Annotated in this window: 61 protein-coding genes (2 of these 61 only partly in view); 53 read left to right on the top strand and 8 right to left on the bottom strand. The window is 71.2% G+C overall.

Translation table 11 applies throughout. The features are described 5' to 3' along the window. The 11 genes from trpA to LO762_RS16585 form a co-directional block, all read left to right on the top strand. A protein-coding gene (gene trpA, locus LO762_RS16635; protein WP_230616176.1) for a tryptophan synthase subunit alpha crosses the window boundary here: on the top strand, positions 1-787 show its 3' portion. 11 nt of this gene lie to the left of the window's left edge; only the last 787 of its 798 coding nucleotides appear in the window; its start codon lies off the left edge, out of view; it ends in the stop codon at positions 785-787. Positions 788-975: 188 nt separating this feature from the next. Further along, a complete protein-coding gene (locus tag LO762_RS16630) occupies positions 976-1,497 on the top strand; it encodes a MauE/DoxX family redox-associated membrane protein (RefSeq protein ID WP_230616174.1) in 522 nt (173 codons plus the stop codon). A gap of 74 nt (positions 1,498-1,571) precedes the next feature. Beyond that, positions 1,572-2,315 (top strand): thioredoxin domain-containing protein, encoded by a 744-nt coding sequence (locus tag LO762_RS16625; RefSeq protein WP_230616172.1) that lies wholly within the window; start codon positions 1,572-1,574, stop codon positions 2,313-2,315. A gap of 84 nt (positions 2,316-2,399) precedes the next feature. After that, complete coding sequence (gene lgt / locus LO762_RS16620; RefSeq protein WP_230616170.1) at positions 2,400-3,638, top strand: prolipoprotein diacylglyceryl transferase; 1,239 nt, start codon at positions 2,400-2,402, stop codon at positions 3,636-3,638. Positions 3,639-3,748: 110 nt separating this feature from the next. Beyond that, positions 3,749-4,516: a hypothetical protein gene (locus tag LO762_RS16615; protein ID WP_230616166.1), complete on the top strand. Its 768-nt coding sequence runs from the start codon at positions 3,749-3,751 to the stop codon at positions 4,514-4,516. After that, the gene (locus LO762_RS16610; RefSeq protein WP_230616161.1) at positions 4,513-5,448 is read left to right on the top strand and encodes a hypothetical protein; all 936 of its coding nucleotides are present in this window, start codon (positions 4,513-4,515) and stop codon (positions 5,446-5,448) included. Before LO762_RS16615 ends, LO762_RS16610 begins: the two co-directional genes overlap by 4 nt. A 317-nt stretch (positions 5,449-5,765) precedes the next feature. Further along, entirely contained in the window at positions 5,766-10,319 is a 4,554-nt protein-coding gene (gltB, locus tag LO762_RS16605) for a glutamate synthase large subunit (protein WP_230616159.1), read from the top strand. 12 nt (positions 10,320-10,331) lie between these two features. Further along, positions 10,332-11,798: a glutamate synthase subunit beta gene (locus LO762_RS16600; protein WP_230616158.1), complete on the top strand. Its 1,467-nt coding sequence runs from the start codon at positions 10,332-10,334 to the stop codon at positions 11,796-11,798. Between the two features lie 104 nt (positions 11,799-11,902). Continuing rightward, positions 11,903-12,550: an HAD family hydrolase gene (locus tag LO762_RS16595; protein ID WP_230616156.1), complete on the top strand. Its 648-nt coding sequence runs from the start codon at positions 11,903-11,905 to the stop codon at positions 12,548-12,550. Between the two features lie 61 nt (positions 12,551-12,611). Then, positions 12,612-13,787, top strand: a complete 1,176-nt coding sequence (locus tag LO762_RS16590; RefSeq protein ID WP_255686177.1) for a helix-turn-helix domain-containing protein — start codon at positions 12,612-12,614, stop codon at positions 13,785-13,787. 875 nt (positions 13,788-14,662) lie between these two features. After that, positions 14,663-15,454, top strand: a complete 792-nt coding sequence (locus tag LO762_RS16585; protein ID WP_230616151.1) for a PhzF family phenazine biosynthesis protein — start codon at positions 14,663-14,665, stop codon at positions 15,452-15,454. 12 nt (positions 15,455-15,466) lie between these two features. Here LO762_RS16585 and LO762_RS16580 read toward each other — a convergent pair whose 3' ends face one another. Further along, entirely contained in the window at positions 15,467-16,930 is a 1,464-nt protein-coding gene (locus LO762_RS16580) for an aminopeptidase P N-terminal domain-containing protein (protein WP_230616149.1), read from the bottom strand. Positions 16,931-17,012: 82 nt separating this feature from the next. After that, complete coding sequence (locus LO762_RS16575) at positions 17,013-17,657, bottom strand: TetR/AcrR family transcriptional regulator (protein ID WP_230616147.1); 645 nt, start codon at positions 17,655-17,657, stop codon at positions 17,013-17,015. A gap of 252 nt (positions 17,658-17,909) precedes the next feature. Between LO762_RS16575 and LO762_RS16570 the strand changes: the two genes are divergently transcribed. The 12 genes from LO762_RS16570 (at position 17,910) to LO762_RS16515 (ending at position 26,850) form a co-directional block, all read left to right on the top strand. Further along, positions 17,910-18,803, top strand: coding sequence for a tyrosine-type recombinase/integrase (locus tag LO762_RS16570; RefSeq protein ID WP_230616145.1), 894 nt, complete (start codon positions 17,910-17,912; stop codon positions 18,801-18,803). A gap of 798 nt (positions 18,804-19,601) precedes the next feature. Then, the gene (locus tag LO762_RS16565; RefSeq protein WP_230616142.1) at positions 19,602-19,964 is read left to right on the top strand and encodes a hypothetical protein; all 363 of its coding nucleotides are present in this window, start codon (positions 19,602-19,604) and stop codon (positions 19,962-19,964) included. Continuing rightward, positions 19,961-20,836, top strand: coding sequence for a phage antirepressor KilAC domain-containing protein (locus tag LO762_RS16560; RefSeq protein ID WP_230616138.1), 876 nt, complete (start codon positions 19,961-19,963; stop codon positions 20,834-20,836). The genes LO762_RS16565 and LO762_RS16560 overlap by 4 nt, the downstream gene beginning before the upstream one ends. Positions 20,837-20,912: 76 nt before the next feature. Continuing rightward, entirely contained in the window at positions 20,913-21,263 is a 351-nt protein-coding gene (locus LO762_RS16555; protein WP_230616136.1) for a hypothetical protein, read from the top strand. After that, positions 21,260-22,315, top strand: coding sequence for a helix-turn-helix domain-containing protein (locus LO762_RS16550; RefSeq protein ID WP_230616134.1), 1,056 nt, complete (start codon positions 21,260-21,262; stop codon positions 22,313-22,315). Before LO762_RS16555 ends, LO762_RS16550 begins: the two co-directional genes overlap by 4 nt. Next, positions 22,312-22,875 (top strand): ATP-binding protein, encoded by a 564-nt coding sequence (locus LO762_RS16545; RefSeq protein WP_230616132.1) that lies wholly within the window; start codon positions 22,312-22,314, stop codon positions 22,873-22,875. The genes LO762_RS16550 and LO762_RS16545 overlap by 4 nt, the downstream gene beginning before the upstream one ends. Continuing rightward, on the top strand, positions 22,872-24,212 hold the full coding sequence (locus LO762_RS16540; protein ID WP_230616130.1) for a replicative DNA helicase: 1,341 nt from the start codon (positions 22,872-22,874) through the stop codon (positions 24,210-24,212). Before LO762_RS16545 ends, LO762_RS16540 begins: the two co-directional genes overlap by 4 nt. Before the next feature lie 59 nt (positions 24,213-24,271). Then, positions 24,272-25,147, top strand: a complete 876-nt coding sequence (locus LO762_RS16535; protein WP_230616128.1) for a hypothetical protein — start codon at positions 24,272-24,274, stop codon at positions 25,145-25,147. A gap of 59 nt (positions 25,148-25,206) precedes the next feature. Next, a complete protein-coding gene (locus LO762_RS16530; protein ID WP_230616127.1) occupies positions 25,207-25,560 on the top strand; it encodes a hypothetical protein in 354 nt (117 codons plus the stop codon). After that, positions 25,557-25,772 (top strand): hypothetical protein, encoded by a 216-nt coding sequence (locus LO762_RS16525; protein WP_230616124.1) that lies wholly within the window; start codon positions 25,557-25,559, stop codon positions 25,770-25,772. Before LO762_RS16530 ends, LO762_RS16525 begins: the two co-directional genes overlap by 4 nt. Next, positions 25,769-26,470, top strand: coding sequence for a hypothetical protein (locus LO762_RS16520; RefSeq protein ID WP_230616122.1), 702 nt, complete (start codon positions 25,769-25,771; stop codon positions 26,468-26,470). Before LO762_RS16525 ends, LO762_RS16520 begins: the two co-directional genes overlap by 4 nt. Continuing rightward, positions 26,467-26,850, top strand: coding sequence for a DUF6221 family protein (locus tag LO762_RS16515; RefSeq protein WP_230616120.1), 384 nt, complete (start codon positions 26,467-26,469; stop codon positions 26,848-26,850). Before LO762_RS16520 ends, LO762_RS16515 begins: the two co-directional genes overlap by 4 nt. On the opposite strand, the gene LO762_RS16510 is transcribed toward LO762_RS16515, so the two are convergent. Then, positions 26,823-27,059 carry a hypothetical protein gene (locus LO762_RS16510; RefSeq protein WP_230616118.1) on the bottom strand — a complete coding sequence of 79 codons (237 nt, stop codon included), beginning with the start codon at positions 27,057-27,059 and terminating at the stop codon, positions 26,823-26,825. The genes LO762_RS16515 and LO762_RS16510 overlap by 28 nt on opposite strands. 425 nt (positions 27,060-27,484) lie before the next feature. Here LO762_RS16510 and LO762_RS16505 point away from each other — a divergent pair, with 425 nt between their 5' ends. The 24 genes from LO762_RS16505 (at position 27,485) to LO762_RS16390 (ending at position 45,693) form a co-directional block, all read left to right on the top strand. Further along, entirely contained in the window at positions 27,485-27,769 is a 285-nt protein-coding gene (locus tag LO762_RS16505; protein ID WP_230616116.1) for an HNH endonuclease, read from the top strand. Positions 27,770-27,910: 141 nt separating this feature from the next. Next, a complete protein-coding gene (locus LO762_RS16500; protein WP_230616114.1) occupies positions 27,911-28,345 on the top strand; it encodes a hypothetical protein in 435 nt (144 codons plus the stop codon). Beyond that, positions 28,335-30,002: a hypothetical protein gene (locus tag LO762_RS16495; protein ID WP_230616112.1), complete on the top strand. Its 1,668-nt coding sequence runs from the start codon at positions 28,335-28,337 to the stop codon at positions 30,000-30,002. Before LO762_RS16500 ends, LO762_RS16495 begins: the two co-directional genes overlap by 11 nt. 10 nt (positions 30,003-30,012) lie before the next feature. Next, positions 30,013-30,210 (top strand): hypothetical protein, encoded by a 198-nt coding sequence (locus LO762_RS16490; RefSeq protein WP_230616110.1) that lies wholly within the window; start codon positions 30,013-30,015, stop codon positions 30,208-30,210. After that, positions 30,197-31,513 (top strand): phage portal protein, encoded by a 1,317-nt coding sequence (locus LO762_RS16485; RefSeq protein WP_230616108.1) that lies wholly within the window; start codon positions 30,197-30,199, stop codon positions 31,511-31,513. Before LO762_RS16490 ends, LO762_RS16485 begins: the two co-directional genes overlap by 14 nt. Continuing rightward, on the top strand, positions 31,497-32,234 hold the full coding sequence (locus tag LO762_RS16480) for a hypothetical protein (RefSeq protein ID WP_230616106.1): 738 nt from the start codon (positions 31,497-31,499) through the stop codon (positions 32,232-32,234). Before LO762_RS16485 ends, LO762_RS16480 begins: the two co-directional genes overlap by 17 nt. Before the next feature lie 58 nt (positions 32,235-32,292). Beyond that, positions 32,293-32,859, top strand: coding sequence for a DUF4355 domain-containing protein (locus LO762_RS16475; RefSeq protein ID WP_230616104.1), 567 nt, complete (start codon positions 32,293-32,295; stop codon positions 32,857-32,859). 39 nt (positions 32,860-32,898) lie between these two features. After that, the gene (locus LO762_RS16470; RefSeq protein ID WP_230616100.1) at positions 32,899-33,774 is read left to right on the top strand and encodes a hypothetical protein; all 876 of its coding nucleotides are present in this window, start codon (positions 32,899-32,901) and stop codon (positions 33,772-33,774) included. 3 nt (positions 33,775-33,777) lie between these two features. Further along, positions 33,778-34,197 (top strand): hypothetical protein, encoded by a 420-nt coding sequence (locus tag LO762_RS16465; protein WP_230616098.1) that lies wholly within the window; start codon positions 33,778-33,780, stop codon positions 34,195-34,197. Further along, positions 34,190-34,573, top strand: a complete 384-nt coding sequence (locus LO762_RS16460) for a head-tail adaptor protein (protein WP_230616096.1) — start codon at positions 34,190-34,192, stop codon at positions 34,571-34,573. The genes LO762_RS16465 and LO762_RS16460 overlap by 8 nt, the downstream gene beginning before the upstream one ends. After that, the gene (locus tag LO762_RS16455) at positions 34,570-35,193 is read left to right on the top strand and encodes a class I SAM-dependent methyltransferase (RefSeq protein WP_230616094.1); all 624 of its coding nucleotides are present in this window, start codon (positions 34,570-34,572) and stop codon (positions 35,191-35,193) included. The genes LO762_RS16460 and LO762_RS16455 overlap by 4 nt, the downstream gene beginning before the upstream one ends. Then, entirely contained in the window at positions 35,190-36,164 is a 975-nt protein-coding gene (locus tag LO762_RS16450; protein ID WP_230616092.1) for a hypothetical protein, read from the top strand. The genes LO762_RS16455 and LO762_RS16450 overlap by 4 nt, the downstream gene beginning before the upstream one ends. A 10-nt stretch (positions 36,165-36,174) precedes the next feature. Next, on the top strand, positions 36,175-36,525 hold the full coding sequence (locus tag LO762_RS16445; protein WP_230616090.1) for an HK97 gp10 family phage protein: 351 nt from the start codon (positions 36,175-36,177) through the stop codon (positions 36,523-36,525). Further along, positions 36,522-36,932 (top strand): DUF3168 domain-containing protein, encoded by a 411-nt coding sequence (locus LO762_RS16440; RefSeq protein ID WP_230616088.1) that lies wholly within the window; start codon positions 36,522-36,524, stop codon positions 36,930-36,932. The genes LO762_RS16445 and LO762_RS16440 overlap by 4 nt, the downstream gene beginning before the upstream one ends. Next, complete coding sequence (locus LO762_RS16435) at positions 36,933-37,127, top strand: hypothetical protein (protein WP_230616086.1); 195 nt, start codon at positions 36,933-36,935, stop codon at positions 37,125-37,127. It abuts the gene before it with no gap. A gap of 5 nt (positions 37,128-37,132) precedes the next feature. Next, entirely contained in the window at positions 37,133-37,558 is a 426-nt protein-coding gene (locus LO762_RS16430; protein WP_230616084.1) for a phage tail tube protein, read from the top strand. Between the two features lies 1 nt (position 37,559). After that, on the top strand, positions 37,560-37,967 hold the full coding sequence (locus tag LO762_RS16425; RefSeq protein ID WP_230616082.1) for a phage tail assembly chaperone: 408 nt from the start codon (positions 37,560-37,562) through the stop codon (positions 37,965-37,967). Positions 37,968-38,035: 68 nt separating this feature from the next. After that, positions 38,036-38,263, top strand: a complete 228-nt coding sequence (locus LO762_RS16420) for a DUF4035 domain-containing protein (protein WP_230616080.1) — start codon at positions 38,036-38,038, stop codon at positions 38,261-38,263. 3 nt (positions 38,264-38,266) lie between these two features. Further along, complete coding sequence (locus LO762_RS16415) at positions 38,267-40,627, top strand: phage tail tape measure protein (RefSeq protein WP_230616078.1); 2,361 nt, start codon at positions 38,267-38,269, stop codon at positions 40,625-40,627. Continuing rightward, positions 40,624-43,827, top strand: a complete 3,204-nt coding sequence (locus tag LO762_RS16410; protein ID WP_230616076.1) for a hypothetical protein — start codon at positions 40,624-40,626, stop codon at positions 43,825-43,827. The genes LO762_RS16415 and LO762_RS16410 overlap by 4 nt, the downstream gene beginning before the upstream one ends. Positions 43,828-43,837: 10 nt before the next feature. Beyond that, positions 43,838-44,341: a hypothetical protein gene (locus LO762_RS16405; RefSeq protein WP_230616074.1), complete on the top strand. Its 504-nt coding sequence runs from the start codon at positions 43,838-43,840 to the stop codon at positions 44,339-44,341. Beyond that, positions 44,338-44,661: a hypothetical protein gene (locus LO762_RS16400; protein WP_230616073.1), complete on the top strand. Its 324-nt coding sequence runs from the start codon at positions 44,338-44,340 to the stop codon at positions 44,659-44,661. Before LO762_RS16405 ends, LO762_RS16400 begins: the two co-directional genes overlap by 4 nt. A 7-nt stretch (positions 44,662-44,668) precedes the next feature. Beyond that, positions 44,669-45,427 (top strand): hypothetical protein, encoded by a 759-nt coding sequence (locus LO762_RS16395; protein WP_230616071.1) that lies wholly within the window; start codon positions 44,669-44,671, stop codon positions 45,425-45,427. Then, positions 45,424-45,693 (top strand): hypothetical protein, encoded by a 270-nt coding sequence (locus tag LO762_RS16390; RefSeq protein ID WP_230616069.1) that lies wholly within the window; start codon positions 45,424-45,426, stop codon positions 45,691-45,693. Before LO762_RS16395 ends, LO762_RS16390 begins: the two co-directional genes overlap by 4 nt. 59 nt (positions 45,694-45,752) lie before the next feature. Here the strand turns inward: LO762_RS16390 and LO762_RS16385 are convergent, their stop codons facing one another. The 5 genes from LO762_RS16385 to LO762_RS16365 all read right to left on the bottom strand — a co-directional run bounded on the left by LO762_RS16385 (position 45,753) and on the right by LO762_RS16365 (position 50,009). After that, positions 45,753-46,037 carry a hypothetical protein gene (locus LO762_RS16385; RefSeq protein ID WP_230616067.1) on the bottom strand — a complete coding sequence of 95 codons (285 nt, stop codon included), beginning with the start codon at positions 46,035-46,037 and terminating at the stop codon, positions 45,753-45,755. Between the two features lie 85 nt (positions 46,038-46,122). Next, positions 46,123-46,458, bottom strand: coding sequence for a hypothetical protein (locus LO762_RS16380; RefSeq protein WP_230616065.1), 336 nt, complete (start codon positions 46,456-46,458; stop codon positions 46,123-46,125). A 74-nt stretch (positions 46,459-46,532) separates the two neighbouring features. Next, positions 46,533-47,765: a helix-turn-helix transcriptional regulator gene (locus tag LO762_RS16375; RefSeq protein WP_230616063.1), complete on the bottom strand. Its 1,233-nt coding sequence runs from the start codon at positions 47,763-47,765 to the stop codon at positions 46,533-46,535. A gap of 811 nt (positions 47,766-48,576) precedes the next feature. Then, positions 48,577-49,365 carry a DUF2637 domain-containing protein gene (locus LO762_RS16370; protein ID WP_230616061.1) on the bottom strand — a complete coding sequence of 263 codons (789 nt, stop codon included), beginning with the start codon at positions 49,363-49,365 and terminating at the stop codon, positions 48,577-48,579. Further along, positions 49,362-50,009: a hypothetical protein gene (locus LO762_RS16365; protein WP_230616059.1), complete on the bottom strand. Its 648-nt coding sequence runs from the start codon at positions 50,007-50,009 to the stop codon at positions 49,362-49,364. Before LO762_RS16365 ends, LO762_RS16370 begins: the two co-directional genes overlap by 4 nt. A 420-nt stretch (positions 50,010-50,429) precedes the next feature. Between LO762_RS16365 and LO762_RS16360 the strand changes: the two genes are divergently transcribed. The 6 genes from LO762_RS16360 to LO762_RS16335 all read left to right on the top strand — a co-directional run. Further along, positions 50,430-50,948 (top strand): GNAT family N-acetyltransferase, encoded by a 519-nt coding sequence (locus LO762_RS16360; protein WP_230616057.1) that lies wholly within the window; start codon positions 50,430-50,432, stop codon positions 50,946-50,948. Between the two features lie 48 nt (positions 50,949-50,996). Then, positions 50,997-52,469 carry an apolipoprotein N-acyltransferase gene (lnt, locus tag LO762_RS16355; RefSeq protein WP_230616055.1) on the top strand — a complete coding sequence of 491 codons (1,473 nt, stop codon included), beginning with the start codon at positions 50,997-50,999 and terminating at the stop codon, positions 52,467-52,469. A gap of 51 nt (positions 52,470-52,520) precedes the next feature. Next, entirely contained in the window at positions 52,521-53,246 is a 726-nt protein-coding gene (locus LO762_RS16350; protein WP_230616053.1) for a response regulator transcription factor, read from the top strand. Next, positions 53,243-54,688, top strand: a complete 1,446-nt coding sequence (locus LO762_RS16345) for a cell wall metabolism sensor histidine kinase WalK (protein WP_230616051.1) — start codon at positions 53,243-53,245, stop codon at positions 54,686-54,688. Before LO762_RS16350 ends, LO762_RS16345 begins: the two co-directional genes overlap by 4 nt. Positions 54,689-54,761: 73 nt before the next feature. After that, on the top strand, positions 54,762-55,988 hold the full coding sequence (locus LO762_RS16340; protein ID WP_230616049.1) for a bifunctional glycosyltransferase family 2/GtrA family protein: 1,227 nt from the start codon (positions 54,762-54,764) through the stop codon (positions 55,986-55,988). After that, positions 55,985-56,952, top strand: partial view of a glycosyltransferase family 39 protein gene (locus tag LO762_RS16335; RefSeq protein WP_230616047.1) — the start only. It continues 1,207 nt past the right edge of the window; 968 of the gene's 2,175 nt are visible here — the first part of the coding sequence; it begins with the start codon at positions 55,985-55,987; the stop codon falls past the right edge of the window. The genes LO762_RS16340 and LO762_RS16335 overlap by 4 nt, the downstream gene beginning before the upstream one ends.

Raw genomic sequence — 56,952 nt, 5'->3', positions numbered from 1 at the left:
GACGGCCTTCGAGAAGGCCAAGGCGGAGAACCGCGCGGCCCTGGTCGGCTACCTGCCCGCCGGGTTCCCGAGCGTCACCGGCGCCGTCGAGGCGGCCAGGGCGATGGTGGACGGCGGCTGCGACGTCATCGAGATCGGCCTGCCCTACACCGACCCGCTGATGGACGGCCCGACCATCCAGGACGCCGTGCACCGGTCCCTGACGGGCGGCACCCGCCTCGCCGACGTGTTCGCCACCGTCGAGGCCGTCGCCGCGACCGGCGCGGCCACCCTCGTCATGACGTACTGGAACCCGGTGGACCGGTACGGCGTCGAGCGGTTCGCGCGTGAGCTGCGCGACGCGGGCGGCTCGGGCCTCATCACGCCCGACCTGACGCCCGAGGAGGGCCAGGAGTGGCTTGACGTCGCCGACGCCTACGACCTCGACAAGGTCTTCCTGGTGGCGCTCAGCTCCACCGAGGAGCGCATCGAGAAGATCGTGGACGTCTGCCGCGGCTTCGTCTACGCGGCGTCCCTCATGGGCGTCACGGGCGCGCGCAGCGCCATCGACACCGGTGCGCCGGGCCTCGTCGCCAGGACCAAGGCGCACACCTCGCTGCCGGTCGGGCTCGGCCTGGGCGTCAGCACCGGCGCACAGGCCGCCGAGGTCGCGGGCTTCGCCGACGGCGTCATCGTCGGCTCCGCCTTCATCCGCCGCCTCCTGGACGCCCCCACCCTCGCCGACGGCCTCCGCGACGCCCACGCCCTAGCCGAAGAACTCGCCGAAGGAGTCAGGGCCAGAGCCTGAGGGTCTGAACAGCGCAACGCGCCCCCGCGATCACCGATCCCGGGGGCGCGTTACGTGTATGTGCCTATAAGCTCGCTCGGTGTAGTCGGGTGTGGCGCTGGGTAGCTCATCGTGGCCTTATGGCGGGTTGGCTAGCGTGCGGCTCGCCGGGGCCGGGAGGGGCCCGGTGTCGACGCGAGGAGAGTTGGGTGACCGAGACGCGCGGGGAGCCGGACGTGGAGGCGTGGGCGGAGTCCGGCGGGCGGGAGCGCGCGGCCTGGATCGGGTGGGTGACGTTCGCGGCGCGGCTCGGGCTGGCCGGTGTGCTGTTCTGGGCCGGGTGGACGAAGTTCACCGAGCCGGTCGTGCTCCAGCGGCAGGCCGTGGACGCCTACCAGATCCTGCCCGAGGCGCTGGTCGGGCCCGTCGGGGTGGGGCTGCCCGTGCTGGAGATGGTGCTGGCGCTGCTGCTGGTCGTGGGCTTCGCGACCCGGCTGACGGCCGTCATCTCGGGGGTGCTGATGGCTCTGTTCATCGCCGGGATAGCGTCGGCGTGGGCCCGCGGCCTCGCGATCGACTGCGGCTGCTTCGGCGGCGGGGGGCCGGTCGCCGAGGGCGAGACCAAGTACCTCCAGGAGATCGTCCGGGACGTGGGCTTCCTGGCGCTCGCGGTGTGGATCACGGTGTTCGCGCCCGGTCGGCTCGCCGTCGACCGCAAACTCGGCCTCTAGGGGCCTCCCGCCCCGCGCGACGAGAGACACACGCGCCGGGCGCGGCGAAAGACAAACGATCGAAGGGGATCGCGATGGGCAAGGCTTCGCGGGAGCGTTCCGCGCGGGAGCGGATCGCCGAGCAGCGCAAGCTGGAGGCGCGCCGCGACAAGCAGGTCAAGACGCTGGCGGTGGCGGGCGGCGCGCTCGCGCTGATCGCGGTGGCCGTGGGCGTCGTGGTGATGGCGGACGCCGGCAAGGACGAGCCCGCCTACACCGGGCCGCTGGCGCCCACGAGCCGTCAGGACGACGGCTCGGTCGTGATGGCCAAGGAGGGCGTCACCGCGCCCGTCCTGGAGGTCTACGAGGACTTCCAGTGCCCGGCCTGCAAGGGCCTGGAGGAGAGCTCGGGCAACACCATCAAGCAGCTCGCCGCCGAGGGCAAGGTCAAGGTCGTCTACCGGCCGTTCCGGCTGTTCGGGCAGGACCCGCTGAAGGGCAACTCCGAGCGGGCCGCCAACGCCGCGCTGTGCGCCCCCGGCGACAACTGGATCAAGTTCCACGACCGGCTGTTCGCCGAGCAGCCCAAGGAGGGCAAGGTCGGGTTCGAGAACGCCGACCTCATCTCCTGGGCCGCCGACTACGGCGTCAGCGGCGCCGCGTTCGAGTCGTGCGTGAACAACGGCGAGAAGGGCGCGCAGGTCCAGGCGATGACGGACCACGCGTTCAACACGGCGGGCGTGCAGTCCACCCCGACGATCGTGCTGAACGGCAAGAACGTCACCGATCAGGCGTGGTCGGGAGACGATCTCGCCAAGGCGGTCCAAGAGGCGTCCTGACGGACGGCTCCGTAAGGCGGCGGGCGTGATCCCGCCGCCTTTCCTGTGCCCGAGAAGGCCGCCGGACGCGGTAACGTCACCGTCATGCAGCTCGCCTCGATCCCGAGCCCGTCGCAGGGCGTCTGGCACCTCGGTCCGTTCCCGCTCCGCGCCTACGCCCTGATGATCATCCTCGGTGTGATCGTCGCCGTCTGGCTGGGTGACCGGCGCTGGGTCGCCAAGGGCGGTGAGCCCGGCACCGTCATCGACGTGGCGGTGTGGGCCGTCCCGTTCGGCCTGGTCGGCGGGCGTCTGTACCACGTGGTCACCGACTACCAGATGTACTTCGGCGACGGCCGGAACCCGGTGGACGCGCTGAAGATCTGGCAGGGCGGCCTGGGCATCTGGGGGGCCGTCGCGCTGGGCGCGCTGGGCGCCTGGATCGGCTGCCGCCAGAAGGGGGTGCGGCTGGCGCCGCTGGCCGACGCGGTCGCGCCGGGCATCGCGCTGGCGCAGGCGATCGGCAGGTGGGGCAACTGGTGGAACCAGGAGCTCTACGGACGGCCGAGTTCGCTGCCGTGGGCGGTGGAGATCGACCTCGCGCACAGGCCGAAGGACACCTACGGCATGGTGCTCCCGGAGTACGCGGACGTGGGCACCTACCACCCGACGTTCCTGTACGAGTCGCTCTGGTGCGCGGCCCTGGCCGTCGTGCTGATCTGGGCGGGCAAGAGGTGGAACCTCAACCACGGCCGCACGTTCGCGCTGTACGTCGCGGGTTACACGCTGGGCCGTGGCTGGATCGAGCTGCTGCGCGTCGACAACGCGCACGAGTTCCTGGGCCTGCGGCTGAACCTCTACACGTCGGTCGTGCTGTTCCTGGCGGCCGTCGCCTACCTGTACCTGAACCGCGGCAAGGGGAGCGTCCCCGAGCGCCTGGACGGCGGCCACAGCTACTTCCCGGACGCGCCCGCCGCCGCCGCGCCGCTCGACCCCGCCGACACCGAGCCGACCGAGGACCTGTCGGCGATCCCGCCGGAGCGCCGCGCCGAGGCCGCCGAGAAGGCGGCCGCCGAAGCCGAGGCAGCCGAGGAGGCGGCGGAGGACGGCGACGAGCCGAAGAGCGCCAAGGCCGCGCCGGACGAGCCGGAGGACGACGCCCCGGAGGCGACGAAGGCCGAGGCCGCGGACACAGACGCGGAAGACGAGCCCAAGGCCAAGACCGAGGACGCCGGGGACGAGGCCGCCGCCGAGGCGACGCCCGTCCAGGAGCCGGGCGGCTCCGCGCAGGAGCACGCCGAGGACCCTGAGCGCGAAGGAGAGGCGGTCAAGGACCGCGCCTGACCCCTCGTGCCGCCCCGGGCCCGCGCGGGTCCGGGGACGGCGTTTGACGGGCCGGGAGCGGCCGGGATCGGTAAGCTCTCGACGCGATGTCTGGAATGTCTGGAGGAGCGGTGGGCGGAACGAGCGCGCGGACGAAGCCCGCCGACGAGGAGATCTGGCCGGAGCCGGCGGGTCGCGGGGGTGTGGGCAAGGCGGTCGTCGCCGTGCTCGTCGTCCTCGTGCTGGTCGCCGCTGGCGCCGCCGCGTGGTTCCTCTTCCGGCCGTCCGACGGCGCCGCGGGCGAGGAGACGGCGCAGGGCCCCGTCCCCGACGTGTACGTGCCGCAGTCGCCGGGCCAGGACGCGGGCAAGGTCGCCTCGCGTGACGGCGACATCCGCCCGTTCACCAAGGGCGAGCTCTTCGACGGCATGAAGAAGGTCACCTACCGCAAGTACACGTTCACCCTGAAGACCGCCGAGGTCACCGAGGACTGCGCCGCCGCCGTCTGGGGCGAGCTGCTCCCGCAGACGCTGGCGCGCGGCAAGTGCACCCAGGTGGCCCGCGCGGGCTACCTGTCCGACGACGGTCAGTACGCGGGCGTGTTCGTCGCGGTGAACGTCGTGGACCAGCGGGCGGCCCAGCAGGTCCTGAACTCGCTTGATCCGGCGCTGAACGGCGGTTTTGTCCGGGCGCCGGAGATCGAGGGCGCGCCCGACTTCGGGTCGGGGTTCACCGCCGCCTACAGCCAGGCCATCGGCCACTACGTGATCATGAGCTGGGTCGGCAGGGCGGACGGCGAGCCGCCGGCGGCGATGAACGAGCTGATCGACACGAGCCTCGCCGTGCAGAAGCCCGAGGAGTTCGCCTGGGGCCGGATCGTGCTGCTCGACCCCCGATGAGCGACCCCTACCGCCGTCCAGGGCACCCCGCACCCCGTCCGGGGCCGGGGCCCGCCCGGCGTCCGGTGCCGCCCGCCGCGCCCACGGGGCCCAACCCCGTCGTGCGGCCGGAGGACGCGCGGGAGGCGCGGAGGAAGGCCGAAGGCGGCCGCGAGGGTGCGCGCAAGGGCACGCCGGGTAAGCCGGGCGGGGGAGGCCCGCAGGCGCGCGCCCGCCGGAAGAAGCAGTCCCGGCTGTTCTTCGGCGCGGCCGCCGCCCTGGTCGCCCTGGCCGTGGTGGCGCTGGCCCTGGTCGTCGTCCTGTGGCCCGGCGACGACGGAGGCGGCGCCGATGATGGCGCGGTCCAACTGGGTCAGCCGGAGCTGACGGGTTTCGCGCCCGGCACCTACTCGTTCTCGCCTTCCACCGACGTGTTCACCGAGATCGCCAGCAGGGCGGAGGATCCGGAGCCCCTGACAGCCGAGGAGATGTTCCCCAAGGGCTCGCTCACCGACGAGACGGCCGACGCCAAGATCGTCCGGCGGGCGGCGGTGCTCGACGAGGACTGCGCGGACGCGGTCTGGGGCACCGGCCTGACCGACGCGCTCGGCAAGGCCGGATGCAGTCAGGCGGTGCGCGGACTTTACACGGACCCGAAGAAGGGGTTCGCGGCCCTCGTCGCCGTCTACAACCTCAAGGACTCCGACGCCGCCGACGCCGTCGTCAGGGCCTTTGGGGCAGGTCGCGCCGGTTTTGTCAGGGTCCCCGACGCCGCGCCCGAGTTCTTCGGGCAGGGGTACAGCATGGCCCGTGGAATAGCGATGGGGCACTACGCGGTTGTGAGCTGGGTGCAACGCTTCGATGGCACCGGTGACGAGGGCAGCCGCCCGCTGCTCTCACTGCTGGTGACGGCGGCCGAGGCGGACGCGCTCTACACCCGCGCGGCCGGATGACCTGCGTGTTTCCGTGAGGTTGATCACGGGTGAACGGACAGGTCTAGACCTGGAGGGTCTGGTTTGTCCGGCTATGATGGGGTAGGCATACAGGACGGCCTTGACCCGTAAGGATTCAAGGACCGGCCGACGGCGTGCCCTGGAGCTGATCGACGAAGACAGCTACCGGCGAAAGGATTCGAACTCGAAAGTTTCGCCAACCCACCCAGTCGGGCATGATCTGGGCATTGATGTAACCTTTAAGTAATACTCGCAGCAGGGCCAACGCCGTCCCGAACTGCACTGGTCAGTTGACAGTGAACTTTACGGGAGGGTTGATGGCGGCTGCTGCCCTCACACCTGGTCAGCCCGAAGCGCAGGGGCTCTACGACCCGGCCAACGAGCACGACGCCTGCGGCGTCGGCATGGTGGCCGACCTGCACGGGCGCAAGAGCCACGAGATCGTCGAGCACGCCCTGACGGTCCTGCGGAACCTCGACCACCGCGGCGCGGTCGGCGCCGAGCCCGATGACGGCGACGGTGTCGGCATCCTCACCCAGATCCCCGACGCGTTCTTCCGCACTGTCGTGGACTTCGACCTGCCCGAGGCCGGCGCCTACGCCGCGGGCCTCGCCTTCCTGCCCGCCGACGCCGAGGAACGTGCCGCCGCGGTGGCGCACATCCACGCCGTCGCGGCCGAGGAGGGGCTGACCGTGCTGGGCTGGCGTGAGCTGCCCGTCGACCCGAACTTCTGCGGCCCCGCGGCCCGCCGCGTCATGCCGCACTTCAGCCAGCTGTTCCTGACCGCCTCCGCCGACGGCCCCTTCGCCGGACGCACCGGCCTGGAGCTGGACCGCGTGGTGTTCTGCGCCCGCGAGCGGATCGAGCAGGACGTCCGGGTGTACTTCCCGAGCCTGTCCAGCCGGACCATCGTCTACAAGGGCATGCTGACCACGCCCCAGCTGGAGCCGTTCTTCCCCGACCTGTCCGACCGCCGCTTCGACTCGGCGATCGCGCTCGTCCACTCGCGGTTCTCCACCAACACCTTCCCGGCGTGGGAGCTGGCGCACCCGTACCGGTACCTCGCTCACAACGGTGAGATCAACACCGTCAAGGGGAACCGGAACTGGATGCGCGCGCGCGAGGCGCTGCTCGCCTCCGACGTGCTGCCCGGCGACATCTCCCGGATCTTCCCGGTGATCGACATCGAGGCGTCCGACACCGCGTCGTTCGACGAGGCGCTGGAGCTGCTGCACCTGGGCGGCCGGTCGCTGCCCCACGCGGTGCTCATGATGATCCCCGAGGCGTGGGAGAACCACACCGAGATGGACCCCGCCCGGCGGGCGTTCTACGAGTTCCACTCGACCCTGATGGAGGCGTGGGACGGCCCCGCGTCCGTCTCCTTCACCGACGGCACCGTCGTCGGCGCCGTGCTGGACCGCAACGGGCTGCGTCCCGGCCGCTTCTGGGTGACCGAGGACGGCCTCGTCGTGCTGTCGTCGGAGTCCGGCGTGCTCGACATCGACCCGGCCAAGGTCGTCCGCAAGGGCCGCCTCCAGCCCGGCAAGATCTTTGTGGTGGACACCGAGGCCGGCCGGATCGTCGAGGACGACGAGGTCAAGGCGTCACTCGCGGCCGAGCACCCCTACCAGGAGTGGCTCGACGAGGGCCTCGTCCGCTTTGAGGAGCTGCCTCCGCGCGAGCGCGAGGTGCCCACCCACGACACCCTGGTCCGGCGCCAGCAGACCTTCGGCTACACCAACGAGGAACTGCGGATCATCCTGTCGCCGATGGCCACCACCGGCGCCGAGCCGATCGGCTCGATGGGCACCGACACGCCCGTCGCCGCCCTGTCGGAGCGGCCGCGGCTGCTGTTCGAGTACTTCAAGCAGCTGTTCGCGCAGGTCACCAACCCGCCGCTGGACGCCATCCGCGAAGAGATGATCACTTCGCTGCAGTCCACGCTCGGCCCCGAGGGCAACCTGCTCGACCCGGGCCCGCACTCCTGTCAGCGTCTCGTCCTGTCGACCCCGATCATCGACAACGACGAGCTCGCCAAGATCATCCACATCAACGACGAAGGCTCGCTGCCGCACCTCCAGGCGCACGTCGTGCACGGCACCTACCCGGTGGCGGGCGGCGGCGAGGCCCTGCGCAAGCGCCTCGACGAGATCTGCTCCGAGGTGTCCCGCGAGATCGCCGCCGGCGCCCGGATGATCGTGCTCTCCGACCGCGGCGCCGACTCCGCGCTCGCCGCGATCCCGTCGCTGCTGCTCACCGGCACCGTGCACCACCACCTCATCCGCGAGAAGACCCGCACCCGGGTCGGCCTTGTGGTCGAGGCGGGCGACGCCCGCGAGTGCCACCACATGGCGCTCCTCATCGGCTACGGCGCCTCCGCCGTCAACCCGTACCTGGCGATCGAGACGGTCCAGGACCTCGTCCGCTCCGGCGACCTCACCGCCGTCGACGAGACCAAGGCCGCGCGCAACCTCGTCAAGGCGTACGGCAAGGGCGTCCTCAAGGTCATGTCCAAGATCGGCGTCTCGACCGTCGCGTCCTACACCGGCGCGCAGATCTTCCAGGCGATCGGCCTGGGCGCCGAGGTCGTCGACTACGCCTTCACCGGCACGTCCTCGGAGATGGGCGGCATCGGGTTCGCCGAGGTGGCCCGCGAGGTCGCCGCCCGGCACGTCCGCGCCTACCCGGCCAACGGCAACGAGCTGTCCCACCGCACCCTTGAGGTCGGCGGCGAGTACCAGTGGCGGCGCGAGGGCGAACCGCACCTGTTCAACCCGCAGACCGTCTTCAAGCTGCAGCACGCCACCCGGACGCGGCAGTACGAGATCTTCAAGGAGTACACCCGGCTGGTCGACGACCAGTCCGCCCAGCTGATGACGCTGCGCGGCCTGTTCGGGTTCAAGGCCGACCGGCGGCCCGTGCCGATCGACGAGGTCGAGTCCGTCGCGGAGATCGTGAAGCGGTTCTCCACCGGCGCGATGTCCTACGGCTCGATCTCCGCCGAGGCGCACGAGACCCTCGCGATCGCGATGAACCGGCTGGGCGCCAAGTCCAACACCGGTGAGGGCGGCGAGGACCCGGCCCGGTTCACCCCCGACGCCAACGGCGACTCCCGCCGCTCGGCGATCAAGCAGGTCGCGTCCGGCCGGTTCGGCGTGACGTCGGAGTACCTGACGAACGCCGACGACATCCAGATCAAGATGGCGCAGGGCGCCAAGCCCGGCGAGGGCGGCCAGCTGCCCGGCCACAAGGTGTACCCGTGGGTGGCGAAGACCCGGCACTCCACGCCCGGCGTCGGCCTCATCTCGCCGCCCCCGCACCACGACATCTACTCGATCGAGGACCTCGCCCAGCTCATCCACGACCTGAAGAACGCCAACCCGGCGGCGCGCGTCCACGTGAAGCTCGTCTCCGAGGTCGGCGTCGGCACGGTCGCGGCCGGCGTGTCCAAGGCGCACGCCGACGTGGTGCTCATCTCCGGCCACGACGGCGGCACCGGCGCGTCCCCGCTGACGTCGCTCAAGCACGCGGGCGCCCCCTGGGAGCTCGGCCTCGCCGAGACCCAGCAGACGCTGCTGCTGAACGGCCTGCGCGACAGGATCGTCGTCCAGGCCGACGGGCAGATGAAGACCGGCCGCGACGTCGTCATCGCCGCCCTCCTGGGCGCCGAAGAGTACGGCTTCGCTACCGCGCCGCTCGTCGTGTCCGGCTGCGTCATGATGCGCGTCTGCCACCTGGACACCTGCCCGGTCGGCGTCGCCACCCAGAACCCGGTGCTGCGCGAGCGGTTCTCCGGCAAGCCCGAGTTTGTGGTGAACTTCTTCGAGTTCGTCGCGCAGGAGGTCCGCGAGCTGCTCGCCGAACTCGGCTTCCGCACCCTGGACGAGGCCATCGGCCAGGTCGGCGTGCTGGAGACCCGGGCCGCGGTGGACCACTGGAAGGCGTCCGGCCTCGACCTGTCGCCGATCTTCCACACGCCCGAACTGCGCGAGGGCGCCGCGCTGCGCTGCGTCACCGTCCAGGACCACGGGCTGGAGAAGGCGCTCGACAACACGCTGATCCAGCTCGCCGAGGGCGCCGTCGCGTTCGGCGACCGGGTACGCCTGGAGCTGCCGATCCGGAACGTCAACCGGACCGTCGGCACCATGCTCGGCCACGAGGTCACCAAGAAGTGGGGCGGCGAGGGCCTGCCCGACGACACCATCGACATCACCTTCACCGGCTCGGCCGGGAACTCGTTCGGCGCGTTCGTGCCGCGCGGCATCACGCTGCGCCTGGTCGGCGACTCCAACGACTACCTGGGCAAGGGCCTGTCCGGCGGGCGGATCACCGTCCAGCCCGACCCGGCCGCCCAGTTCAACGCCGAGGACCAGATCATCGCGGGCAACGTGCTCCTGTACGGCGCGACCTCCGGCGAGGTGTTCCTGCGCGGCCTGGTCGGCGAGCGGTTCTGCGTCCGGAACTCCGGCGCGACGGCCGTCGTCGAGGGCGTGGGCGACCACGGCCTCGAGTACATGACCGGCGGCCGCGTCGTCATCCTCGGACAGACCGGACGCAACCTCGCGGCCGGCATGTCCGGCGGCGTCGCCTACGTGCTCGACCTCAAGCCGCAGCGGGTCAACCCCGAGATGGTCGAGATCGAGGCGCTGGCGGACGACGAGCGGGAGGCGCTGCACGCGCTCGTCACCCGGCACGCCGAGGAGACCGGCTCGACCGTCGCGGCGAAGCTGCTCGCCGAGTGGGAGTCCGCGGTGGAGCGGTTCAGCAAGATCATGCCGCGCGACTACAAGCGGGTGCTCGAAGCCAAGGCCGCGGCCGAGGCCGAGGGCCGTGACGTCAACGAGGCCATCATGGCCGCGGCTCAGGGATAGGGGGCGAGGAAAATGGCAGACCCCAAGGGGTTTCTGAAGGTCACGCAGCGGGAGCTGCCGGCCCGGCGGCCGGTGGACGTGCGCATCCGTGACTGGAAGGAGGTCTACGAGGACTTCCAGCGGCCCACCCTGGAGCGCCAGGCGAGCCGGTGCATGGACTGCGGCATCCCGTTCTGCCACCAGGGCTGTCCCCTGGGGAACCTCATCCCCGAGTGGAACAACCTGGTCTACAAGCAGGACTGGCGCGAGGCCATCGAACGGCTGCACGCCACCAACAACTTCCCGGAGTTCACCGGGCGGCTGTGCCCCGCGCCCTGCGAGACGGCCTGTGTTCTCGGCATCAACCAGGACCCGGTGACGATCAAGCGCGTCGAGGTCGAGATCATCGACCGGGCGTTCGCCGAGGGCTGGGTCAAGCCGGAGCCTCCGGCCGTCAAGACCGGCAAGAAGGTCGCCGTCGTCGGCTCCGGGCCCGCTGGCCTGGCCGCCGCGCAGCAGTTGACGCGCGCCGGGCACGACGTCGTCGTCTACGAGCGGGCGGACGCGGCGGGCGGCCTGCTGCGCCGTGGCATCCCCGAGTTCAAGATGGAGAAGCGGCACGTCGAGCGGCGGCTCGACCAGATGCGCGCCGAGGGCACGGTGTTCAGGACCGGCGTCAACGTCGGTGTGGACGTCACCGCCGAGGAGTTGCGCGCCGAGTACGACGCGGTGGTGCTGGCGGGCGGCGCGACGGTGTGGCGCGACCTCAGCGTGCCGGGCCGCGAGGCCAAGGGCGTCTACCAGGCGATGGAGTACCTGCCGATCGCGAACCAGGTCGCCGAGGGTGTCCTGCCGGAGCCGACGATCTCGGCGGAGGGCAAGCACGTCGTCGTCATCGGCGGCGGCGACACCGGCGCCGACTGCATCGGCACCGCGCTGCGCCAGGGCGCCGCGTCGGTGACCCAGCTGGAGATCATGCCGAAGCCGCCCGCCGCGCGGCCCGGCGGCCAGCCGTGGCCGACGTTCCCGATCCTGTTCAAGACCGAGAGCGCGCACGAGGAGCTGGAGGCCGCGGGCGGCCCCCGGGTCTACGCGGTCAACACGCTCGGCTTCACCGCCGACGAGGACGGCAACGTCAAGACGCTGCGCCTCGTGGACGTCGAAGGCCCCCAGACCGGCTTCAAGCCGATCGAGGGCACCGAGCGGGAGATCCCCGCCGAACTCGTCACCCTCTCCATGGGCTTCCTCGGCCCGCAGCGCGAGGGCCTGCTGGAGCAGCTCGGCGTCGACCTCGACGGCCGGGGCAACGTAGTCCGCAACCTGGACTACCGCACCTCCGTAGACGGCGTCTACGTCGCCGGCGACATGGGCCGAGGCCAGTCCCTCATCGTCTGGGCCATCGCCGAAGGCCGAGCCGCCGCCTCCCGAGTAGACCGCGACCTCCAGGGCACCACCGCCCTCCCCTACCCCATCCCCCCCACCGCCCGCCCCATCGCCTAACTACCGTCACCAGAAGGGCGCGCCCCCGACCAGGGGACGCGCCCTTCACACTTCCCCTCAACCACCCAGTCCCGAACCCCCCGAGCGCCCCCTAAACTGGCGCGGTGATCACAGCGGTGGTGTTCGACATTGGCGAGACCCTGGTTGATGACACTCGGGAGTGGGGAGCTTGGGCCGCGTGGCTGGGCGTTCCGCCGCATACGCTCTCGGCGCTGGTCGGGGCGGTCACTGCGGTGGGTCGCGATAACGCGGATGCGTTGCGGCTGATTCGTCCGGGGCTCGATGTGGCCGCCGAACGCGCCGCACGGGAAGCGGCGGGATGCGGCGAGCAGATCTCGGAGTCGGACCTCTATCCGGACGTCCGGCCCACGCTCTCCGAGCTGCGCGCTCGCGGCCTCTGGGTGGGTGCGGCCGGCAACCAGACGGTCCGAGCGGGTGAACTACTCAGGAATCTGAACCTCCCCGTTGATGCCGTGGCCACGTCCGGGGACTGGTCAGTGGCCAAGCCAGATCCTCGGTTCTACTCGCAGGTCAGCACCTGGGCTCAGCGGCTGCCTCACCAGATCCTTTACGTCGGCGATCATCTGGACAACGATGTGCTCGCCGCTCAGGCAGCGGGTCTGCGTACAGCGTTGATTCGTCGCGGGCCGTGGGGCTACCTGTGGTCCGACGAACGGGAGACGGCAGCCCGCGCCGACTGGCGAATCAATGATCTGCTCGAACTCCCCGATCTCCTGACACCCGTTTTGTGACTCTCAGCCAAGAGATCCTTGCTGAGAGGTATGTTACGCAGAGACCTGATCGGAGTCTCTGATGGCGGTTCCCGCACCATCGATCGGTAAGCAGATCGCTGCCACTCGTACGGCTCGGCGCATGTCCCAGCCAGAGCTGGCCGAAGCCGCACACATCTCGTTGAGCACGCTCCGGAAGATCGAACAAGGTAGCAGAGCGGTCACTGAACCTGTTCTCTTCGCGGTCGCCGATGCGCTGGGAGTCGAGCCGGAACGGTTGACAGGAGTGGAAGGTAGGTCGAACAGCCGTGTCCACGGAGCGATACCCGAGATCCGCCGGGCAGTAGACGCCTACGATCTTCCGGAAGAGGGGGCCGTTCGCCCGCTGAACGAATTGCGGACGGCTGTCCATGAAGCTACAGCGCAGAGACTCGCGTCGCAGTACACCCGCCTCAGCGGGACGATCGCGGATCTCTTGAGCGAGTTGTCCAGAGCGCTCCACACCGGAAGCCCCGATCACCGGCGGCAGGCTACTGCGCTGTTCACAACTGCTTATCGCGCGGCGGACTCGATCGCTTACAAATATGGCTACTACGACCTGTCCGCGCGCATGATCGAGATCATGCGCCAGTCGGCCGAACTGGCGGAGGATAGGGTCTTGACGGCGACTGTCGCCTATGTCCGGACAGAGACGTTCTTCGCGAGCCGCAACCTAGCACCTGGGTTGCGTGCTCTCCAAGATTCTCTGAAGGTCATTCCGACACCACGAACCACGAGAGAGGTTGCCGCTCTTGGCGCGCTGCATATGCGTGCCGCAGTCGTGGCCGCTCGCCTGCTAGCGGATTCAGAAGTCCCTGACGAGCACATGAGGCAGGCCCGCAAGTTCGCTTCGCTCGTCCCTGAGGGCGTCTATAGCGGCACGGCTTTCGGCCCAGACTCGATGCGGGTGCATGAGGTATCCATGGCAGTGGAACTTGGTGACGGAGGTCGGGCGGTCACAGCTGCGGGTGGTTGGAGCCCGCCGACCGGATTCCCGGCCGAACGACGCTCCCACTACTTCCTTGAGGTAGCGCGTGCCCAGCTCTGGACCGGGCGACGCGACGATGCCTTCCGGTCCCTCCAGAACGCACGCCGGATCGCGCCGCAACACGTTCGCGAGCATCCCCAAGTTCGCGAGGCGCTCGGCACTCTTCTCCGTCTGCATAGGACTCCTCCCCAGTCTCTCATCAGCTACGCGGAATGGGTGGGGGCGATATAACAGCCCCTCCGCAAGAGGGGTGACACAAGCTGTGTCACTTTGGTAGGGACAGATACAAGACCATCGAACCGCTGGACAACGGAAAGCCAGAGTCGGCGGCGCGGTCAGTATCCCTTCTCCGTGCGGCCTTCATAGGCGGCCCCCGGTGCCGTGATCTCATCCACTGGGCCGGGGCCTCGACCGGAGAGGGGTCTGATCGATGGGCGGGGATATGGGGTGTCCGGTTCGTCGGGCGCGGGGGGAGTGGTGGGTGTTGATGGTGTTGCGGGTGCCGTTGGGGGTGCTCGGGGTGCGGGGGCGGGTGCGGTGGGAGGGGCGGCGGCCGTATCTGTTGGTGAGTCGGTGGGGTTCGGTGGTGGGGACGTGTGTGTATCCGCGTCGTTTGGTCGGGGGTGGGTTCGTGTTGGAGGTGGGGGATGACGGGCTGGTGGAGTGTCCGGTTCGGGATGTGCGGGCGTTGTTGGCGTTGATCGTGTGGGAGACGTCCAGGCCCGCCCTGGTGGGTCATCTGCGTGCGGTGGGGCGGGGTGGTCGGTGATGGTGCGGTTGAGTCGTGCGGCCGCCGAGGCTGAGCGGGCGAGGCGGGAGCGGGCCTGTGTGGCGGCGGAGTTGGCGCGGGAGGTTCCGGGGGCCTTGGTGTGGTGGGGGGAGGCGTGTGGTGTGTGGTTCGCCTACGTGCCGGGGTCGGAACGCGGGAGAGCCCGTCTGGTGGAGGCCGCGACGTTGGGGCGGCTGCGTGAGTTGATGATCGGGTGGCCGGGTGCGGGGCGGGCGCGCCATGTCTAGGGTCGTGGACTGGCGGGCGCGCCCTTCGGCGTTCCGAGTTATCCACAGGGGTCGCGGAGAGTGTCGGGGTGTGTGTTTAGGGTGGGGGTATGCGGATCTTTGTTGTTGACGCGTTCACGGATCGGGCGTTCGCGGGGAATCCGGCGGGGGTGTGCCTGCTGGAGAAACCGGTGGAGCCGGGGTGGATGCAGGCGGTGGCCGCGGAGATGCGGCACTCGGAGACGGCGTTCGTGCGGGCGCTCGATCAGGGGTTCGAGTTGCGGTGGTTCACGCCGGAGACGGAGGTGAGGTTGTGCGGGCACGCCACGCTGGCGGCGGCGCGGGCGCTCTATGCCGAAGGGCTGGTGGGGGCGGGGGAGGAGATCGAGTTCAGCACGCTCAGCGGGGTGCTGACGGTGCGGCAGGAGGGGGCGGGACTGCGGCTGGACTTCCCGTCGGTGCCCGCCGAACGGATCGAGGCACCACCGGGGCTCGCCGCGGCGCTCGGCGCGGAACCGGTGTTCACGGCGCGGAACACACAGAACGACATCCTCGCGGTGCTGCCCGACGCGGCGACGGTGCGGCGGCTGCGGCCGGACATGGCGCTGCTCGCCACCCTCGACGCGCGCGGCGTCTGCGCGACGGCGCCGGGCGACGCCGACGCGGACGCCGACTTCGTGTCCCGCTTCTTCGCGCCGTCCGTCGGCGTCCCCGAGGATCCGGTGACGGGCTCGGCGCACTGCATGCTGGCGCCCTACTGGGCCGAACGGCTCGGCAGGTCCGCCCTCACCGGGCTCCAGGTGTCGTCCCGGCCCGGCCGGGTCGGCGTCGAGCTGGCGGACGGCCGGGTCGCGCTCACCGGAGAGGCGGTGATCGTCCTGATCGGCGAACTCATGGTGTGAAGAGCGCGCGGGTCAGCCTCGGTGGTCGGCGAGCCAGGCTTCGATGTCGTCGGCCTGGCGGGGCAGCGCGGCGGAGAGGTTGACGGCGCCGGTCTCGGTGACCAGCAGGTCGTCCTCGATGCGGACGCCGATGCCGCGCAGCTCGGCGGGCAGCGTCAGGTCGTCGGGCTGGAGGTAGAGGCCGGGCTCGACGGTGAGCACGTGGCCCGGCTCGATCACGCCGTCCAGGTACGTCTCGGCGCGGGCCTTGGCGCAGTCGTGCACGTCCATGCCGAGCATGTGGCCCGAGCTGCACAGGGTGTAGCGGCGGTACAGGCCGGAGTCGGGGTCCAGGGCGGCTTCGGCGCCGCCGGGCAGCAGGCCCCAGTCGTCGAGGCCCTCGGCGATCACCCGCGTCGCCGCGTTGTGGAAGTCGCGGAACCGCGCGCCGGGCCGGACCGCGGCGATCGCCGCCTCCTGCGCCGCGTACACCAGGTCGTAGACCCGGCGCTGCGCGTCGGTGAAGGTGCCGCCCGCCGGGATCGTGCGGGTCACGTCGGCGGTGTAGAACGAGTCGGCCTCGACCCCGGCGTCGAGCAGGAGGAGCTGGTCGCCGGGCACCGGGCCGTCGTTGCGGATCCAGTGCAGCACGCAGGCGTGCGCCCCGGCCGCGGCGATCGTCTCGTAGCCGGTGCCGTTGCCCTCCAGGCGGGCGCGGCGGTTGAAGGTCGCCTCGATCCAGCGCTCGCCGCGCGGGTGTGCGATCGCGGCGGGCAGCGCGGCGGCCACGTCGCCGAACCCGGCGATGGTGAAGTCGACGGCGGCCTGGAGCTGCCCGGCCTCGTACTCGTCCTTGACGAGGCGCAGTTCGGCGAGCACGGCGTGCAGCTCGTCGTCGGCGGCCCCGTCGGCGGGCGCGGGCACCAGGCCGTCCACCGCCTCGTCCACGCCGCGCACCACCCGGACGGGCGCGGCGCCCGAGGCGATCCGGGCGGGCAGCGTCGCCAGGTCGGCGGCGGCGAGGCCGAGCGCGGCCTCGGTCTCGGTGAGGGTGCGGCGGCGACCGACCCACAGCTCGCCGTGCCTGCGGTCCCGGTAGAACTGGGCGCCCATCGGGCTGCCGTCGCGCGGGGAGCGCGGATGCGTGTAGACGACCGCCTCGTGGCCCGACGGCGTCGGCTCCAGCACCAGCACCGCGTCGGGCACCGCCTCGGCGGCGGTCTCGGCGGTGAGGTGCGCGTACGCGGTGTGCGGCCGGAACGGGTAGTCGCAGTCGTTGCTGCGGACCTTGAGCCCGCCCGCCGGGATCACCAGGCGCTCGCCGGGGAACCGGGCCGACACCGCGGCCCGCCGCTTCGCCGCGTACACGGCGGCGGGCACCGACGCCACGGGCAGGTCGCTCGGGGCCCACCCCCGCTGGAAGAACTCCGCGAGCGCCGCGCTCACGGGCAGGTCATGGCTGCCGGTCACAAAGCGGGCGTCCTCGGAGGTGTTCATACACGTTTCCCGTACGTCGGTCCTGGTCGGTTGGCCGCCGCAAGCCTACTCGCGCCCCTCGACCCACGACGCCACACCGGCGTCAGCGGGTGGTGGCCCAGGCCCGGACGGCGGCGTTGAGGTCGGGTTCGGTGAGGGGGGAGCGGGGGACGTCGGCGGAGGTGGCGCGCAGGCCCTCGAGGACGAGGGCGTGGTAGCGGAGCCAGGGACGGCCGGGGGCGTGCCGGGTGTGCTCGGCGACGTCCGCGACCGCGAGCATCGCCAGGACCAGGTCGCCGATCTCGACGTCGGGCCGGACGACCCCGGCGGTGCGGGCCCGGTCGAGCAGGCGTTCGGCGGGTGGGACGAGCGCGGCGAAGACGCGGCTGAGCCTGTCCTCGCCGGACGTCGGCGCGAGCGTGATCTCGCGCAGGCCCCGGTCGGTGAGGTGGTCGACGGCGATCGTGTGCAGGAAGCCGGTGAGGCCCGTCCAGGGGTCGGGTTCGGCGAGCGCCTCGTCGGAGAGCCGGACGAGGCAGCCGAGCTGCCGTTCGAACACCGCCTCGACCAGCGCGTCGCGGCTCGGGAAGCGCCGGTAGACGGTGCCGATGCCGACGCCCGCCGCCCTGGCGACCTCCTCCAGGGTCGTCTCGACGCCGCGCTCGGCGAACGCGCGCTGGGCGGCGTCGAGCACCCGCTGCCGGTTGCGCTCCGCGTCCCTGCGCAGCGGCCGTGAGGACATCGTCATGATGCCCGGATTGTACCGGCCCCCTTGATCACCCTCCGGGGCTCGCGGGTTCGCCGCGCGCGGGGCGCCGCCGCAGGTAGGGGCACGGATGGGGAGGCGGCCTAGGATCTGGCGGATGGAGACCGTCGAGACCGAGATCACCACGTGTTATCTTGTCTAGCGGACTTGGGTACTACCGGCTCTGAGCTGGCACTTTGATGAGAGTTCATGAGCTACTTGCCTAGCGCAGCGCTATAGGTCAAGATAACGGGCATGGAAGCTGCGGAGTACGACGCCTTGACCGAGTCCTGGCTGATCCACCTCACCGCCGAGCGGAAGAGTCCCCAGACGCTCCGGGGCTATGGCACGGCCGCCCGCCGCTTCGGCGCGTGGGCGCGCGACAACGGGGGCGACCACACCCTTGACCGCCGGAGTGCCGCCGCGTTCCTCGCCGACCTCCTGAGGGCTGGGGCGTCCGCCGAGACGGTCCGCACCCGCGCCAAGGCGCTGAAGCAATTCTCCCGGTGGCTGGCCGAAGAGGAGGAGACCGACCACCACGAGCTGGCCACCCTCACGCTGCCGAAGGCGGACGACCCCGTCGTCCCGGAACTCACCGAAGAGCAACTGGCCGACCTCATCGCTGCGTGCGCGGGCAGGGACCTGCGGGCGCGGCGGGACGAGGCGATCATCCGGCTCATGGCCGAGACGGGCGCGAGGGCCGGTGAAGTCGTCGGAATGAGCATGCAAGATGTGAGTATCCGCGACGGTGTCGCGACGATCCGGCGGGGAAAGGGCGGCAAGGGCCGCCGCGTCGCCTTTGGTCCGCAAACCGCCCGCGCCATCGACCGGTACCTGAGACTACGGCGCTCTCACAAGCTTGCTGAGACTCCCGCGTTGTGGCTGGGGGATCGAGGGCAGGGTTTCGGGTATTACGCGCTCCACCAGATGTTCAAGCAACGCGGGGCCGCCGCCGGGATGCCGTGGCTTCACCCGCACATACTCCGGCACACCTTCGCTGGGCGCTGGCTGGAGGCCGGGGGCTCGGAGAACGGCCTGCTGGCGTCGGCGGGGTGGTCGTCGCGGGCCATGATCGACAGGTACAGCCGGTCAACGTCCCAGAAGCGGGCGATCGAGGAGGCCCGCAGGCTCGGGCTCGGGGACGTGTGACGCGGTCTACGGCGCGAACCCTATTGGCGTTGATTGGCGTCGGCTAGCGTTGTCTAGCGCTGGCGAATTGCTGTTTCTTATCGTGCAACAATGCGGGCCGCACAGTGGCTCGGGGTCATTTGGTGCGCCTTAGGTTATCTCGGGTTGCGCCTTCCTGTATTTTCTTGCGTTTCCTTGCACCGCTGGCTCTTCGCAGTTCTTCGCGAACGCCTTGGCACGCTTCGGTACGCCCTGGACACCGGCGGACGCCGGTGGAGTCCCACAGCAACCCCCACCAGTGTCTACCAGTGCCTACCGGCGCGTGGCGCGCGGTGGGCGGCGCCGTGGACGCTGCTGTGGACGCTGCTGTGGATGTGTGCATTGCTCCGCGCGCAAATCGTGGGAGTTCGCCTAGGAGAACACAGGCAGCGGCGCGCAGGAAGTCGCAGGTGGGTGCGGGGGAAGGTGGGTGGATTCGGGGGACGGCCGCTAGGGCGCGCTAGGCTCGCGCATGGGCTTCTGGGGTTATCCACAGGGCACGTAGGCGAGTCGTGTTGTCTACGCAGTGCCTCTCGGCTAATCTTCAGCGAAGACGCCGGAAGGCCCACCGCGGGATGCCGTAGGAAGCATCTTTTCCCGCAGTGGGCCTGAGAGCAGCCCGGCAGTGCCGAGTCTGTTCGGTGGGCGTCGCTTCTCAGGCGACGCTCACCGGTTCATCAATGTATGTCTACAGCGAACCGCTGTGCAAGTCACCTCGCAGTGACACGCAGACTACGTTGAGTGACTAGGTGCTGCTGGGCCCCACGAGAGGAGCCCGGAGTGGCAGCCAGCAAGACCCTGACCGCCGAGGAGCGGGTGCTCCGCGCCCGCATGGCGGGGAACGCGACCTGGGCCAAGGTCACCGACCGCACCGCCGCCACCGCCCCCGCCCGCGAGGGGTGGCTGGCCAAGCTGGAGCGCGAGGTGGACCCCGAGGGGGTCATGGACCCCGAGACCCGCGCGGCGGCCGTCGAGAACGCTCGTCGCGCCCACATGGCCAGGATGTCGTTCCTGGCCGCGAAGGCCGCGCGGAAGGCCCGCGAGGAGCGCAAGGCCGCCCGCGACGCCGAGACGCTGGAGCGGGCGCGCGCCCGCGACCGCGCCGAGGCCGGGGAGCGCGAGGCCGATGAGGCCGCCCGGTGAGCGGCCTCGCCCACACCTCGCCCTTCGACGCGATCAGGCGCATGGACGAGCGCGGCGAGTACTGGACCGCCCGCGACCTCATGCCCTTGCTGGGCTACTCCCGCTGGGGGAACTTCGAGGACCGCGTTCTGTCCGCCCGTACCGCTATCGACCTTGCGCTGGGCGAAGGCGCAGGTCACGACCATATTGCCGACACCGGCAGTATGGTCCCGATCGGCTCGGGAGCGAGTCGCGAGGTCGCCGACCATCGCCTGACCAGGTTCGGCGCGTACATGGTCGCCCTGGAGTGCGACGGCTCCAAGCAGGCCGTCGCCGACGCGAAGGTGTACTTCGCGACGAGGGCCCGCCAGGCCGAGGTCGCCGACGCCGCACCCGCCATCACTGAGGGCGGCGAGCTGGACCTGATCGAGACGCTGGCGGCCAAGGCCACCCGCGCCGTGCAGATCGCCCGCACCGAGCGGGCCGCCCGCCAGGAGGCCAAAGAGCGGCTCGCCGAGGCCGAGCCCAAGGCCGAGGCGTGGGACGTGCTGGCGACCGCCGACGGCGACGTCGATGTCGCCCAGGCCGCGAAACTGCTTTCCCGCGACCCGTCGATCGAGATCGGGCAGCGCCGCCTGTTCCGGGAGCTGGAGCGGCTCGGCTGGATCTTCCGGTCCGGGCCGGACGGCGCGTGGACGCCCAAGCAGGACCGTGTGACCAGCGGCCACCTGTCGATCCTGCCCCAGTCCCACTACCACCCGCGTACCGGTCTGCTGGTCCTCGACCCGCCGCAGGTCCGCGTGACCGTCAAGGGCTTGGAGGCCCTGCACCGGCGTCTCGGTGGCACCGGCCGTCTCGACGCCCACGGGCGGCAGCTCAGCCTGCCCGCGTAGCCCACAGCCCCATCCCCTGCCCGGCGGTCTCCCCCCGCCGCCGGGCCCCTCAACGCACCCTCAGAACGGGGGACCCATGTCTGAGACCGACGACGGCCACGCTGCCGCCCGCCGCGTCGCCCAGCAGCTCCGCCACCGCCGCGAGGACGCCCGCAGGCAGCTTGCCGCCCGGCGTGCGGCCGAGGGCCGCGCTGAGCGCGCCCGGCAGTGTCCCGTCCAGCAGCGGGCCGACCACGCCGCCGACTGCCGCGAGGCGATCCACCATCTCATCCGCGCCTACCTCGCCGACATGTCCGAGGTCGTGCTCGCCCGGCGCGCCGAGCGCACCGGGCAGATGGCCGAGCCCGACCGGGCGCCCATCGTGGCTGCCCTGCGTGCCGACATCGACGGCTGGCTCCGCGACGAGCTGGACGGCGGGCGCGGGTGAGTGTCGAGGCCATCCTGTGGGCGCTCGACCACGCCCCCATCCCCGCCACGGGCGGCGACAGGAAGCCGACGGCGGATAGCGCCGCCCGGCTCGTCTTGATCGCCCTCGCCGAACGCGCCGATAAGCAGGGCCGCGACTCCTGGCCCGCGATGACCGAACTCCAGCTCCGGACCGGGCAGGACCGCCGGACGATTCAACGTGCCCTCGCCCGCCTGGAGGCCGCCGACCTGATCGTCCGCGCTGGGGCGACGGCGGGCGGCTGTAACCGGTGGAACCTCGCGATGCACCGCCGCCGCGACCTTGAGGCCGAGCGGAAGGCTCTTGAGGAGAAGGCTGAAGCCGAACGCCAGAAAGACGCGGCCCGCAAGCGGCAGACCCGCGCCGTCCAGGACAACTTGACCGGAACCGTCCAGGACAACTTGTCAGGGACGGCGGTGGATGTCCAGGACAAGTTGACCGGAGTCCAGGACAACTTGACCGGACAAAGCCAATGTCCGGGACAAGTTGACCGGAATCCGGGACAACTTGACCCCCATACCGTCCTACCGCCCCTCTGTACCGCCCCTGTACCCCCCTCCCCGCCGCCTCCGGCGACGGCGGGCGCGGGACAGCTCGACGGACAGACCCAGATCGGCGACGACGGCGGGATCGTGGTCCCGCTGCCCACCCCGTCACCCGAAGGGAAGCCGAAGCGGAGTCGCGCCAAACCGAAGGCCGCCAAGCCGGAGGCGTCGCCGAAAGCCGACGCCGTCGTCGCCGCCTACATCGACGGCGTGCGCGCCGCCACCAACGGCGAGGACCCCACCCGCCGCCAGATCGCCAACATCGGCAGGCAGGCCAAGGAATTGCTCGCCGAGAGCAAGGACCCCGAACGGCTCGTTAAAGCCGCCCACGCACTCGGCCGCAAAGTTCAGCTTGGCTTCCACAACTTGGGGATCGAGTACTTCCGGCTCGCCGCCCCGCCGCCTGACACCCGCCACGCCCCCGGCACCGGCTCCCAGGTCCCGGCCCGGGGCTTCGAGTACACCGAGAAAGGACTTATTGGACGATGACGTTCTACGAAGACGACGCCATGCGCGAATGGCACGAGGAGCGCCGCCGCCACCGGCTGGAAATCTTCTGCCGCCAGCGCCCCGCCAACCTCCGCGACGCCGGCGACCTGCACCCCGACGTCGCCGCCTGGGGCCGCCGCCTCCTCGACGGCGACGCCGCCAACCTCGTCCTGGCGGGCCAGGTTGGCACCGGCAAGACCTGGAGCGCGTTCGAGGTCCTGGAACGCGCGATCTCCGACGGCTACCCCGGCCGCGTCATGGTCGTCTCCGGCTCCCGCTGGCGTACGGCCATCGCGCCGCCCACCGACCGGTCTGCGCTCGCCGCGATGACCGCGGCCGACATCCTGCTCCTGGACGACCTGGGCGCCGGGCGCGGCAATGAGTGGGAACGCGAGCTGCTGCTCGGCGTCGCCGATGAGCGCTGGGCCCACCGCCGCCCGACCATCACCACCACCAACACCCCCGACCTCACCGCCGCGTTCGGCGAGCGCATCGTCTCCCGCCTCGCCGACCGGGCCACCGTCGTCATCCTCAACGGCCAGGACAGGAGGGCCCGGTGACCCCCGAGTTCGACACCGACCCGATGCGGGACGAGCACGCCGAGCGGATCGTGCTGAGCGCCATGATGAACTCGGCCGACGTCGCCGACGACATGATCGCAGGACTCAACGAATCCCACTTCCCCGCAGCGCACGGCGCCGCCTTCAGGGCCCTGAAGGCCCTGCGGGAGGCCGGTGCCCCCACCGAGCCGCATGCCGTCCGCGCCTGGCTCGACGCGCGCGGGGAGCTCCAGCAGATCCTGGGCGGCACCGGGAAGTTCGTCATCGACATCTTCGAGGCGGCGCCCGTCCCGCAGAACGCCTACCACTACGCCCCCATCCTCGTGGACTGGGCGTCACGGCGTGGGCTGGACGCCGCAGCGACCCGGCTCCGGCGGCTTGCCCGCACCGGTGACATCGGCACCGAGGAACGGATCGGACTCGCCGCCGACGCCCTCGCCGAACACACCGACGTCTCCGACCAGCTCGCCGACACCGCCCCCACCCTTGCCGCCGCCCTGCCCGGATACCTCGACCGCCTGGAGGACAAGACCCCCGACCAGACGCTCCCCACCGGCTGGACCGACCTCGACCGGCTGTTGGGCGGCGGCCTGCGCCCCGGCCAGCTCGTCGTCGTCGGGGCCCGGCCCGGCATGGGCAAGTCCGTGTTCATGCTCAACGCCGCCTACCACGCGGCAGTGACACTCCGCGTCCCCGCCCTGTTCGCATCGCTGGAGATGAGCCGGACCGAGCTGATGGACCGGATCGTCTCCCACGCCGCCAACGTCGATCTCACCGCGCTTCGCGAGCGGAACCTGACCGAAGACCAGTGGGGCCGGGTCGCTCGGTCCATCGACCGTCTCGGCGACGTCGAACACCTCGTCCTGGACGACGACCCCGGCGTCGGCCTCACCGGCATCCGCGCCCGGCTCCGCAAGATGCGCCGCTCCGGCGACCCCGCCCGCCTCCTGGTCGTGGACTACCTCCAGCTCATGCAGAGCGAGGGCCGCCGCGCCGACAACCGGGTGGCCGAGGTGTCACAGCTCAGCCGCGCGTTGAAGCTGCTCGCGAAGGAGTTCGACATCCCCGTCGTCGTCGGCGCGCAGCTGAACCGCGAGGTCGAAAAGCGCACCGACAAACGACCGATCCTCGCCGACCTGCGCGAGTCCGGCTCGATCGAGCAGGACGCCGACATCGTGATCATGCTGCACCGCGAAGACGCCTACGACAAAGAGGCCCCGCGCGCCGGTGAGGCCGACTTCATCGTGGCCAAGCACCGCAACGGCCCCACCTCGACCGTCACCGCCGCGTTCCAGGGCCATCACAGCCGCTTCATGGACATGGCCACCGACCGATGACCCACACCACCAACACGAACGGGCCCGTCTCTAGCAGGCCCGTTCAGAAGGAGTCTCCCATGACCGAACAGCACGACGCCGACCGCCTCGCCTCCCTCCATCGGCAGATCGCCGAACTCACCGGCAAGCCGCTCGCCGAGATCGAGGCCATGGGCACCGGCGACATGTGGGACCAGCTCGCCCGCACCTCCCTGGAGACATTCGCACTCGGCCTCGCCTCGCGGCACGAGGCCGGCCAGACCTACACCCTGATGAACGAGGGTCCCGCCGAGCAGGCCAAGCGCGGCCTGGAGAACCTGAACCGGGTCTACGCCCACCGCAAGCTCTTCCCCGTCCTGGACCCCACGGTCATGATCAACCTGTGGGGCTTCGGCGGGGTCCAGGTCCACTTCGTGACCTTCGGACCCGACGACAAGGCCACCCACCGCTACGTCCTCATGTCCGAGCTGGCCGAAGCGCTCGCCGTCCACCCCGCCCACGCGGACAAGTGGCTGCACATGGAGCAGGAACAGGCCCTACGCGCCCAGCGGGAGCATGACGAGGAGGCCGGAACCCTCGGATGGGACTACGTCCTCGACGTCATCGACCTCGGTCTCGACATGATCGTTGACGACCCGGAGGCCAAGCCCGACCGCGACGGTCGCCGCCGGTCCCACGCCAGCGACGCCCTGATCGAAGCCGACCGCCTCCTGTCGTTCATGACCATCAGCCCGTGGAACCGCGAGTTCCTCGACAACTCCAGCGCCCTGTGGGGCCACGCCTTCCGTCACGCCTTCGGCGACAAGCTCGCCGAGTCCCCCGTGTTCGACAGCGATGGAAACGCCATCCCCGGCAAGTCCGCCGCTGACTTCCTGGGCGACACCGAGGGGCTCACCGAGGAAGAGGCCGCCCGCCGCGCGATCCGCGGCCCCGGCTTGCCCGACGACCAGGACTAGCCCGCCCGGCCGCCACGGCGTGCGCACGCCGTGGCGGCCCCACCAGATCGGAGGAACCCGTGACCGAACCCCGCCCCTGGCACCCCACGGATGATGTCGTCGCCCGGCACCGCGCCAAGCACCCGGCCGACGTGATCGACTGTCCCACCTGCGCGGCCTGCGACCTCGCCGAACACCTCGACCAGTTCGCCGCGCAGCTCGTCGGACGGCTGGACGCCCTTCGCACCCGGACGGATACCGACACCGCGCTCGCCGAAGCCCAACGCCGCGCCGACGCCGCCGAAACCGCCCTGAGTCGCGTACGAGCCAGCCTGGAAGCCTCAGGCGGTGTGTACGGTCCCGAACCCGTCCGCCAAGCCCTTATCGAGCTGGACGGCTGGGGCGCGTTCGGCCGGAACGGAGAATCCCCGTGACGGCCATCCTCGCCCCCGTCGCCGCATCACTGGCCATGCTGGCGTTCGCGGCCGGACTCACGCTCGGCCGCCGCCAGCGCCCCACCACCGACGAGCTGGTGACCGCCGCGCGAAACGACGCCGCCGCAGCCCGCCGAACCCTCGAAATCGCCCGCGAGACCTACATCTCCCACCTGACACACTGCACCACCCTGTGGAAGGACGCCGCGTGACCCTGCTCGACCGCACCGCCGCGAACCTCCGGCTCGTCAGCGACTACTGGCCCGCCATCGCCGAGCTGCGCGACCCCGCCGTCCACGCCCCGCGCCCCTCCAGCGTCATCGACCTGAGGCAGCGCGCCGAACTCGACTACCGGGCGCGGCAGGAACGCGCCGACCGCAACGCCGACGCGCCCGGCGCGCACCGGGACGCCGCGCGCGCCGAAGTGCTCGACCTGATGGCGCAGCTCGTCGCGGGAGCCGACGAGATGTGCGATGAGATCGCCGCCGCGCTCGGCATCATGCCGCCCGCGCCGCCCACGACGGCGTTCGCCGACCCGGCCCCGCAGCTCGACTTCGCCGCCCGGCACCTCCACCAGCTCGATCACGCCGCCCTCCGGCACGTCGCGGGTGCGGCCGACCGGATGGCCTCCGAGGTCACCAGAGCGCTGTTCCTCGACCCGTCCGGCCAGACCCTCAGGGTGGTCTGCCCGTGGTGCCGGGGCGGGCTCACGGGAGCGTTCAGCCTGCGCGTGCGACTGCTGCCTGGGCACCTCGCCGCCATCGTCTGCGAGTCCGACATCCCGTGCGAACCCCCGGCCCGCAAGGTCGGCACGTGGTGGGGAGGCCGACCCGCATGGCCATTCGAGCAATGGCGGTGGCTCGCCCGCGAGCTGTACCGGGCAGACGGACGCGAGAGGATGACCGCATGACCCTGGTGGACTTCCTCAAGGCGCGACTCGACGAGGATGAAGTCGCGGCCACGAAGGCGAGCGAGTTCTCCGCCGTCTGGGCCGAGACTGGGACGTGGTGCCTCGACGACATGCGGCACACCGTGGTCGGCGATGGCGAGGCGTACTGTGGCCCGCACAATGCCGAGCACATCGCCCGCCACGACCCGGCGCGCGTGCTGTGCGAGGTGGAGGCCAAGCGCATGATCGTCCGCGCGCACGAGAAGTGGTGCAAGGGCGCCTGCGAGACGACGTCCAGGGGCGGCGAGACGTACGACGCCGCCCACTGGTGGGCGCTCAAGGCGCTCGCCATCGCCTACGCCAACCACTCCGACTACCGGGAGGAATGGCGGCCTGCCTGACCCCAGCCCTGGGAGTGGATCATCTGGGCCACTGCGACCATGTGCTCCGCGTGGTTGTAGGGCAGTCGTCGCATCATCGGGAGCAGCCCTCCGACGGCCTCCGCGACGATCCCGGTGCCCGCGCGGAACGGGAGCTGCTTGGAACCGTCTTCACGCTCGTAGTGGTACTGCCACTCCGACGCGCCGAGCTCCGATGGGACGATGGTCACTGCTGTCCGGGTTACCGCATCCGGGGCGCCTGTCCAGCCCGATACCCGGACACGGCCCGGCCCGTCCAGTCCGGCTATATAGCCGGACTGGAATGCGGCGTCCTGGATCTGGCGGGCCACTGCCTCAAGGTCCATCAGATCTCCTTTCACGTGGGCTTAGTTCGATGCTATGGGACCGCCCGGACGCGAGCGTGAGACAAATGCGAAGCGGGCATTAGGTAGAGCTGCTGACCAGGGGTCATCGCATCTTGTGATCGTGGGTTGATGCGGGTTATCCACAGGGTATGATCAGCAGCGACAGGAGAGGTATGCCCGGCCATAGCGCCGGGCATCCGCGTTTCCGGGGGCATGCGGAACCCACCCCGCCCTGGCGACGCACCCCACCCCACGGCAAGCCCGCCCCCACACTCCCCGAGGAGGCGCGCGTGACCGCATGGCGTACGTCCCCGCTGCCGAAGAACTGGCCGAGCGTCCGCAAGATGGTGCTGACCCGTGACGCGCACACGTGCCAGATTCAGGGCCCGCGCTGCACGACCGGCGCGACCGAGGTAGACCACATCGGTCGCGCCGACGACCACCGGGCCGAGAACCTGCGCGCCGTGTGCAGGACGTGCCACGCCAGCAAGACCGGGAAGGACGCAGCCAAAGCGCGCGGCCCGCGCCCGAGCCGGGCCAGGCCGCGTGAACAGGGACACCCCGGACTGCTGTGACCTCACGCTCCGTCAGTGACGGGGTGGGGGAGGGCCCCCGGTCAGGGGGTCCCCGAACGGCAGGGGTTAGCTGCTCGCTCCGTGTACGACTCTGGGTAGTTTCGGCGATCACCGCGCGTGCTGTCCGTGAGGGGGTGCCTGATGGCCGGTATGGGGCCCCCGCCCGCAGTGAACAAGCGCCGTCGCAACAAGGACGCCTTCGCTGAGGGCGCGGTGGCGGTTCAGGCCGGGCCGTGTCCGCCTCCGGATGAGCTGCCGGGCTGGGAGGGGTACTCCACTCCCACGTTGGCGTGGTGGAACACGTGGTGCGCTGCGCCTCAGGCGGCGCTGTTCACCGCGACAGACTGGCAGCGGCTCGTCATGCTCGCCCCGCTGGTCGACCAGTACTGGTCGAAACCATCCACGAAGCTGATGGCCGAGATCCGGCTGTCGGAAGCGTCGCTGGGCGCGACGCATCTGGACCGTCTCCGGGCCCGGATCACGATCGAGCGGCCGGAGCCTGCGCCGGAGGCCGCGCCCGCCGGGGTGGCGGACCTGAGGCAGGCGCGCCGGAAGCGCATGACGGATGCCTCGTGAGCTGCTGCGCGCGCCCGGTCACGACCGGGACCGCTCCCTAGGCAACCTCGCGTGGGCGTGGATTGAGCACTTCGCCGTTCACGGGCCCGGTGACGTCCAGGGCGATCCGGTCGAGCTGGACGGGGAGTTCGGCGGGTTCATCGTCGACGCCTACGCGCTGCGTCCTGAGGGTCGGAGGCTCTACGACTCGGCCGTCATTAGCCGGGGCAAGGGCCGGGCGAAGTCCGAGCTGGCCGCGTTCATTGCCCTGTTCGAGGCGTTCGGCCCGTGCCGGTTCGCCGGGTTCGCCGAGGGCGGCGAGACCTACGTCTGGCGCGATTTCGTCTACGCCTACGAGCCCGGCGAGCCGATGGGGCGCCTGGTGACGTACCCGTTCATCCGCTGCCTGGCCACCGAGGAGGGGCAGGCCGGGAACACCTACGACAACATCCACTTCAACCTGACCGAGGGGGCCTTGTCGGAGGGGCTCCCCTCCGGCGCGGCCGGGCTGACCCGCGTGTTCCTGCCGGGCGGCGGCGAGATCGTCCCGTCCACCGCGTCGTCGGCAGCGAAGGACGGCGGCAAGGAGTCGCACGTCGTTTTTGACGAGACGCACCTGTACACGCAGCCCGAGCTGCACCGCATGTACAAGACGGTGGACCGGAACCTGCGCAAGCGGCGGTCTGCCGAGCCGTGGGGGCTCCAGACCACGACGATGTACCAGCCGGGCGACGGTTCGGTGGCCGAGAAGACGCACGAGCGGGCGCGGCTGATCGCCGAGGGCAAGACCCGTGCGACCCGGCTGCTGTTCGATCACCGCGAGGCCCCCGCCGACGTCGATCTGACAGATCGGGCGCAGCTCACCGCCGCCCTGCGAGAGGTCTATGGACCGTTCGCTGACGTGCTGGACCTCAACGGGATCATCGAGAACGAGTTCTGGAACACGGAGAAGGACCCCGAGGAGTCCTGCCGGTACTTCTTCAACCAGCCGACCGCTGCCCGCGACGCGTGGGTGGCGCATCCGGCGTGGCAGGCGTGCGCGGCCCCGGACCTGGCCGTTCCGGACGGGTCGGCGATCGTCATGTTCTTCGACGGCTCGCTCGCCGACGACGCGACCGCCCTGGTGGGCTGTCACATGGAGACCGGGCACGTGTTCGTGCTCGGCTGCTGGGAGCGTGAGGCGGGGGCCGAGGGTGACGGCTGGCGCGTGGACAAGCAGGACGTTGACCGGGTGGTCCGGGCCGTCTTCGGCCGGTACGACGTGGTGGCGTTCTTCGCCGATGTGTACGGCTTCGAGTCCTACATCGACTTGTGGGGCAACGAGTTCGGGTCCGGCCTGCTGCTGGATGCGACGCCGGGCCGGTCCCGTCACGCGGTCGCGTGGGACATGCGCGGTCGCGAGCGCGAGTTCACCGAGGCGTGCGAGCGGATGGCCACCGACATCCGGGAGCAGGACGTCACCCACCCCGGTGACCCGCGTCTGACCCGGCACGTGCTGAACGCGCGCCGCCGCCCGAACCGGTACGGCGTGAGCATCACCAAGGAGGGGCGCGAGTCCCCGAGGAAGATCGACCTGGCCGTCTGCGCGATCGGCGCGCGGATGGTCCGGCGGCAGGTCCTGGCCCATCCGAAATGGGCCAAACGCTCCCGCAAGCGCGGGCGCGCCGCGTTCGTCTGAGGAGGATGTGATGAAGCTTCAGGTCGTCGAACTTCCGTCCGTGGTCGTCGGCGAGAACGTCGAGACTCCGTTCATGGTCGTCCTGTCGGAGGTTGACGAACCTGCGCCCGACCCCGAGGTGCTGAGCCGCGCGGCCGACCGGATTGGAGCGCGGGGTTTCCTCGTCTCCGGGGAGGCCGTAGAGGTGCTGCCCAGTGTTGTCCAGTGACGAGGCCGCCGCGCGGGCGCGGGAACTGCTGGAGTTCCGCCGCGCCGAGGCGAGGCGGCTGGACCGCATCCACGAGTATGTGAGGACCGACCCGAACTGGCGTCCCCCGTGGCTGTCGGCCAGTGCCCCGCACGAGGTCCGGCGCCTGGCCGAGGTGTCCCGCGTGAACATGCTCGCGTTCGTCGTGTCGGCCCGCGTGCAGAACCTCTACGTGGACGGCTACCGCACCCCCCGCAGCGCGGACGACGCCCCGGTGTGGGCGACGTGGCAGGCCAACGCCTTCGACGCCCGCCAGATCGGCGTCCACCGCGCGGCGATGACCTACGGCGCGTCGTACGTGACCGTGCTGCCGGGCGACCCGGTACCGGTGATGCGCGGAGTCAGCCCGCGGGACATGACCGCCATGTACGGCGATGATGACGATTGGCCGGAGCTGGCGTTGCAGAAGCGGCGCAGCTCGTGGCGGCTGATCGATGCCGAGGCCGTCTGCACCCTCCTCCGCGAAGGCGACACGTTCCGGACGGTCGGCGTCGAGCTGCACGGCGCGACCCTGCACGGCGTCCCTGTGTGCCCGGTGGTCCGCTACCGGGAGACCGACGACCTGGACGACCCCGTCGTGGGGCTGGCCGAGCCGCACATGGACCTTCAGGACCAGATCAACATCACCTCGTTCGGGCTGCACGTCGCCCAGCACTACGGCGCGCACCGCCAGCGTTACATTCTGGGCTGGCTGGGCGAGTCGGAGGAGCAGCGCCTGAAGGCCAGCGCGAGCAAGCTGTGGACGTTTGATGACCCCGACGTCAAGGTCGGAGAGTTCGGCCAGACGGACCTGGGCGGTTACATCGAGTCTCGGGAGGCGTCGCTACGCCATCTGGCGACCGTCTCCCAGACTCCGGCGCACGAGCTGCTGGGTCAGCTCGTGAACCTGTCCGCCGAGGCGCTCGCCGCCGCTGAGGCCGGGCAGCGCCGGGCCGTCGCCGAGAACCAGACGGTGATCGGCGAAGCCCACGAGCAGGCCCTCGCTCTGGCGGGGGCGTATCAGGGGCTCGCACCTGACCCCAGCGCTGCCGTCAGGTGGCGCGACACCGAGGCCCGGAGCTTGGGGCTGGTGGTGGACGCGCTCGGGAAGATGGCGCAGATGCTCGGCATCCCTCCGCAAGCCCTGTGGGAGCGGGTCCCCGGCGTCAGCGACGACGATCTGGAGCGGTGGCGGACCCTGGCGGCTGAGGGCGACGCGTTCGCCCGGCTACAGGCCACGATCGAGCGGCAGATGAACCCGGTGCCCGGTGGCACGGACGGCTGAGGGCGCGGCCCTCACCGCCCAGCACACCCGCCAGCAGCTCGCGCTGCGCGCCGGGCTGATCCGGGACCTGCAAGCGGTGTGGCCGCTGTGGGCGGTCGGCGAGGTCGCCGAGTTCAGCGCGTTCCTCGACGTCGCCGTCTCCCTGATCCAAGCCGGGCACACCGACAGCGCCGCCATCGCTGCCCGGTACTTCCGCCAGTTCCGCGCCGCCGAGGACGTCGCAGGGACGGCCGAACCGCGCCTCGCGCCCCGGCTGAACCCGGCCGACATCGCCGCGAGCCTGCGCGCAACGGGCCTGGCCGGAACGATGCGGGCGCTACGCGCTGGACACTCGCCACAGGCCGCCAGCCGCGCCGGGTTCGTGCTCGCCCAGGCCAGCGCGACGCGCCTGGCCTTGTCCGGCGGACGCGACACCGTCACCGCCTCGTCACAGCGCGACGGCCGCGCCCAGGGCTGGATACGGGTCGCGTCAGGGAACGCGTGCGCGTTCTGCGCGATGCTCGCCAGCCGAGGCAACGCCTACACCCGCGAGCGCGGCGCGGCCTTCCAGGCGCACGACGGATGCGGCTGCTCGCCCGAGCCGTTCTACGCCGGGTCCCGCCTGCCCGCCACGAGCGAGCGGTACGCGCGGCTGTGGGAGCAGTCCCGCGACGTGGACGTGTCCGACACCGACACCAAGCACCCGGCCCTCACCGCCTTCCGGCGACTGATCGAGGGCTGAACCAGCGCCACGGCCGCGCTTCGTACGGCCGGACGCCACTCATTCGAGGAGTTCCACCATGTCCGACGACGACAAGCCCACCCCGCCCGCCGGGGGAGACAAGACGTTCACCCAGGCCGACCTCGACAGGCTCATTGCCGAGCGGCTGAAGCGTGAGCGGGAGAAGTACGCCGACTACGACGAGCTGAAGCAGCGCGCCCAGGCAGCCGATCAGGCGGCGGATTCGAGCAAGACCGAACTCCAGAAGCTCACCGCCCGGGTCGAGGCCGCCGAGAAGAAGGCCGCCGCCTCGGAGCTGAAGGCGCTGAAGTCCGAGATCGCCCAGGCCAAGGGGCTCACGCCCTCCCAGGCCCGGCGTCTCCAGGGCAGCACCCGCGAGGAGCTGGAGGCCGACGCCGACGACCTCTTGGAGGCGTTCGGCGGCAGCAAGAAGGACGAGCCCAAGGACACCGACAAGGAGACCGAGGGTGACGGCAAGAAGGACGAGCCGGACGAGCGCACCGAGGCGTCGCCGTTCGGGAGGCCGAAGGAACGGCTGGTGCCGGGCGCCGCGCCCGAGGCCAAGCCGGAGGAACCAAACGACGACCTGGCCGACGCGGTCCTCAAGAGGACCCGCGGCCTGTAGCAACCCACGGCCGCGCGCCGTGGCGAGAACGGAGGAATCATGGCGGTACTGACCGCTCAGCGGATTTCCAGCCTGGCCGTGGCCCTGCTGACCCGCTCCCTGGTCCTGCCGATGACCGTCTCCCGTATCCCGGGTGCCGAGTTCTCCGGCGACAACGGCGACAAGATCACCGTCCGGGTGCGTCAGCCCCGCGCGGCCCGCAAGCAGGTCACCCCCGGCACCGACATCGTGTTCGACGCGATCAACGAGGTGCCTGTCGAGGTCACCCTGACCCACCTGTACGACGCGGCCCGCCTCACCGACGAGGAGATGTCGCTGGACATCGTCGACTTCGGCGTCCAGGTCACGCAGCCGCAGGTCGCCGCAGTCGGCATCGGTGCCGAGGACGAGCTGGCGGCGGCGATGAACGTGCTCACCCCGGACGCGGCGTTCGCCGAGACGGCCACGCCGTCCGACACCGACGACGCGATCCTGGCCGCCCGCGAGGCACTCAGCTCGGCCGACGTCCCGGCTGGTGACCGGTTCCTGGCGGTCGCGCCGGACATCACCACCCGCCTGCTGAAGGTGGAGAAGTTCGTGCGCGCGGACGCGGTCGGCGACGGGACCGCGATCCGCGAGGCGATCATGGGCCGTATCTACGGGTTCACCGTGGTGGAGTCCAACGGCCTGGACGCCGGGACCGCGCTGGCCTACCACCGGTCGGGTTTCGCCTTCGCCAACCGGGTTCCCGTCGCGCCGCGCGGCCTGCCGTCCAACCAGGTCGGCACCGCTACATCCGGCGGGATCAGCATGCGGCAGATCTTCCAGTATGAGACCAAGAACCTGCGCGACCAGTCCGTGCTGAGCACCTTCGCGGGCGCGAACGTCGTGCAGCGTCCCAGGGTCTTCAAGCTGGCCGTCGACGGCGAGTCCTGAGCCGTGGCCGCGCTCATCACCGTTGAGCAGCTACTCGCCCGGCCAGGCTTCGACGGGGTGAGCGAGGCCCAGGCCGAGGCCGTCCTTGAGGACGTGTCGGCGCTCGTGGCACTGGTGGCGTCCCCCGTCGTGCTGACGGCGGGGACGCTGCCGCCCGCGATCGTGCCCGTCATCGTCGCCGCCGCCCGGCGCGGCCTGCACAACCCGCGCGGCCTGTCGGGCGAGCAGCTCGGCGACTACGGGTGGCAGGCCGGGGGGCAGGCCAGCACCGGCCTGTTCCTGACCCGGCACGAGGAACGCATCGTCCGGCGCGCGGCCGGGCGGCTGGGCGCGGGCAACGCCGGTCTGGACTCCGACCTTCCCCTTCCGCCGTACGCCGGGACGGCGTTCGAGGACGGACTACTGGAGGCGATGGATGGCTGACGTCCTGCCGCCCCTGGACACCCCTCAGGAGGCCCCCGTGATCACCCACCTGCTGAACCGGGTCCTGGAGGTGTGGAGGCCGGAGCACGCTCCGGACGGCTCCGGCGGGCAGACCATGCTGTTCGCCTACATCGGCGACATCGCCGCGAAGGTCGACCAGCCGTCCGCGACGGAGAAGGCGACGGCCGACCAGTGGGGCGCGGAGCACACCAACACCGTCTACTTCAGCCCCAGCGCGGACGTGGCGCGCGGCGACGAGCTGCGCGGCGACGGCGAGACGTACCGGGTCCTGGCCACCATCTCGCCGAGCCGCAACACCTACACCAAGGCCCCGGCCGAGCGCACCGAGCACGAGCCGCCCCCGGAGGAGTCATGAACGTAGAGGCCATCACCAACCGCAAGATCGCGGTCGGCCAGGTCGAGCGGGCGGTGTGCGAGCGGCTCCGCGCGCTGGCCGCCGAGGTCCCGGCCGACCAGGCCATCGTGGAACTCGGCGCGTATCGGGGCCGCTCCACCGGCTGGCTGCTGCTGGGCGCGGGCGAGGGGAACGGCGCGCACGTGACGACCGTGGACCCGTGGAACCTGCGCCGCAAGGCGTATGAGTCGGGCAGCCCGAAGTACAACGCGCCGGACACCTACGCCGCGTTCTGCGAGCACATGGACCGGATCGGCGTCCCGCCCGGCGCGCACACCGTCCGCCGGGCGCTCGGCGCGACCGTCGCGGCGAAGTGGGACGGCAGGCCGGTCGGGCTGCTGTTCCACGACGCCGAGCACACCGCTGACGCGGTCACGGCGGACCTGCGCGCGTGGGAGCCGCACCTGTCCGATGACGCCGTGGTGGTCCTGCACGATGCGGGCCGCCCCGAGTGGGGCGTGATCGAGGGCGCGGCGCGCGTCCTGACCGCCGACGGGTGGGACTGGGACGGCCGCGAGGTCATGGCGTGGGACCGCCGCCCGAACCGGCGCGGCGCGCTGATCGTGAGGCGGTCCGCGTGATCGTCTTCGCGAGCAACGCGACCGGCTGGGACGAGCAGGCCCAGGCGCTCATCCCCGGCGGGATGGTGGACGCCTACATCTCCCCGATCCTCGCCCACCTGGACCCGTCCGCCTACCGGGTGGAGCGGCAGCCGCGGCCCGGCGCGGTGAACGCCTACCTGTCGATGCGCGGACGGTACCGGGTGCGCCGGGAGATCGGCAAGGTCGGCGTGATGATCGACCACGGCATCGCCGACAAGGACTATCGGCGCGGCCTGAAGATGTCCACGTTCCACTACGTCACAGTGCCCGGCCCCACGGTGGCCGACCGGGTGGTGTCGGGCGGCGTCCCCCGCCGCAAGGTGGTGCAGGTCGGCTACCCGAAGCTCGATCCGCTGTTCAACGGCGATGTCCCGCGCGTCCCCCGCCCCGCAGGCGGGCGGATTCGGGTGCTGTGGGCGCCCACCCACGGCGGCGGCTCGGAGGCATGGCAGGACGGTAACCGGGCCGCGCCCGGCGCGGGCGCTACCTCCTGGTGGGCCCGCGAAGAAGTGCTGTCGGCGCTCGACCCCGACCTGTTCGAGCTGACGGAGGCCCCGCACCCCCGCCACCGTCCCGACAAGCGCGCCACCCTCGCCGAGTACGCCAGCGCCGACGTGGTCATCGCGGACGGCGGGTCCACGATTTACGAGGCGTGGGCGCTCGGCCTGCCCGTCGTCTTCCCGTCGTGGGTCACCCGTGACCGGAACCTGGAACGCGCGGGCGGCGCGACGCTGGAAGCCCGCATCTACCGGGAGCGGATCGGCTATCACGCCGACAGCCCGCAGCACCTCGCCGACCTCGTCGCCCAGGCGGCCGAGGAGGGCCAGGGCGAGCGCGCCGTGCAGTTCGTCGCCGGAGTCCTGCCGCCCGAGGTGCGCGGGCGTGGCGGCGAGCTGCACGCCGAGTTCCTGGCCGGGCTGGACGCGGCGAAGTGGCGCGGCCGTGGCTAGGGGCGTGGGTGTGTCCGGGCTGCCCGAGCTGATGCGGGAGCTCGACCGGCTCGGGGCGCGGATCGAGGCCGGGGTTCTCAAGGCCGTAGAGGAGTCCGCGCAAGCCGTCCGTACGGACGCGCGCGGCGCGGTCCGGGTGGACACCGGCCGTCTCCAGCGCGGCTTGACCGTCCGGGTGGACCGGGCGCGCCTGCTCGCCGAAGTCGGCTGGTTCGACCCGAAGCTCTACTACGCGGCCTTCCAGGAGCACGGCACCAGCTCGATCCCCGCCAACCCGGCGCTCACCAGCGCCGCCGAGTCTGAGCGGCCCCGCTTCCCCCGCCGCCTGGCTGCTGAGATCGAGCGGGAGATCGGCCGGTGAACGCGACGAGCCCGATGGGCGCAGTCCAGCAGGCCGTCTACAACCGGCTCACCGCCGACACCATGCTGGGGCACCTCGTCACCGGCGTCTACGACGAGGTCCCCGAGGGCACGTCGTTCCCCTACGTGGTGCTGGGCGAGTCGATGGAGCAACCCGACAACCGGCACGGCGGGTTCGGCCGCCAGACGGTGGAGACCCTGCACGTGTGGTGGGACCGGCTCGGCATGGCTCAGGGCAAGGCGATCATGTCCCGGCTCGTCGCCCTGCTCGACCACCAGCCGCTCATCATCTCCGGCCTCCATCACGTGGCCACCCGCTACGAGTTCGCGCAGGTGTTGCGCGACCCCAACCCCAAGCTCCGGCACGGCATACAGCGGTACCGGATCTTCACCGAACAGGAGCCGTGAATGGGCGCGCTCATCGGCCTTCCGATCTGGCTGGCCATCGGCGACAGCGACCCGATCGAGGTCGCCACCGTGGACATCCCCGCGCGCGTGGACGGCGCGGCCGTCACCATACGGGACGCCCAAGCCCGGCGCGCACTGGCCGAGGCGCTGCGCGCACTGGCCGACGTCCTCGAAGACGACACAGAACAGGAGTAAAGCCCATGGCAGGCATCGACGGCTTCGGAACGAAGTTCCTGCGCGGGAACGGAGCGACCCCCACCGAGGCGTTCGTCGCGATCGCCGAGGTCACGAACGTGACCCCGCCCGGCATGAGCCGGGACACCTACGACGTCACCTCGCACGACAGCCCCAACAGGCGACGGGAGTTCATCGGCGGCCTGGTGGACGCGGGCGAGGTCTCCATCGAGATCAACTACGACCCGGCGCTGCACGACGTGCTCGTCGCGGACTTCGACGACGTGGACCCGCGCAACTACCAGATCCAGTTTCCCGACCCGGCGCTGACCACCTGGACGTTCGCGGCGATCATGACCGGCTTCGAGCCGGAAGCGCCGCACGACGACAAGCTGTCCGCGTCCGTCACGTTCAAGGTGTCCGGAGCGCCGGACCTGTCCGAGGAGTCCTGACATGGCGTTCCTGACCAAAGACGCGATCCTCGCAGCCTCCGACCGCGCCCACCGCGACGTAGACGTCCCGGAGTGGGGCGGCACGGTCCGCGTGATGGCCCTGTCGGGCACCGACCGCGACGCGTTCGAGGCGGCGTTCGTGGACGCAAAGGGAGGCAAGGGCGGCCCGTCCGCGTCCGTCCGCCTCCACAACTTCCGCGCGAAGCTGCTGGTGAAGTGCCTCGTCGACGACCAGGGGAACCGGCTGTTCACCAACGCCGACGCGACGGAGCTGGGTCAGAAGTCCGCCGCCGTCGTGGACCGGCTCTTCGACATCGCCCGCGAGCTGTCCGGGATGGACGACGACGCGGAAGCCGAGGGAAAAGACGACTCCGAGCCCGACCCGAGCGACGGTTCTACCACCGGCTAGCGCTCTCGCTAGGCTGCACGGTCGCCGAGCTGCTCGCCCGCACCTCCTCAGCCGAGCTGACCCAGTGGATGGCGTATGAGCAGATCGCCGGGCCGCTCGGCCCGGCACGCGCCGACGCCCAGGCCGCGCTCGTCGCGTCCGTCATCGCCAACGCCAACCGGGGAAAGGGCCGCCGCTTCACCCCGGCCGACTTCATGCCGGCCTGGGACCGGCAACCCCAATCCCTGCACGAGCAGATCGCGGCTATCAAGGCCCACCACCGCCGCTTGGGCGGCACCACCAACGCAAGGGGGTGACCGGTGGCGAGTCTGGGTGACCTCATGGTCCGGATCGGCGTGGACGCCGACCAGGTGGGGCGGGACCTTGAGCGCACGCAGGGGTTCTTCGAGCGGCACGGGCAGAAGCTGGCCGTGGCCGGGGCGGCGATCGGGGCGGGGGCCGCCGCCGCGATCGGCGTCGGCGTCACCGCCGCGCTGGAGAAGGAGCGCCTGGGCGACAAGCTCGCCGCGCAGCTCGGTGGGAGCGAGGCTGAGGCGCAGCGGCTCGGAAAGGCCGCTGGTGACCTGTATGCCCAGGGGCTGGGCTCTGGACTGGAGGAGGTCAACAACGCGATCCGGGGCGTAGTCACCAACATCGACGGGATGGCGGCGGCGAGCGAGGCCGACTTGAAGGCCGTCACCGGCAGCGTCGTCAATCTCGGCACGGCCTTTGGCGAGGACGTGGGTGAGGTGTCCCGCGCCGTCGGCAAGATGATCAAGACGGGGCTCGCCAAGGACGCCACGGAGGCCCTGGACATCCTGACGGTCGGGTTCCAGTCGGGGGCGAACGAGGCAGCCGACCTTCTCGACACGTTCACCGAGTACTCCACCCAGTTCCGGAACATGGGGCTGGACGGACAGACCGCGATGGGCCTGTTGTCGCAAGGGCTCAAGGCCGGTGCCCGCGACGCCGACGTCGTCGCCGACGCCATCAAGGAGTTCTCGATCGAGGCCGTCGCCGGGTCCGACAAGATCCGCGACGCCTACGACGAACTCGGGCTGAACGCCGACAAGATGTTCGCCGCGCTCGGCAAGGGCGGCCCCGAAGCCGCCCAAGCCCTCGACCTCACGCTGGACAAGCTCCGCGCGATCCAGGACCCGGTGAAGCGGAACGCCATGGCCGTCGAGCTGTTCGGCACCAAAGCCGAAGACCTCGGTGACTCCTTGTACGCGCTCGACCCGTCGTCGGCCGTGTCCGCGCTCGGCGACGTCGAAGGCGCCGCACAGCGCATGGGCGACACCCTCAACGACAACGCCGCCACCGGCATCGAGTCCTGGAAGCGCAAGACGGAGTCCGCGATGGCCTCGCTCGTCGGCGCGCCCGGCGTGCTCGGCGACACCGCCCAGGCCGCTACCGGCATGGCCCAGGCCCTCGCCCCGGCCGCCTCGGGACTCGGCGGCCTGGCCATGGCCGCCATCGCCGGGGCCCAACTGCTCCCCGCGATGGCACGCGGCGCGGCGATGGCGGCGACCGCCGTCGCGTCCGGCACGGCGTCGATGGTCGCCAGCATGGCGCGGACGAGCGCCGCCATGACCGTGACGTCCGCCCGCTACGTCGCGGGGTGGGTGGTCATGGGCACGCAATCGACGCTCGCCGCCGGGCGGGTGGCGTTGGCCTGGCTCATCGCCATGGGACCCGCCGCCCTCGTCATCGCCGCCGTCCTCGCCCTGGTCGCCCTGGTCGCCCTGAACTGGGACAAGGTCAAGACCTACACCGGGGCGACGTGGAACTGGGTCACCAACAAGACCGCCGCCGCGTGGGAGGCCATCCGCGCCGTGTTCGTGCGCGTCCTCCGGTTCCTCGCCAACCTCTTCTTGAACTTTACCGGGCCCGGCTTGATCATCAAGCATTGGACAACGGTCCGTAACGCCACGTCGAGCACGTGGGCCTGGGTGGTCGCTCGCGTCCAGACGGCGGTGCGGGGCACGCTGGCCGCTGTCGGCTGGATCGCGGCCCTGCCCGGCCGGGTGGCCGGGTGGTTCGGACGCGTCCGAGACGCCGCCGTCAGCCGGGCCCAGAACCTCGTCGCGTGGCTGCGCGGCCTGCCCGGCCGCATCCTGGCCGCGCTCGGGCGGCTCAACATGTTGCTGTACAACGCCGGGCGGAACGTGATCACGGGCCTGATCAACGGCATCACGTCCATGATCGGCCGCGTGGGCTCAGCCATGTCCGGCATCGCCAGCCGGATCAGAAACTTCCTTCCTTTCTCCCCGGCGAAGGAGGGCCCGTTGAGCGGGAAGGGCTCTCCAGACCTGGCGGGCGCGAAGATCGGCGGGATGCTCGCCGACGGCATCACCTCGTCGGCCACCCTCGTCCGAGGCGCGTCCATGCAACTCGCCGCCGCCGCCGCGCCCCCGAACATGTTCACCAGGGGCGTCTCTCCGGCCAAGCCGAAGCTCGCCGGGGCGACCGCGCCCGCCAGCCCGAACACGTCGGTCGGGTCGGCGTGGGCGTACTCGCCCGCCCCCGCTGCCCGCGAGAAGACCGTGATCGAGATCCGGGGGGACGGGTCCCGGTACGGGGACCTGCTGGTTGAGGAGCTGCGCCACCGGATCGCCGTCAAGGGCGGCGATGTCCAGCTCGTGCTCGGCTCCAGGCTCGCGAGAGGGTCCGCCCGATGAGTGTCGATCCGCGTACCGAGCTGTCCCTCGACGGGACCACCTGGACCGACGTCACGGGGTGGGTGCGTGAGGACACGCCCGTCGAGATCGGTGGGCGGGGGCGGACGTCCGAACAGTCCGCGACCCTGGAACCCACGTCATTGACGTTGACGCTCGACAACCGGGACGGCCGGTTCTCCCCCCGCAACCCGCGCGGCCCCTGGTATGGGCAGATCGGCCGCAACACCCCCATCCGGGTCTCCGTCCCGGCCGGGGAGACGTACGCGCTGCTGCCCGGCGACGCCGAAGCGTCCCTCCTCGCGCCCTACGACCCGTCCGTGGCGCTGACGGGCGATCTGGACATGCGGATCGACCTGGACGCCGAGTCCTGGCGGACCCCGTGCGTGCTGGCCTCCCGCTGGTCGGCCGGGACCGGCGACCGGTCGTGGCTGTGGACGCTGCACGGCACCGGGCGGCTCCGGTTCTTCTGGACGCCGGACGGCGGCACCGGCAATATCGGCGTCGCCTCCTCCACCACCCACATCCCCGCTACCGGCGGGCGGCTGTGCCTGCGCGTGACGCTGGACGTGGACAACGGGGCGGGCGGCAGTGTCGTCACCTTCCACACCGGCCCCACCATCGGCGGCCCGTGGACCGTGCTCGGCGACTCGATCACGCTCGGCGCGACCACCAGCGTCCACGCCGGGAACGCCGACCTCGAAGCGTGCTCCGCGCTGTCGATCGGGGGCGACTCGGTCGAGACGCTGCTACCGGCGTGCGGGCGGCTGCACGGGTTCCAGTTGCGCGACGGCATCGGCGGTTCTCTCGCCGCCGACCTCGACGTGTCGGCGGCCGCCCCCGGCGACGGCGCGATCGTGGACGGGGCGGGGTTGACGTGGGTGGTCATGCCTCCGGCCGAGGTCACCGATAGGGACTACCGTGCCCACGCCGAGGTGTCCTCATGGGCGCCGCGCTGGGCCCCGGCCTCGCCGGACGTTCGCGCCCAGGTGGAGGCCGCCGGGATCACCCGGCGGCTCGGCCAAGGCGACGCGCCCGTCGCCTCCACCCTCAAACACGCCCTACTGCAACAGGGCGACCTGGTGGCGTACTGGCCGTGCGAGGACGGCCAGGACTCCACCCAGATCGCCTCCGCGATCGAGGGACACCCCGCGATGGCCGTCACGATCGAGCAGCCCGACTACGCGAACTTCGACGGCTTCGCGTGCTCGGACCCGCTACCGACCCTCACCGACAGCCAGTGGATGGGGACCGTCCCGGCCTACGACGCCTCGGGCGGCACGGCGCAACTGCGCTGGCTGTTCCACATCGACGCCGGAGTCGCCGGTGAACGCGTCATCACCCTGTACTTCACCGGCGGCAGCCTCCAGCGGGTCGCCGTCTTCTACGGCGGCACCGGCGGCGACCTGGCCATCCGCGCCCACACGTGGGACGGCACCCAAGTCCTGGACACCGGCTACATGGACTTCAACATCAACGACCGGCTGTCCCGCATGGCGTTGCAGGCCACCCAGATCGGCGCGGACGTCGAGTTCGCACTCGTCGCCCTGGACGTCGGGCAGACGGTCGGCCAGACGGCCACCGTCACCCTGAGCAGCCAGACGTTCGGCCGGGTGTCGGGCGTCGGCGTCAACGCCGGGGGCGGCCTGACCACCGGCACCGCCGTGTTCGGCCACATCAGCGTCCACAACCGCATCACGTCCATCTTCGACCTGCGCCGCCAGATGGACGCCTGGACCGGGGAACTGGCCGCGCACCGGATCATCCGGCTGTGCCGCGAGCAGGGCGTGCCCGTCGTAGTGCTCGGCAACCCCGATGGGACCGCCCCGATGGGACCGCAGCGGTCAGGCACACTCCTGGAACTGCTAGACGAGTGTGCGCGGGCTGACGGCGGCATCCTGTACGAGCCGCGCTGGAGGCTCGCCCTGGCCTACCGGACCCGCCAGGCCCTCTACAACCTCGACCCGACGCTGGAACTGGAGTTCGGGCAGGACCGCGAACTCGGCGAGCTCGCACCTGTGGACGACGACCAGGCCACCCGCAACGCCGTCACCATCACCCGCCAGGGCGGATCATCGGCCGTCGCCGAACTGGAGGCCGGGACGCTCTCGATCCAGCCGCCGCCGAACGGCGTCGGCAGGTACGAGACGAGCGAGACCGTCAACGTCCTCACCGACGACCAGCTCCGCGACATCGCGGGCTGGCGGCTGCATCTGGGCACGGTGGACGAGGCGCGCCACCCGTCCATCCCGCTCACGCTGTGGGACCACGCCTACACCACCCCCGCGCAGGTGGAGGCCGCCCGCCGCCTGGACGTCGGCGGACGCCTCACCATCACCTCGCCGCCACCGTGGCTACCGCCCGCCGCCATCGACCAGATGGCGGTAGGGCTGTCGGAGACCATCACCAGCCAGACCCACTACGGGCGCGTGGTCGGCGCGCCCTACGCGCCCTGGCGCGTCGCCACCGCCGACGACCCCGTTCTTGGACGCGCCGACACGTCGGGCTCTGAACTCGCCACGGACATCACCGCCAGCTCGACCACCTTCACCGTCGCGATCACCAGCGGCCCCGAATGGATCTGGGAACCCGCCACCGAGTTCCCGTTCGACATCCTCGTCGGCGGCGAGGTCATGCGCGTCACCGCCGTTGCCGGGCCCACCTGGACGTTCGAGACGGACACGCACGGATGGTCCGCCGCCGACTGCACCATCACCCGCTCCACCACCCGCGCCTGGACAGGCCCCGCGTCCGCGCTGCTCACCACCACCGGCACCCCCACCCAGAACTACGCCCGCCCCACCGGGACGCACCGCGCCCTGGTCACCCCCGGCACCGCCTACGCCACCTCGTTCCGGGCCTACAGCGTGGCCGGACACGGCACCGTGGCCGCCGCCATCGACTGGTTCACCGGCGCGGGCGGCTACATCACCACCTCCACCGCCACCAAGGCCCTGCCCGCCGCCACCTGGACCCACCACACCCTGACCAGCGTCGCCCCCGCGAACGCGGCGGCCGCCGGATACGGGCCCACCATCGGCGGCAGCCCCGGCGCCGGAACCGAGGTGTGGTTCGACCACGTCGAGTTCGGCCGGATCGAGCGGCAGATCTTCACCGTCCAGCGCGGCATCAACGGCATCACCAAACCCCACCCGGCCGGAACGCCGGTCCGCCTCGCCCAGCCCATGACCCTCGCCCTGTAGGAGGTGCCTTTTGCCGTACCCGAACTTCCGAGCGGGGCAGATCGTCACCGCCGCCCTGCTCAACGCGGGCAAGCCCGAGTACACGATGACGTCCGGCGACCAGGCGAACACCACGACCACCGTCGCCGACATCCTCGGGTTGGGATTCTGGGCGCTCGCGAACGCCCATTATCTGTGTGAGCTGTGGATCGCGTACGACGCGCCGACCGCGACCGACGCCAAGTTCCAGTGGTGGTCGGCGAACGGGGCGATGGAGCGGAACATCCTCGCCCTAGAGACCGGCACCACCACCAACGTCAACAGCAACATGATGGCGATCCGGCGCGGCCCCGGCACCGCCCAAGCGGTCGGCGGACCGGGCGGAACCGCCAACGGCTACTCGGTTTACCACGAGACGTCCATGCTCCACACGGCCGGGACGGACGGGTGGGTTACCGCCCAGTTCGCCGCGAACGCCTCCGGCACCGCCACCGTCCGCGACTCCAGCCTCCTCGTCTACACGAGGCTGGCATGACCACCCCCGATCCGCTCGGCGGCGTCCAGATCGGAGCGCGCGAGATCTACGACCGGCTCGGCGACGTGGACCGCAAGGTCGACCGCATGGACGGCAAGGTCGATCGGCTTACCGAGCAGTACACCGGTCTGCACGGCGACATGCGCCGTATGGACGAGCGGCAGGACCGGGCCGAGCAGGTGATGGCGACCCGCGCCGACCTGGCCGAGATCCGCGCCGACATGACCGCCGCCAAGACCCGCACCATCCAGACCGTCGCGGCGATCGTCGGAGGTGGCGGGCTGATCGCCGCCGTGGTCATGCCGCTCGTTGCGAAATGAGGAGCCCGTGAAGCTGATCACCCGCGCCCAGTGGGGCGCACGCGCGCCCCGCTCGGCGGCGTCCCACCTCGCCAGCACACGCGGGGTGAAGGTGCACTACACCGGCAGCCGGGTGGACCCGCGCCTCGCCACCGACCATGACCTGTGTTACGCGCTCGTCCGCCAGATCCAGAACGGCCACATGGACGACAACGGGTGGGCGGACATCGGGTACTCGTTCCTGTGCTGTCCGCACCGGTTCGTCTTCGAGGGGCGCGGCCTGCACAAGCTGCCCGCCGCCAACGGCCCGGGCCTGAACAGCGGGCACTACGCGGTGCTCGGCATGGTCGGCAACAGCGGGCTCGTCGTGCCGAACGACGAGATGCTGCACGGCATCCGCGACGCCATCGAGCACCTGCGCGCCAAGGGCGGCGCCGGAACCGAGATCAAGGGCCACCGCGACGGCTACGCGACGAGCTGCCCCGGCGGCCCCCTGTACGCGTGGGTGAAGGCCGGAGCACCCCGCCCCGACACCACCACCACGGAGGACGACGGCATGACTCCCGAACAGATCTACAAGGCCGTCTGGCAGCGGGACGCCATGCCTGCCCCGAACGGTGACCCCACCAACCCGACGTGGATGCCGTCGTCGGTGCTCACCGACGTGAACAAGAAGGTCCGCGCGCTCCAGACCGAGGTGTCGAGCCTCAAGTCGCAGCTCGCCACCACCAACGCCAAGCTCGACCAGGTCCTGGAACTCCTCAAGCCCGAAGGAAGCCCCTCGTGATCGACTCCGTGATCCGGACCGTGTCCGCGATCGTCATCGCCCACCTGCTGACCCTCGCCGCCAAGGCCGGGATCACCCTGGACTCGGCGGCGGTGGAGATCGTCGTCACCGCCACGGTCGGCGGCACCGCCTACTGGGTGATCCGCTGGGCCGAGAGCCGCTGGCCGGTCATCGGCCGGTGGCTGCTCGGTCTCGGGATCGTGGACACCCAGCCCGTCTACCGGCCGACCGAGAGCGCACCGCCGCGCGGCTACGACGCCCGGTAGCCCGCACAGCACGCCGCCCCCGCACCTCTCCGGAGGTCGGGGGCGGCTCTTTCACGTCCCTACCGGGCCTCGCCAGCCAGGATGCGGCCCCACGCGTCCCGCGCCTGCGCCCGGCGCGCCACCAGCCCCGAGGGATACATGGACACCCGGCCCGCGCGGTCATGCCGCATGACCCGGTACGCGCCCCCGACCATCGCCCACTCATACATCGCCCCGTCCCCGCACCGGGCACACGTGGACTCCACCACCCGCGCGGTACCACCCGGCCACGGCACCCACTCCAGGGGCTCCGCGTCGCCGCCGAGCGCGACATGCAGGCCGGTGCACTGACGGCGCGCCCTCACCGGCCCGCCCTCGCCCACACCACCAGGGCGACCATCAGGACCACCCACAACAGCACGGCGATGATCCCGGCCACGATCAGGTCCGTCACAGCCGCTCCACCGCCTCCACCGCCCCGCCGGTCACCGCGCAGCACGCCCGCCCGTCCAGCAGGTGCCACCACGCCGCTTCCACACTGCACAGGTAGCCATCCGCCGTGTGCCGATCCGCCCGCGACTCCGCCTCCAACTGACGGCGCAACCGACGGCGCGTGTCCTCCATCAACGTCGGCGAACACCCCGCCCGCGTCTGACGCAGGTTCAGGTCCGCGCGGCGGGACGCCATCCACGCCCCACCCGACGCCCGCCACACGTTCCACGCGGGGTATTCCTCCCGCAGCTCCGCCAGTTCGGCGGCCTCCCGCTCCGTCTGCGTGTATGTCACCACGCCTCCCTTCGTCGTGACGACAGGGAAGCGTGGAAATCGCACCCGAGGGGACACGGTTCGTGTCCCCTTGGTCACACGAGCAGACCGACCCGATCAGCGAGAACGCGAGCGTCCCCCCTGAGATGGAGCGGGCCTTCGGCCAGATCGCGGATCATACGGTGGGCGTACCCGTTGAACCGGACCGTCTCGGGGGCCGTGGCGAACGCGGTACGCAAGGTGGCGAGAGCATCGGCAGAGTCCCCGCCGATCTGGTGTGCGCGCGCCATCTCGACCAGGTGCCTGGCCTGGCGTGGCGCTGACGGAATAGCGGTGTTCGCGGCGCGGCGCGTCTGCTGGGCGGCCTCGGACTTCTGCCGGAGTTCGACCGCGACGGTTACCGCATGCGCGGGCATCACCGCGCGGCCGAACGAGGTCATCGGATCGTAATGGCCAGCAGGCAGACGCGACGCCACCGCGTCGGCTTTCTCCCACCACCGCCAAGCCGTGCCGCGCTCACCCGCCCGCGCCGCCGTGTACGCGGCAGCGAAGTGCAGCCCACCCCACGCGCCGACAAGGCCATCGCCCGCACCGTCGAGATGCGGCGCGACCTGCTCGATAGCGCGACGAGCGACGGATTCCGCCGCGTCGAAGTCTCCGATATCGCGATGTGCCTCGACCAGCAGCCATGCCGAATCTGCGAGCGCCTTCGGGTCTTCGGACTCCTCCGCCGCCATCAAGCCCCGCTCGGCGACCCGCCACAGCAACCCCGTATCGGGCTGGTACGCGGTGAAGAACTGCGCGAGGTGATAGATCCCCGCCAAGGTCGCGAGTGCTTCCCGCCGCTCATCGCCGCGACGCGCGCGCACGGTGGCCTTCCCGCCGCGGATCAGGCCCGGCAGCAGTTCACCGATCACGGTCCGATGATCCGGTGCCGCGTGCCGCGCCCGCCAGGCCGCCGCGAGCCGGGCCCGAAGTGATGCGACCGACTGCGCTTCGACGTCGGCGCTACTCCCGACCTCGTTGACGGCATCCCGGACAGCGGAAAGGGCCGGATGGCCCGGCCCCCGAAACATGTTCGTCGGCATCGACTGCCCGCCCGTCAACTCCGAGAGGTCCCGGATTTTCAGAACTTCGGCGATGCTCACCAACACGGGCAGGCGCGGCGTCTGGATCTGGCCGGATTCCACCGCCTTCACCCACCGCCCCGACTTACCCACGAGCCCGCCGAGAACATCGCGCGTCATCCCCCGGCGCATCCGGAAGAACTTGATGCGCTCCCCAGTGGACAGGCCCGGCTCTACCGGACCAGTGCTACCTTGATGCATAGTCCCGCACCTTCCTTTGAAGCCTCGACAACTCCAAAGGTAAGGGCGGGACTTCGCCGTTCACAGCGAATCCCGCCGCGAACTTGCGCCAGCCGCGCGACCTGACCGAACTACTGCCGCGAGCGGTGGGGGTTCTCGGACCGGCGCGCCTCACAGTTCATCGAGGCCGCGTCGGTGGTCCCCAAAATTTTGGGGACCGGTCTCCCCGCCCCCTCGAACGAGGGTCAGGCCCGCGAACTCGCCCGGGTCCCCGAGCCGGAGCGCGCCGACGTGTGAAGTTCGGGGTAATAATATGACCGCGCATCCCACACCCCATCTGACCAGGCTTTTTACTGCCGTACCGAAAAGCCTGGCCCGCGCGCGCATGAGCCGCTACGAGGGAGGCATTCAGGCTGAAGGTCTCCTTGCCCGCGTGACCCAGGCATCGCGGCGCCCCCGAAGGGTGCCGCGATGTCCTCAGCCCCCATGGGCGCGGGCGGCACTCCAGTTGTTCCGCGCGGGAGAACTGGGCACCCTCACCCTCGCGCGCGCGGACGGCACGCAATACCCCGCGAGAGGGTATTGACCTGGCCTCCTCCTCCGGGCCGCCTCGACGTCCCCCATTCCCCCGTACGCGCGGGTAGCGCGGGCCGCCAGGGGTGCGCACTTTGCGCGTACCCCTCAGCCCCCATACGCGCGGGCGGCACATCGCGGCATTCATGTTGAATGCCGCGAACTCCCCTCAGCCCCCATACGCGCGGGCGGCACCTTTCGCGGGCAGGAACGCGATGAGGGGTACACGCTGTCGTGTACCCCTCGTCTTCCTCGTCGGCTACCCCGCCGCCAGGGCCTTGCGCACCCTGTACCGGGTCACCCCGAACTCCTCAGCGATTGCCCGGATCGACCGCCCCGCCGACCTGGCCGAAACGATGGCCGAATCCAGGTCGGCCACCAAGGGCTGACCAGGCGGGCCGATGACGGCCGGGTGGCTGAGTGCGTGGTCGGCCGGGACCGTGATCGAGCGAGTGGAACCAGGGGCGTCCACACTGTGGACCCCCTCCCCCTCGCCAGGTCCCGCGAGGACCTCGCGGTTCGCGCCCGTCAGCCTGACGGCCGCAGCCGGGGTACCCACGATCCGGGTACCCTTCGCTCCCTCCGCGACGACCCGGGAGACCGACCGCCAGACCTCCGCCCACTCCCGACTTTCCTCACGCCCGACCGTGTGTGACGAAACTCCGCCGCGCCGGATCATCCCCATCAGCAGCTCGTGGGCGAGGACAAGCGCGACAGCGGGCCACCCGGCCACCGCAGCCCCCACAGGGCCGTGATCGAGCCCGTGAAGCACGTTCACCGCCCCCGTCGCCCCGATGCCCAACCCGAGCGCCAGCCACGCCAGGAACGGCGCACGAGACCCACGCCGGGCCGCGTCCAGCATCACCAGACCCGGCACGAACACCAGCCCGTCGATCGTCAACGGCGTCAACCGCGCCGTCCAACCATCCTGCCCGTGCTCCGACGCGATGGCGTAGGCGTGCTGGTAGGACACCACCGCCGCGATCACCGCCAAGGCGACCACCGTCACGGCCGCCAGCGCCCGGATCGCCCTGTCCGCCCGGCTCATCGGTCAGCCTCCGCCCGCAGCGTCCGCAGCACCGCCCGCGCCAGCGCCTCCGCCACGTCCAGGCACTCGGCCGCCAGCTCGACGTCGGCGTCGCCGATCTCGACGTGCCGGGCCAGCAGCACCCGAGCCAGCTCCGCCGCCTCATACAGCGGCAGCACGAGCACCGGCGCCGTCGTCGGCAGGCCCAGCGCCTCACCCAGCCGCGCCCACCGCACCGCGACCATCGACATCCCCTCGCGCTCGACCATGAACCGCATCTCGGCCGCGTACACCCCGACCGGGGCCGGGTCGTCCCACTCGGGGATCGCGTGGGAGTCGTGCAGCACCGGGGCGGGCGCGGGCAGGGGGTACTCGCCCCGGATCGCCGCAGCGAGGGGGCCGGGGCGCAGGACGGTCCGGCCCTGGTCCCACGCCGCCGCGTCCACGATCCGGCCGTCGGGCAGCTCGACCACCGGGGAGGCGGCCTCCGGGAAGACGCACGCCCGGCACGCGAACACCTGCCCACCGTCCACCACGCCCACCGGCAGGGCCGGGGCCGGGTCGGCCGCGTGGTCCCGACGGCAGACGACGCACGCCAGGCCGTCACGCTGGGACTGGTCGAGCTTCGCGGCGTCGAAGGGCACGCCGAAGCTAAGATCTGACACTGGGTCCTCGCCTTGTCTTGAAGGTGTGGATCAAGGCCCTGGACTGGTGCTGCAACACCGTCCGGGGCCGCTTTCTGTATTACACTTAAGCAGGGTGGTAGCGTCCCGTCAAGGAGCTTGGCTAAGATTCTTGTATGACAGAAAAGCCCAAGATCGGTAGGCCAGCCACGGGCAAGACGCCCGTCCGGAGTGTTCGGGTCCCCGACACCATCTGGGGCCCGGCAGTCGAGAAGGCATCTGCCGAGGGCAAGACCATCACTGAGGTGATCACGGAGTCTCTACGGCGCTACGTCGCGCGGAAGCGGTGATCTGGTGGTCAAGGATAACGACAAGCACAGCGGACATGAACGACCTGGTAGGGAGCCTGCTAGCGCAACGGTTAGCCAAGCCGTAACCACGTGGTACCTGGAGCAGACCTCGTTGGACGACCTGCGGCCGGGCAGGGTCGCGCCGATCGACGTGGTCAGGGCGGAGGTGCCGAGTCCGGAGCTGAGCCGCTACCTGTACTTCGGCGTGGGCGGTGACCACCTGTGGTCGGACCGGCTGCCCTGGTCGTACGAGCACTGGGAGCACTGGCTGGCCAGGCCCGGCGTCGAGACGTGGATCGCCTGGGATCGCGGCACGCCCGCCGGGTACGCCGAGTTCACGCCTGGGGCTGACGGCGACGTCGAGATCATCTGCTTTGGTCTGCTGCCTGCTTTCACCGGGCGGGGTTTGGGCGGTCATCTGCTCACGGAAGCCGTCCGTCGGGCCTGGACGCTGGGCGAGCGCCACCCGCTCCCGCCGACCTCGCGGGTCTGGCTTCACACCTGCTCCCTCGACGGCCCGGCCGCCCTGCCCAACTACGAGGCGCGCGGCTTCCGCGTCTACGACACCAGGAAGACCGTCGAGCAGGTCTGGGCCAAGCCTCTAGGCCCGTGGCCGGGCTCCCGCCGCTGATCAGCGGCGGGGTTGTGGGCGGGGCCCGGTGGGGGTTTGACTGGAGGGATGGGGTGGGCGTTCCTGGCCGGGGTGGTCCCGGTGCTGGCGTTTCCCGGGGTCGGGCTGTGGTGGCTCGCCTGGGCGGCGGTGGTGCCGGGGGTGCTCTGGGCGCGGCGGGCGGACGACGTCAGGGGGGCGCTGCGGCGGGGGTGGGCGTTCGGGGCCGGGTACATCGGCGCGGCGATGTACTGGACGGCGCCCAACATCGGGCCCGCGCTGCTGCTGGTGGCCGTCGGGTTCGGGGCGCTGTGGGCGCCGTTCGGGGTCGCCGCGCGGGTGTGCCGTGGCTGGGACGGGGTGCTGGTGCTGCCCGCGGTGTGGGTGGCGGGCGAGTACCTGCGGTCCTGGCACCCGTTCGGCGGGCCGTGGGCGGTCTACGGGGCGACGCAGTGGGAGAGCCCCGAGGTGCTGCGGCTGGCGGCGGTCGGCGGGGTCTGGCTCGTCTCGTTCGTCCTCGTCGCCGTCAACGCCGCCCTGGCGCTCCTGATCACGCGCCTCGCGGCCGCACGCGTCCGGGCGGCGCCGGAGCGTGGACGGGGACTGCTCGGCCGCGCAAAGTGGTGGCACGGGCTGGCCGGGGTCGCGGCGGTCGGGGCGGCCGTGGCGGGAGTGGCCGGGTTGACGCGCGGGGCGGGGGAGGCGCGCGAGGAGATGACGCTGGCGCTGGTCCAGCCGGGGGTGGTGACGGGGCCGGAAGTCCGGTTCGCGGAGAACGAGCGGCTCTCCCGGACGGTCGAGGGCGCCGACCTGATCGTCTGGGGGGAGAGTTCGGTGGGCTTCGATCTGAGGTCGCGCCCGGACCTGCGGGAGCGGATCGCCGACCTCGGGACGGTCCTGGTCAACGAGGACGCCAGGACGCCCTCGGGGCGGATCTCCAAATCGTCGGTGCTCTACCGGGACGGAACCGAGGCCGACAGGTACGTCAAGATGAGACTCGTCCCGTTCGGGGAGTACATCCCGCTCCGTCCGCTCTTCGGGTGGCTCGCGGCGATCAGCGGGGCCGCCGCCGAGGACCGCGTGCCCGGCGACGGGCCCGCCGTGTTCGACGTGCACGGTGTCCGGATCACCCCGCTCGTCTGCTTCGAGTCGGCCTTCCCCGATCTGGGCAGGGTCGCCGTCGCGGACGGGGCGCGGCTGATCGTCGTCCAGTCCGCCACCTCGACGTTCCAGGAGAGCTGGGCGCCCGCGCAGCACGCCTCGCTCGCCGCCGTCCGGGCCGCCGAGACCGGCCGTCCCGTCGTACAGGCGGCGCTCACCGGGGTGACGGCTGCCTTCGGCCCGCGCGGGGAACTCCTCGCCTGGCACGGCACCGACGAGACAGGCGTGTTCCCCGTCGTCGTCCCCCTACCGGACGCCGACGCGCGCACCCCCTTCACCCGGATCGGAGACCTCATCCCTCTGACCTGCCTCCTTATCGTCGTCTCCCTGCGCTCCCGCACCTGGCCGGGACCGGGTGAGAAATGGGTGAGAGCGCGCTGAGAATGCCCGGCGTTCACCGGGACGGCCGCGCGCGGTGGCTACCGTGAGGGCATGACCTCTCCCGACGAGCCGCGCGCCCACATCCTCGTCGTCGACGACGAGCCCGCCGTCCGCGAGTCGCTCACCAGCAGCCTCGTCTTCGAGGGCTACCGGGTGAGCGAGGCGGGCGACGGCGTGGACGCGCTGGAGTCGGCCGAGAAGGCGCGGCCCGACCTGATCATCCTCGACGTGCTCATGCCCCGCATGGACGGTCTCACCGCCTGCCGAAGGCTCCGCACCGGAGGCGACGGCACCCCGGTGCTCATGCTCACGGCCCGCGACATGGTCGGCGACCGCGTCACCGGCCTGGACGCCGGGGCCGACGACTACCTGGTGAAGCCGTTCGAGCTGGACGAGCTGCTCGCCCGGGTCCGCGCGCTCCTGCGCCGCAGCGCCATGACGTCCCCCGCCAAGCCCGGCGAGGAACCCGCTGACGAGGTCCTGGAGTTCGCCGGTTTGCGGATGAACACGCTCACCCGAGAGGTGACCCGTGAAGGCAGGCCGCTGGAGCTGACCCGCACGGAGTACATGCTCCTGGAGATGTTCATGGCGCACCCCCGCCAGGTCCTGACCCGCGAGCAGATCCTGGAGACCGTCTGGGGCTTCGACTTCGAACCCGCCTCCAACTCCCTCGACGTCTACGTGATGTACCTGCGCCGGAAGACCGAGATAGACGGGCTGCCCAGGCTCGTCCACACGGTGCGCGGCGTGGGTTACGTGCTGCGCGCGGGATCATGAGGCGGCTCCCGCTGCGCGGCAGGATCGCCCTGCTGGCCGCCGCGGCGGTGGCCGTCGCGGTCGCCGCCTGCGCGCTGGCGAGCTGGTTCCTCGTCCGCGACGCGCTGTACGCCCAGCTCGACAAGCAGCTGACCGTCCAGGCCGGACGCCCCGGGCCGGGCCCCGGTGGCGACTGGATCAGGTTCGAGATCGCCAACGCCGTCGAGCACTGCGCGGCCGAGGCCACCAACGCCGATCCGAACGCGCCGAGCCCCTACGGCCGCATCCGGCCGCCCAGTGAGCGCCTCCAGCAGGTCGTGCTGCCCGACAGCAGGGTCTGCACGATCGTGAACCAGGGCGTCATGCCCGTCTCCGAGGCCGATCTCGCCGTGGTGCGCGGCAACCGCGACCTCGTCTTCCACGACGGCTCCGGCACCGACGCCGACGGCGCCCGGGTGAACGTCAGGATCCTCACCCATGTCGCCTACATAGGCGAGAACGACGAGCGGATCACCGTGATGACGGCGCTGCCGCTCGGCCAGGTCACCGACCCGCTCGGCGACCTCGCCCTCACCCTCCTCCTCGTCTCCGTGGGCGGCATCCTCGGATCGGCTGTCGCGGGCCTGCTCATCGCGCGCGCCTCCCTGCGGCCGGTGGACCGGCTGACGGAAGCCGTCGAGGAGGTCGCCAGGACAGAGGACCTGTCCGTCCGCATCCCCGAGGAGGGCAGCGACGAGATCGCCCGCCTCGGCCGCTCCTTCAACACGATGACGGCGGCGCTCGCCGCGTCCCAGGAACGCCAGCGCGCCCTCGTCGCCGACGCCGGGCACGAGCTGCGCACCCCGCTGACGAGCATGCGCACCAACATCGACCTGCTCATCCGCAGCGAGGAGACGGGCCGCGACCTGCCACCCGAGACCAAGGCCCGCCTCCTGGACAGCGTCCGCGCCCAGATGCGCGAGCTGACCACGCTCATCGGCGACCTCCTCCAGCTCGGCAGCCCCGCCGCCAAGCCCCGCCAGCACACCGAGGTCGCCTTCCACGAGGTCGTCCAGCGCGCGGTGGACCGGGCGAAGCTGCGCGGCCCGGGGCTCACCGTGACGGCCGACCTGACGCCCTGGTGGGTCGAAGGCGACCCCGACAGCCTGGAGCGCGCCGTCGTCAACCTGTGCGACAACGCCGTGAAGTTCAGCCCGTCCGGCGGAACCGTCGAGGTGACGCTCGCGGACGGCGTCCTGCGCGTCCGCGACCACGGGCCCGGCGTCGCCGAGGAGGAGCTCCCGTACGTCTTCGAGCGGTTCTGGCGGTCGCCGTCGGCGCGCAGCCTGCCCGGATCGGGGCTCGGCCTGTCGATCGTCGCCCAGGTCGTCCGGGAGGCCGGGGGCGAGGTGACGCTGGAGGCGGCCCCCGGCGGGGGCGCCATCGCGCGCCTGAGCCTGCCGGGGACGCCCGCCCGCCGCTGACCCCGGCGCACTCTCATCCGGGCTTCACGCGCCGATCAGGGGCCTCCCAGCCCCACCCGGCATCGTCGCCGGCATGAGTACGACCACCGACCTCCCCGGCGCCCCGTCCGACACGGCCGAGACGCGGCGCCTCGCGAAACTCGTCGAGATCGTCGTTCCCGTGCACAACGAGGAGCACGTCCTCGAAGCCAGCGTCCGCAGGCTGCACGGCTACCTCACCGCGACGTTCCCCTACGCGTTCCGCATCATCATCGCCGACAACGCCAGCACCGACCGCACCAGCGACGTCGCGGGGCGGCTCGCCGAAGAGCTCCCACACGTCCGCGCGCTCAGGCTCGACCGCAAGGGTCGCGGTCTCGCCCTACGGCACGTGTGGGGCGCGAGCGACGCCGACGTCGTCGCCTACATGGACGTGGACCTGTCCACCCGCCTCGAAGGGTTCCTCCCGCTCGTCGCGCCCCTGCTGTCCGGCCACTCCGACCTGGCCATCGGCAGCCGCCTCACCCGACAGGCCACCGTCGTGCGCGGTGCGAAACGGGAGTTCGTGTCGCGCTGCTACAACCTGCTGTTGCGCGCCACCCTCGCGGCCCGCTTCTCCGACGCCCAGTGCGGCTTCAAGGCGGCCCGCGCGGAGGTCGCCCAGGCGCTTCTGCCCCAGGTAGAGGACGACGCCTGGTTCTTCGACACCGAGCTGCTGCTGCTCGCCCAACGCACCGGCCTGCGCATCCACGAGGTGCCCGTCGACTGGGTGGACGACCCCGACAGCCGGGTGGACGTCGCCCGCACCGCCCTCGACGACCTCAGGGGCATGGCCCGGGTCGCCCGGCGCATCGCGCGCGGCGACTTCCGCGCCGCCGGGGCCCGCCGCGCTGTAGCCGACCTGCCGGACGGCATGGCGAGGCGGCTTCCGCGCTTCGCCCTCGTCGGGATCGTCTGCACGGTCGCGCAGGCCGTCCTGTACGTCGCGCTCCGGACGGTGCTGCTCCCGTTCGTCGCCAACGCCCTCAGCCTTCTGCTGACGGCGGTCGCCAACACCGCGCTGAACCGGCGCTTCACGTTCGGCGTGACGGGCGGGGGCGGGGCCGTCAGGCACCAGCTCCAGGGCGGCACCGCCTTCCTCGTCGGGCTGTGCCTGTCGACCGGGGCGCTCGCCCTTCTGCACGGCCTGGCCGAACGGCCCTCGCGCGCGCTTGAACTCGTCGTGGTGGTCGCCGCGAACGGGCTGGCGACGCTTGTCCGGTTCCTGCTGTTGCGCGGCTGGGTGTTCCGCGCTCGCGTCCCCAAGGAGGCACTCCGATGACCGCCGTTCTCGACACCCCCGCACAGGCCACGGCTCCCGACGCCGCCCGTAAGGCGATCGTCCGGGTGTTCCTCGGTAGGCGGGACGATCCGGCCTGGGCCCGTCCCGCGCTGTGGGCGGTGCTCCTGCTCGCCGGGGCGCTCTACACGTGGAACCTCACGGCCTCCGGAGACGCCAACACGTACTACGCGGCGGCCGTCTACTCCGGGGCGCAGAGCTGGAAGGCGTGGTTCTTCGGGGCGCTGGACGCGGGCGCCTTCATCACCGTGGACAAGCCGCCGTTCGCGCTCTGGGTGATGGGGCTGTCCGCCCGGGTCTTCGGCTACTCGTCCTGGAGCATGCTGCTTCCGCAGGCGCTGGCCGGGGTCGCGGCTGTCGGCGTCCTGTACTCGTCCGTCCGGCGCGGCCTGATAGGACGGCTCGGGCCCGCCGGGGCGGCGGGCGGTGCCACGGTCGCGGCTCTTGTCCTCGCGCTCACGCCCATCACCGTGGCGATCAACCGGGACAACAACCCCGACACGCTCCTGGTGCTGCTCCTCGTCGCCGCCGCGTGGTGCTGCCAGCGCGCCGCCGCCACGGGACGGCTGCTTCCGCTGCTCGCCTGCGCGGCGCTCCTGGGGTGCGCGTTCAACACCAAGATGCTCCAGGCGTTCGTGCCGCTGCCCGCCTTCGCGCTCGGCTACCTGCTGCTGGCCGACGCCCCTCTGGGACGGCGTATGCGGAACCTGCTCCTCGCCGGAGTCGCGCTCGTCGTTTCGAGCGGCTGGTGGATGGGCGTCGTGGCGCTCGTGCCCGCCTCGGCCCGCCCCTACATCGGCGGCAGCACCGACAACACCGTCTGGGACCTCGTGATCGGCTACAACGGGCTCGGGCGCGTCTTCGGCGGCTCGGGCGGCGGGCCCGGCGGCGGGGGAGGCGCGAGCTTCGGCGGCGAGCCGGGCGCGCTGCGCCTGTTCAACACGAC

This window comes from Actinocorallia sp. API 0066 (genome assembly GCF_020991275.1).
Lineage (GTDB): Bacteria > Actinomycetota > Actinomycetes > Streptosporangiales > Streptosporangiaceae > Actinocorallia.
This window is presented reverse-complemented; position numbering and strand designations above follow the sequence as displayed.

What these genes read in the sequence shown, in the direction of transcription:
- LO762_RS16625 (WP_230616172.1), top strand. Translation starts at nt 1,572, where the DNA reads ATGGGCAAGGCTTCGCGGGAGCGTTCCGCGCGGGAGCGGATCGCCGAG.
- lgt (WP_230616170.1), top strand. Translation starts at nt 2,400, where the DNA reads ATGCAGCTCGCCTCGATCCCGAGCCCGTCGCAGGGCGTCTGGCACCTC.
- LO762_RS16610 (WP_230616161.1), top strand. Translation starts at nt 4,513, where the DNA reads ATGAGCGACCCCTACCGCCGTCCAGGGCACCCCGCACCCCGTCCGGGG.
- gltB (WP_230616159.1), top strand. Translation starts at nt 5,766, where the DNA reads ATGGCGGCTGCTGCCCTCACACCTGGTCAGCCCGAAGCGCAGGGGCTC.
- LO762_RS16600 (WP_230616158.1), top strand. Translation starts at nt 10,332, where the DNA reads ATGGCAGACCCCAAGGGGTTTCTGAAGGTCACGCAGCGGGAGCTGCCG.
- LO762_RS16590 (WP_255686177.1), top strand. Translation starts at nt 12,612, where the DNA reads ATGGCGGTTCCCGCACCATCGATCGGTAAGCAGATCGCTGCCACTCGT.
- LO762_RS16585 (WP_230616151.1), top strand. Translation starts at nt 14,663, where the DNA reads ATGCGGATCTTTGTTGTTGACGCGTTCACGGATCGGGCGTTCGCGGGG.
- LO762_RS16580 (WP_230616149.1), bottom strand. Translation starts at nt 16,930, where the DNA reads ATGAACACCTCCGAGGACGCCCGCTTTGTGACCGGCAGCCATGACCTG.
- LO762_RS16575 (WP_230616147.1), bottom strand. Translation starts at nt 17,657, where the DNA reads ATGACGATGTCCTCACGGCCGCTGCGCAGGGACGCGGAGCGCAACCGG.
- LO762_RS16570 (WP_230616145.1), top strand. Translation starts at nt 17,910, where the DNA reads ATGGAAGCTGCGGAGTACGACGCCTTGACCGAGTCCTGGCTGATCCAC.
- LO762_RS16555 (WP_230616136.1), top strand. Translation starts at nt 20,913, where the DNA reads ATGTCTGAGACCGACGACGGCCACGCTGCCGCCCGCCGCGTCGCCCAG.
- LO762_RS16545 (WP_230616132.1), top strand. Translation starts at nt 22,312, where the DNA reads ATGACGTTCTACGAAGACGACGCCATGCGCGAATGGCACGAGGAGCGC.
- LO762_RS16535 (WP_230616128.1), top strand. Translation starts at nt 24,272, where the DNA reads ATGACCGAACAGCACGACGCCGACCGCCTCGCCTCCCTCCATCGGCAG.
- LO762_RS16515 (WP_230616120.1), top strand. Translation starts at nt 26,467, where the DNA reads ATGACCCTGGTGGACTTCCTCAAGGCGCGACTCGACGAGGATGAAGTC.
- LO762_RS16500 (WP_230616114.1), top strand. Translation starts at nt 27,911, where the DNA reads ATGGCCGGTATGGGGCCCCCGCCCGCAGTGAACAAGCGCCGTCGCAAC.
- LO762_RS16495 (WP_230616112.1), top strand. Translation starts at nt 28,335, where the DNA reads ATGCCTCGTGAGCTGCTGCGCGCGCCCGGTCACGACCGGGACCGCTCC.
- LO762_RS16490 (WP_230616110.1), top strand. Translation starts at nt 30,013, where the DNA reads ATGAAGCTTCAGGTCGTCGAACTTCCGTCCGTGGTCGTCGGCGAGAAC.
- LO762_RS16475 (WP_230616104.1), top strand. Translation starts at nt 32,293, where the DNA reads ATGTCCGACGACGACAAGCCCACCCCGCCCGCCGGGGGAGACAAGACG.
- LO762_RS16470 (WP_230616100.1), top strand. Translation starts at nt 32,899, where the DNA reads ATGGCGGTACTGACCGCTCAGCGGATTTCCAGCCTGGCCGTGGCCCTG.
- LO762_RS16460 (WP_230616096.1), top strand. Translation starts at nt 34,190, where the DNA reads ATGGCTGACGTCCTGCCGCCCCTGGACACCCCTCAGGAGGCCCCCGTG.
- LO762_RS16455 (WP_230616094.1), top strand. Translation starts at nt 34,570, where the DNA reads ATGAACGTAGAGGCCATCACCAACCGCAAGATCGCGGTCGGCCAGGTC.
- LO762_RS16435 (WP_230616086.1), top strand. Translation starts at nt 36,933, where the DNA reads ATGGGCGCGCTCATCGGCCTTCCGATCTGGCTGGCCATCGGCGACAGC.
- LO762_RS16430 (WP_230616084.1), top strand. Translation starts at nt 37,133, where the DNA reads ATGGCAGGCATCGACGGCTTCGGAACGAAGTTCCTGCGCGGGAACGGA.
- LO762_RS16425 (WP_230616082.1), top strand. Translation starts at nt 37,560, where the DNA reads ATGGCGTTCCTGACCAAAGACGCGATCCTCGCAGCCTCCGACCGCGCC.
- LO762_RS16420 (WP_230616080.1), top strand. Translation starts at nt 38,036, where the DNA reads ATGGCGTATGAGCAGATCGCCGGGCCGCTCGGCCCGGCACGCGCCGAC.
- LO762_RS16410 (WP_230616076.1), top strand. Translation starts at nt 40,624, where the DNA reads ATGAGTGTCGATCCGCGTACCGAGCTGTCCCTCGACGGGACCACCTGG.
- LO762_RS16400 (WP_230616073.1), top strand. Translation starts at nt 44,338, where the DNA reads ATGACCACCCCCGATCCGCTCGGCGGCGTCCAGATCGGAGCGCGCGAG.
- LO762_RS16375 (WP_230616063.1), bottom strand. Translation starts at nt 47,765, where the DNA reads ATGCATCAAGGTAGCACTGGTCCGGTAGAGCCGGGCCTGTCCACTGGG.
- LO762_RS16370 (WP_230616061.1), bottom strand. Translation starts at nt 49,365, where the DNA reads ATGAGCCGGGCGGACAGGGCGATCCGGGCGCTGGCGGCCGTGACGGTG.
- lnt (WP_230616055.1), top strand. Translation starts at nt 50,997, where the DNA reads ATGGGGTGGGCGTTCCTGGCCGGGGTGGTCCCGGTGCTGGCGTTTCCC.
- LO762_RS16350 (WP_230616053.1), top strand. Translation starts at nt 52,521, where the DNA reads ATGACCTCTCCCGACGAGCCGCGCGCCCACATCCTCGTCGTCGACGAC.
- LO762_RS16345 (WP_230616051.1), top strand. Translation starts at nt 53,243, where the DNA reads ATGAGGCGGCTCCCGCTGCGCGGCAGGATCGCCCTGCTGGCCGCCGCG.
- LO762_RS16340 (WP_230616049.1), top strand. Translation starts at nt 54,762, where the DNA reads ATGAGTACGACCACCGACCTCCCCGGCGCCCCGTCCGACACGGCCGAG.